Here is a 57671-nt window from a genome sequence, read left to right on the forward strand (position 1 = left end):
TATCCTAGTTTGCAAGTCGAGGTTCACCTATTCGACTATAAGGTCGATATGCTAGAAGAAGGACTAGATCTCTGGATCACGAATAATGAGCACTTACCTGAAGGATACGTGGCTCAACGTTTAGCTGATTCTCAGTTTGTCGTTGCTGCTTCTCCCGACTATTTAGTCCAACATCAAACTCCCAGTCATCCAAATGAATTGACAGAACATAATTGCTTGATCTATAGGAGTTGGGAGAGAGACTACACTCGATGGGCTTTTACTAAACAACAAGAACTCCTAAATATTAAGGTCTCAGGGAACTATTCAGTTGACTTAGCTGAGGCTGTTCGTGATGCTGCTGTGGCGGGGTGGGGGATTGCGTATCTTGCCACGTATCTCATCGGTGATGAGTTTAAAAATGGTCAACTTATCCAGCTATTTCCTGATTGGACCGCCTCGCAAAGTATGCCGTTTTACGCTGTGTACCCGAGCCGACGTTATCTGCCCAAGAAGACTGTTGCCGTGATCGAATTTATTAAGCAGCAAATTGGCAGTCCTTGCTACTGGGATAAGAAACTAGATCCTTATATTCAGAAACCTTAACTGGATATGGTTTGATAAGTTAATTTTTCTTAGGTTATAAACATAATTTCTATACAGAAAATATCGACCCAAGCAAACGTTTATATGGTTAAAAATCAATGAGATAAAGTGTTGGTGGTTATTTGTGCTAACCAAACTACATCCGGTTAACAACTGTGATTTGCATCTCATTTTTATATCACTAAACTCCGACGCCACTCTTGTTCCCTTAATGTCGGATCCAATCTATGAACTCAATTCTAGGCATTGTCGCCATCCTGTTTACGGCATGGCTGCTTTCTACAAATAGAAAGAAAATCAATTTAAAAACGGTTTCGTTGGCTTTTGCTCTGCAAATCACTTTTGCTCTGCTGGTGCTTTATGTCCCTGCGGGTAAAGAGGCACTAAATAGTGTGACAGGTGCGGTTTCAAACCTTATTAACTATGGTCAGGAAGGCATCGCTTTCTTGTTTGGTGGTTTGGCGACAGGTGGTTTTACATTTGCGATTAACGTATTGGGCATCATCATCTTCTTCTCGGCACTGATCTCAGGCTTGTATCATATTGGTCTAATGCCAAAGGTGATTAACCTAATTGGTGGTGGCTTACAAAAGTTGCTAGGTATTGGCCGTGCAGAGTCACTATCTGCAACCGCCAATATATTTGTTGGCATGATAGAAGCACCACTAGTGGTTAAGCCTTACCTTAGACAAATGACCGACTCTCAGTTTTTTGCCGTCATGTGTGGTGGTTTAGCTTCTGTTGCTGGTGGTACTTTGGTCGGCTATGCGTCGTTAGGTGTTGATCTAAACTTCCTTATTGCCGCGGCATTCATGTCTGCGCCAGCAGGTCTGTTAATGGCGAAAATGTTAGTTCCAGAAACAGAGGCCATTAGCTCAAGCACTGAACTCGATAACGCAGATATGCCGAAAGCAACCAATGTGGTAGAGGCGATGGCAGATGGTGCAATGTCTGGTTTACGTATTGCGGTAGCTGTTGGTGCAACCTTATTGGCATTTATTAGTGTGATTGCGATGCTGAACGGAATGCTAGGTTGGCTTGGTGGCCTAGTCGGTATCGAACTCAGCTTTGAGCTAATCCTTGGTTACCTTTTTGCCCCAGTTGCTTGGTTACTCGGTATTCCATGGAGTGAGGCAATTACAGCAGGCTCATTAATTGGTAATAAAATTGTGGTTAATGAGTTCGTGGCCTTTATCCAGTTAATGGATGTAAAAGCGCAGCTAAGTGAGCATTCTCAAGCGATTGTTACTTTTGCGCTTTGTGGCTTTGCGAATATCTCAACAATGGCAATGTTAATCGGTGGTTTAGGTAGTCTAGTTCCTGAAAAGCGCCCATTTATTTCAAAATATGGCTTCCGTGCTATTGCGGCAGGTGTGATGGCAAACTTAATGAGCGCTTCGATTGCGGGTGTGATTCTCAGCCTTTAGGAGTCGAGAGCGGACTTCGTCCTTCGAGATGCGAGAACGCTCGCTCTCGGGGATGATGGTAATAAAAAGGGTTGGCATTGAGTGCCAACCCTCCAATCTTTTCTCGCTTCTATTTCTTAGTATGGAACTGCTCACAAGCTAGCATGGTATTTTCAATTAGACTTGCGACGGTCATTGGCCCAACACCTCCTGGCACTGGAGTAATAAAGCTCGCGCGCTCTTTCGCCTTGTCATAGTCCACATCACCGACAAGTTTACCTGACTCAAGGCGATTAATACCGACATCAACCACAACCGCACCTTCTTTAATCCAGTTACCAGGAATAAAGTTTGGTTTACCTACTGCTACCACAACCAAATCAGCTTGGCGAATGTGCGATTCAAGGTCTTTGGTGAAACGGTGACAGGTTGTTGTTGTACAGCCCGCCAGCAGTAGCTCAAGCGTCATGGGGCGACCGACAATGTTTGATGCACCGACGACTACAGCATGCATGCCACGTAGGTTAATGTTATAACGCTCTAGTAGAGTAATAATCCCTTTTGGGGTACAAGAACGTAGCTTAGGAATTCGCTGTGCTAAACGGCCTACGTTGTAAGGGTGGAAGCCATCAACGTCTTTCTCTGGGTGAATGCGCTCCAGTACATGTGTTGTATCAATACCTGCTGGAAGCGGCAACTGAACAAGAATACCGTCAATCTCAGTATCACTGTTGAGCTTGTCAATAAGCGCGAGTAGTTCTTCTTCTGTTGTTGTCGCCGGAAGGTCAAAAGATTTAGAGACAAAGCCGACTTCTTCACATGCGCGACGCTTGCTACCGACATAAACTTGAGAAGCCGGATCTTCGCCGACAAGAACGACTGCAAGGCCAGGCGCGCGTAAACCCGCTTCTTTACGAGCTTTTACACGAGCAGCAACTTCTGAGCGAACAGTTTGGGAAATTAGAGTTCCATCAATATTTTGAGCAGTCATGACTTTCCTTTAATAAGAATGGCGAATTATTTGCAGCGCATTGTCGCAAATTATTTGACGAACATCTAGAAGCAAACGTTTGCTTTGTGGTGTTTTTAATCAAAATAGAATTCTGTGACTTTTTTTTAGTCAGTCAGATCATAATGTTATTAAAATCCCTTGTTTTAAGAATTCGAACTCGTATAATCCTTTTCCTGTAGCGCGCCCTTAGCTCAGCTGGATAGAGCACGTCCCTTCTAAGGATGTGGTCGTAGGTTCGAATCCTACAGGGCGTGCCATTTATTTAAGGAACCCGATAGCTCATAGAGTTATCGGGTTTTTGCTTTTTTAAAACAAAGTCATCTGGCTTTGCAGGCCAGTACCTTTTTGTCTTTCTTCGCTTCTGCACCGCTTCTACTGTTGTAATCAATGAACTCACTTCCTGGTTTCGGGAAAATTAAATTCCCTTTGGTGAAGTTTTAATCATTAATTATTTGATTTATAAATGCTTGTGTTTTTATGTTTAAGCTTGTGAATGCTTATTGGTGGCTGGAAAGTCTTGTATTTGATTGAAAAATAAAAAGAAATTTTATTTTTATAATGATTAATTTGTAACTATTCGCCTGCTCGTGTATCTAGGTCTTCGGCTAGTGGTGAGCATTTACATGTCGTCTTTACCTAGCACTCAGTTGAAATAAAATTGATAGATGTAGATACATGGCGGACAAACAAGACTTAAGCGATAAGCGGATACTCATTGTTGAAGAAAACAGTATGTTATCGTCTTCGATAAAGAATATGTTGAAGAAAATGGGTGGTGCAGAGGATAAGTTGCACAAGGCTCAAAACGTGATGACATTTAAGCAATTCGTCAATCAGTATCGCTTTGATCTGATTATTTGTTCTTATGCGAGTAAGAAGAGGGTTGTTGGTCCCAAGTATCATTATTTGTATCAGCAAAGTCTGGCTCATTCACATGATTGTTCATTTGTTGTGGTTGTTAATAGCAGTGACGATGAACATCTTAGAGGGGCTGAGGAGTTGGAGCCGGACAATATCCTAGGTCACCCGTTTAACTACAATCAGTTTAAACATCTTATCTTTAGCAGTTTAATTAAGCGCTCGATACTGTCAAAAGTGCACAAAAAGCTGGATATTGGTTTATTCGATGATGCGATAGAAATTTGTAATCTCCAATCCAAAAAGAAAGGGATAGAGTGGCTGGATTTTTACAAAGTCGTCGTCGAATGCTATGTAAAACAAGACAAGCACGATTCCGCGATTCAGGTTCTTAAGCAGCTCGCTCGGCGCGTGAAACATCGTTGGCCAATAGTGAAACTGATTTCTTTGCATGATGAACTTGGTCACAATGAAGAAGCACTCGAACTCGCTCATGAATATGAGCTGCTCGGCTATCCAGATGATCCCCTAGTCGCGCAACTCACAGCTCGTCATTCCCTGCTCGATTGTGACTTAGATAAAGCGGTTCGAGTAATGATTAAGCTGTCGATCCGTTACCCACATGTCGTTCATCTTACTTTAAAGTGCGTGATGCTGTGTATTGTGCAGTCTGACTATCGTAAAGCCTCAGTGTTCCTTGCTAAGATTGACTATGACTCAGTATTGGATGACGGAGAACTGATTCTGATCGAAGAGCTGCGTTTATTCCTTGAAGCTCTGATAGCACTTAAGACGCAAAATAGGATGAACCCTGCGACTTTAAAAACTTCATTGAAAGTGATTCTTGCAATTCAAGAGCATGACTTAATTGATAGCCATAAGCTGTCAAAAGGCTTGTATCAGTTGCTATTTCAAGTCAATGGCTTCAATCCTGTGTGCTCACCTAAGCGGCTTGAGGTTCTGTATGTTCAAACGAAATTAGAGCACCGCAAGTTCGTTATGCTTGCTGTCGCGCTTCATATTGGATGTCTGGATCTTGCCAAGCAATGGTTGGAAGAGTTGAGGCAGGTTAATGTGGCTAGGAAAGATATCGCAATGACGATTAGCTGTATTGTACTTGATAAAGCAGAGAGGATATTGAACCAAAAAACGCAAGCGATGAACGAAGCTAAAGAAAAGGCTTCATTGGGTCAGGTAATAGAGGAATTGGCGATAAAAGCGAAAGAAGCGCCTTACTTTATTAATCATCATTCACATTTCATTAACGCTATGCTCAAGTTCGAGGTTTCAGACAATAGTAATCTAGAGTTACTGAAAGAGCAGTTTCCGGTAAGTGTCGGAATAGTCATTGAAAACTTGATAAAACAAGATCCTCTTCACCCTAAGGTAACTCAAATCCAAAAAGCAAAGCGCATTGTTCAAAAGCGTCTTAAGAATCCTGTTCTTGCCTAGACAAATCAATTTGTTAGCAGGTTGACCAGACATTGATTGATTACTGTACTTACGCAATGCTTTTCGGTAGCATGTCGATCCTTAAATAAATCCTTATAGACTAAGCTAGAGCTTGGCACCTTACGTTCAGAGAACATGCGCAGTATCCATACCAAAATTAAACCTGAATTCGAACCGTTGCTAGCGGAACTCGCTCTTCATGCCTTGCTTCACTTGCGCACTAACCATACTGCTAGCGCTCTAGAACGACAATCTCGTTCTCAAATCAATGATATTCTTTCTGCTTGGTTAAATAAGGCAGCGAATAGCAAAAAATACAAACCCTTTAAAAAGAAAGTAAAATCCTTGGTGAGTCATGCTCGCGCTCAGCGGCTAGATATGGAGTCAATGTTAAGTAATTTGCTTGTTCCGGCCGCGGGAGATGAACTACCACATCTAGATAGTTTTTTGTTATTGGTTAACACCTTAGAGAAAGAGTTAAACACCACGGTTTTAGTCTCAAGCCCAGAAGCCGTTGATCTGCAGCATAATAGCAAAGGTTGCCTATTGTGTGTTTTGTCTAAAGATTTGAATACTCACTTTAATAATCGCAACCGTCTTGTTGAAGATATTTCGATGTTGTTTCGTGGTATTCGTGGAGAAAAACACGCTTTTCTTCGAACTATCTATTCTTCGTCCCTATTCGACCATCATGTAGAATTTGAAGATGGTGAGTTCGTTAGAATAACACTCTCTCTGCGTTAACCAACGCGACTCTCATTTTATTAGTCCCAAAGTTTATATTCCCACTATTTAAATACTTCTTAGGTTTTATTGCTAATAGGTCTTCGAATTAATATTTGTTTTAATTATGAGATGTCTCATTATTGAACAGCTGATTTCTTTGTAAGTTATTGAACTAATTTATCTAACAGAAGATATTTGCCGCTCCAATAACTAGAAGGATAATTCAGGATGGAGCTCAAACTGATTTCATTAACCTCGGTGTTAATGTCTTTAACTGCGACTTCTGCTCTTGCACAAGTTGCAGAAGGAGAGGGGTGTATTGTTAGTTTAGAAACTGGCGAAAAATATTGTTTACAAGTCGGAGAACGTTCCGGCTATTCGCTGCCCGGATTTATTTACCAGCATGAAGTAGAGGTCTATGCTGCACCTGGCACAGGGGTGATGTTAAGTGATTGGGACAACCTTTCATATAATAGACTTGCTGTATTCCAAGGCTATACGCCAAATCAAGAATTGGAGTCAGTTAAGGCGTACAATGGAAAAATGCTCGATTTCTCAACCCCGCGTTCGATGCGAGTGGTTGCTAAGCAGCCTCTCGTAAAACCAGATTTGACTTGGTCATGGCAAGACAGTGACTTTATGCCGCAATATAATCAAGTTATGTCCTCACCTGTCGTCGTTCAATTAAATGACGACAATGGAGATGGTAAAATTGATAACAAAGATATCGCAGACATTATCGTAACCACATTTTCGGGTGCCAAGTACAATGAGAATGGGGTGGTACGCGCTTTAAGTGGTAAAGATGGTTCAGAGTTGTGGGATTATCGAGATGGGCCAGTAATGGCTGATCCGCGCTATTCTGTTGCTGCCGCTGATTTAGATGGTGATGGGAAAATTGAGATCGTCTCTGGTGCGATCGGTGCGAATCACATCACTGTGATTGACCATCAAGGTTATCAAGAAAAACAGATAGAAATCATTTCGACAGGGTATCCGGCAGGTCAATTCGCCATTGCTGATATCGACAACGATGGTAGTGTTGAAATTCTTGGTGCCGAAGGCGTTTATAGTTACGAAACAGGCTTACTCAGATTTTCATATGCATGGAGTCCTTCTCCAATTCCAGTTGATACCGATGGCGATGGCGTTCAAGAAGTGTTTGCTGACACATCACTGTTTAATGCTAACGGCGCTGTAGTCTGGACTCACCCGACCCTTTACCGCGCTTGGTTTTCATCGGTGGCGAATTTAGATGATGATGCGAGCCCAGAGCTGATAGTTTCTATCCCAAGAACCTCTCAGGAGCCCGACAAGAGCTCGTTTTCTGTCTTAGAGCACGATGGTTCCGTTAAGTGGAGTGTGACCAATGTCAGCAACCCAGGTGGCGGTGTGCAAGCGGTATCGAACTTCTTAGGTAAGTCATCGACGGAGCAGCTATCTCAGTCAGATACTTATGGGTTTAAACATCGTTCCAGCGTTAAGCTTAAGGTTGAGGACAATAGTCTTCTTTATATCAATTCTGGTCTAGCAATTGACGCAATTGGTACTAATGAGCTTAACTTGGTTGGTGGTGACGGTGGGCACGTTAATTCGCCTATCGATCTCAGCCAAGTAACCCAAGTGGCGATCACCTCAGGTAAATACTTCTGGGGAGGAAAGCATCTGCTAGCACTTGAGTTTTATTATGCAGATGGTTCGTCAGTGATGTTTGGCTCTAAAAGAGCAGCATTTTGGCAAAAAACGCAGCATTTCCAACTACCTGAGAACCAAAAAATTAGTGCTGTTAATGTATGGTCAAAAGGCTGGCTAGTTGAAGCCCTTCAGTTTGAGTTATCTGAAACATCAAGCAACGAAACGTTAGGTATTGTTTATGCGGGATATAACACTGTCGATATGTATAACCGCCATGGTGAATTAGTTTGGACCGTACTTAATGATGATTTAACTAGTGGCAAAATTGGTGTGTCTGCGTTTGACTTTACAGGCAATGGAATTGACGAAGTACTTGTTCAAGACCAAACCAAGGTACGCATTCTCGATGGTCGAAGTGGATTAGCTCTTGCTGAAATTCACAATTCGACCGGGAGTTTATGGGAGTTCCCAATTGTTGCTGATCTTGCTGGAGACAAAGATGCTGAGTTGATTGTTGTCGCAAATGATTACGATGCAAGATACGCCTTAAATCATGGTGTTTATGTTTATAACTCCGGTGACGATGATAAACCTTGGCAAAACGCGACTCGTATATGGAACCAGCACGCATTTTATATCAGCAATATTAATCAAGACGGAACAGTGCCAACCAAGTATCAACCAAGTTGGTTAACGCACAACACATACCGTTCTAGTACTTATGTTGCCAGCGAAAATGAAAGCTCAGAAATCTATGGTTTCCCAGCAGGTCAGCCTGTGGAACTTGATCTGAATGATGAACTTCATGTTCGCTCAGGTTGGATGATTGATGCGTTGGGCGCTGACGGAGATGAGATGGCTGGTGGTTACGGTGGTGTACTAGGTATTCATGTTGATCTTGAACGCGTGGTATCTGTTGAGGTGACATACGGTACTTTCTATTGGGGAGGTAACCATGTGGTTGCGCTTACTTTTGTGTATCAAGATGGCACAGTGCTGTTTTATGGGTCTAAACGTTACGCTTATGCCAAGAAAGTTGGCAAATTTGACGTTCCTCAAGGTAAGAAAATCGAAGATATGAAGGCTTGGGCTGTGGGCGACTATATCGACGCAGTGCAGTTCATTGTTGACTAATACCAAACAGAATAAATGTCGGAATACCTATTTTATCCCGACGGGTATAAGCGCTAATGATGACCAATAGAAACGCCAGTCCTAGGTGACTGGCGTTTTTAGTTGGGTTGATTTACACGAGTTTGAACTTCAGCAGTTGATCGTTCACTTCGCTAACTTCTTCACGATAACTCGACACGATATCATTCATTGTATCCGCAAGTTGACCGGTATTTTGCGCGATCTCTGTTAACACGTCGATGTCTTGGTCGACAGCCTCACTCGCTTTAGATTGTTCTATGGTTGAATTGGCGATGCTGGTAATGTGCTCATTGACGGTCTCAATCAAAACTTCAAGCTGAGATACGCTGTTATTCACATCAGATACCGAGTTAAACGTTGAATCTGTCGCCTCACGACTTTTATTCATGTTGTTGACTGCGGTTTGAGTATTGGTAGAGATGTTTGAGAGTAGCTGGGATATATGTTCCGTCGCTTCTTTGCTGCGTTGCGCTAGGTCGCGTACTTCAGAAGAAACCACAGCAAATCCACGACCATGTTCACCCGCTCGTGCAGCCTCAATAGCCGCATTCAGTGCGAGCAGGTTTGTTTGCTCAGAAATGCCATTGATTGTATCGACAATTTTGCTCACGCTTTGTGCATCTTGTTCAAGTTGCAGCATACAGTCTTGAGTTTGTTCTATTTGATTAACTAGTGCTTTTACAATCACATATGAATCTTGGCTCTGTTGTTGGCAGGTGAGTACTTTGTCGGTCATTTGCTTTGTTTCTTCCAATGAGCGTTCAGAGGATGAAGCAATTTCGAGACTAGACTGCGAAAGCTGCGTCATTGCCGTTGCGATGTTGCCACACTTATCTGCTGTGGCGCGGCTACTATCTCCCAAATCATCAGCACCTTGCACCATTTGGTCGAGTCGTTGATGGCTGTGGTCATTACTTTGGGTAACGCGCACCAAGAGCTGCTTAATACTCGCAATCAGTCCGTTGACGCTGAGAGATATTTGCGACAATTCATTTTTTCCATCGGCTTGGAGAACCAAACTAAGATCGTTAGATTTCGACATACTGGCGAGATTGGAGGTCAGTTCGCCAACTCGACGTTTGAGACTAGAAAGGCTAACAACTAATCCGCCTAGTAGAAGTGCGCCCAAGCAAATACTGCCTGCCATCATTAAGCTTAGCTGCCACTGGGCAGAGTTTGCCTGTCGGGAAACCACATTGGTCATCTCTTCAACTAGGCCGTTGCGAATGGCATTAACCAATTTAATTCGCTCTGTTGCAGAGCCGAACCAAACTAACGCAGATGGGCCTTGAAGGTTGCTTAGGCTGGTCTTTTGAGCCAAATACTGATTTTCGATGTCGACCACTTGCTTCCAGGTTGGGCTGTTTTTAGCCTGGGTAAATTGTTGCAAGTAAGCTTCGGGCATGGTGAGCATTGTTGCTCGCTCACTATATTGCCCCGACTTTAGATAGTTCTCGATCGATGTGTATTGATCGATGGACGATCGCTTTCTGGCAAATGCACCATTTAAAGCCCCCCGAACTTGGCCTGCTCGCTCCTTGATGATCATTACAGAGGTTAAAGAGTTTCCTAACCTGATAATTTGTGCATTATTGACACCTGACACCAGCAGGGCGGCATTATCTATGGCCAACTGGTTTAAGTTCGAGTAGTACGCAAAAGGAGAGCGTTTAGGTGAAAGCTGATCGACCTGGTTTCTAATTTGGTTAATCTCAGCTAACTGGGCCGAGAGATCATGTTTCAGTTTATCGGTTAAATCTTGAGAGATATGTTTTGGTTGGAACTGATTAAAAGCCGCAATGTGTTGGTCGGCTTTCGCACGTTGAGCTCTGAGGTTAGCAACTTGCTCTTGGGCACCTTTACTACCAAGTACTCCTGCTGTTAAACCGCGCTCTACCGCTAAGTTGTGGGCAAGATTGTCATACAGCAAGGTAAGCTCTATGGTCTCTTTATCTTTATAGGCTTGGTCTACAATAGCGCCTTTGACCAGCGAGAGCTCAATCGCCATAAAGAGTGCGATTAAAAGCGGTACCCCGGCCAGAGCAGTAAAAATGTGGTGCAAAGAAAAGCGTTGCATAACCAAACGCATAGGTGGCCTCCTGACTCGAATTTATAATTATGATGATTCGATCATAGTTGAATTGATTGAAATGTTAAGTGACAGAGAACTTATTGTGATTAATATCCTCACTTAAATCATGGAAAATGGTATTAATCGTTTCGCTGTCATAAAAATTTAACCTAAGTATGCATTGAGAAAAGTCTTGAATTTCATCATATTGTAATGATTATGTAATAAAAGGGGAATGCCTATGCAACATCAAGAGATGATCCAACCTTCCAACTTTGGATTGATTAGCCGTACTTGCCTGTTTTCACTGATCGGAATTGTCAGTGTTTTTACACTTCTATAAAAGAGCAAGTGATTAAGAGGTAAGCCCTGAAGTGTTAGTAACTACTTACTTTGTTTTTTGCTGACAATCAGGGTACCCTCTAGACCTCACCATAGCGCTATGCTAGTTTCCTCTTAGCTCATATTGTTAATGGTTTGTGTATGCTCTCTCTTTCCTCACTGTCTCATCGTTTTGCTTCATTACCAACAACATTTTATTCAACTGTGCTCCCACAACCATTAGACGATAGTCGCTGGGGGATTTGGAATGGCGATTTGGCAAAGCAGTTTGGCTTGCCTGGTGATGCGCCGCTAGGAGAACTTAAGCAGCTCCTTTCTGGAGAGTTGGTGTTAGAAGACACACCTCCAATAGCTATGAAATACGCGGGTCATCAATTTGGTGTTTACAATCCCGATTTAGGTGACGGGCGCGGGCTATTACTAGGCGAGCTAACCAGTCATTCCAATCAAGTGTTTGACTTGCATATTAAAGGAGCAGGGCTGACACCCTATTCGCGGATGGGGGACGGTCGAGCAGTAATACGTTCAACCATTCGCGAGTATCTGTGCAGTGAAGCAATGGCTGGGCTGGGGATCCCGACGACCCGAGCGTTGGGTATGTTAGTCAGCGATACGCCTGTGTACCGCGAAAAATGCGAACAAGGTGCTTTATTGCTGAGAATGGCGCGCAGTCATATTAGATTTGGTCACTTTGAGCACTTTTTCTATACCAATCAATTATCAGAGTTACAGCTACTCGCTGATAAAGTCATTGAGTGGTATTGGCCGGATTGTTTCGATACCGACAAGCCTTACGTAACTATGTTTACAAAGGTTGTAAATGCTACCGCTGAAATGATTGCTATGTGGCAAGCCTATGGGTTTGCTCACGGCGTGATGAACACCGATAACATGTCGATAATTGGTGACACGTTTGATTATGGTCCATTCGGTTTTCTAGATGATTATGACCCAAGCTACATTTGTAACCACTCAGACTACCAAGGTCGTTATGCGTTTGACCAGCAACCACGTATTGGTTTATGGAACCTATCTGCTTTAGCGCACAGCTTGTCACCTCTCATTGAGCGTGATGAACTAGAGCAAGCCTTATCGAGTTTTGAGCCCCTAGTCGCGAACGGTTTTAGTCTAATCATGCGCAAGAAACTGGGGTTGAAAAGCAAGCAAGCCAACGACACGCAGCTTTTTGCAGCGATGTTTGAATTGCTTCACCAACATAAAATGGACTATACCCGATTCCTACGTGAGCTTTCCTGTGTCGATAAGCGGGGTGAACAGGCGGTGCTAGACCTTTTTGTTGACCGTGAAGCTGCTCGGCATTGGTTAACTCAATATTTGCACCGTTGTGAGCAAGAAGTCGATGAAACGGGTTCAAGATTGTTGGTAGAGATACGATGCGCTCAAATGCGCCAAGTCAATCCGAAATACATCTTACGCAACTATCTTGCCCAACTCGCGATTGATAAAGCTGAAGAGGGAGATTTCAGTGAAGTACATCGATTGGCCGAAATTCTGAAAAGGCCATTTGATGAACAGCCTCAAATGAATGCGTACGCTAATCTACCACCAGAATGGGGCAAAAAGATGGAAATTAGCTGCTCATCCTAGTTCAGTTAACTTTTGGTTTTGTTAATAAGATGTGATGAATGTCCGCAAGAAGTTCAAATTCTACTGATTATCCAATCATAACGAGGGATAGATGTGATTACACTCGCTCTATCTAGTTAGTGCAGTATTAGGTAGGGATATGTCAGTTAAAATTCTCGTTGTTGATGATGATCAAGAAATTTGTGAGTTGTTAGAAGAATACCTGACAAAGCAAGGTTATCAGGTCTCTGCGGTCAATGACGGCGAGCAAATGAAAACCTATTTGGAGCAGCAGAGCTACCCAGAACTGATTCTACTCGATGTGATGCTACCCGGCGATGATGGCTTTGCCTTGTGCCAACAAGTTCGTCGCCACTCATCAGTGCCAATTATTATGCTGACGGCGGTGTCTGATGATACAGATCAGATTATTGGTCTAGAGATTGGTGCAGATGATTATATCGCTAAGCCATTTAACCCTCGCCACCTGAATGCGCGTATCAAAGCGGTCTTGCGCCGCGTCAATGTGGCTGAAGAGATTCCAGCCAGCGCCAATGCTAAATCGATTGTGTTTGGTGATTGGCAGCTTGATCCGTTAGCGCACCGAATTACCCACTTAGAAAACCATCAATCTCATGATCTCTCTGGTAGTGATTTCGCCTTGTTGATGCTGTTTCTCAAGCGCCCAAATGAAGTATTGGACCGCGATACGATCTCATTTGCGACTCGTGGACGCGAAGCACTTCCTTTTGAGCGTGGGATAGATGTTCAGTTAAGTCGATTAAGACAGCGACTGGGTGATAGCGCTAAGTACCCTCACTATATCAAAACCATGCGTGGTAATGGCTATTTGTTGGCGGTGCCGGTGAGCTATGAGAGCTAGTGTTTGGAACTGGTTTCGGCAGTTCAAGCCTAATTCACTAGTCAGCCGCACATTAGGCTTAACTTTACTGGCCGTGATTCTTGCGCAAGGGGTTGCTACTAGCATTTGGTATACAGAATCGAAACATAAAGAGCTAGCGGGGATTCGTGACGCTTCAGAAAGTATGGCGAACATGTTCGCTTCTACGGTGACTTTTTTTCAATCTCTTCCCGTTCGCTACCGCCACATTGTTCTTGATCAAATCCGCAACATGGGAGGAACGCGTTTTTTTGTTTCTTTCAATAAAGAGCAACTTGTTGTTGAATCGATCGAAGATACACCGTTGAAACTGGCATCGATCGAGGCCATCGAAGGAGTTCTGCAAAACAAACTGCGTAAAGCAGAAAGCATTTCGGTCGATTTTTCCCATCCAGATAACTTACGTTTACTGAAAAACGATATTTACCTGCATGATCTACCCAAATCTTGGGCGCACCATACCCTGACGTTAAACCCTATCGACCCACCAATCTTAGTGGTGCAGATCGAGCTGGCCTCACATGAATGGGTCTACATCGCGGCTCTATTGCCTGCTCCTTACGTTACTCTAGATGACACGCTAATTGGCCGTGAGCAGATTTTGTTTCTGATTTTTTCGACTACGATTTTGCTTGTTCTGACTTATCTACTGGTGCGTCGTCAAGTTAAACCGCTCAAGCGATTAGCCAAGGCCGCCAATGAAATGAGCATGGATATTGATCAGCCGCCGCTGCAAGAAGAGGGGGCAAGTGAGCTGATAACCGCCACCCGGGCATTTAACCGTATGCAGCAACGTATCCGACGCTATGTTGCCGATCGTGAACATCTTTTCTCGGCCATTTCACATGACTTAAAAACGCCAATTACTCGCTTAAGACTGCGTGCTGAGCTTTTGGAAAGTGACACTAAGCGCGAGAAGTTTAATCGAGACCTTGATGAACTAGAGATGATGGTTAAAGGTGCGTTGCAATGTGTTCGTGATACCGATTTGCATGAAAACAACGCTTATATTGATATATGCGAAATGATACAAAGCTTAGTTGAACCTTATAATCAGTACCAAACCCAAGTCGAGTTTAAGCCTAGAGACATGGAGCCCATCGTTGCGAAGCCGCTCGCTATGAAAAGGGTACTGGGCAATTTGATTGAAAATGCGGTCAAATACGGTCAACGCGCTGAGGTGATCGTCATGCTTGATGAAGAATGGATAACGGTGGTCATTTGCGATCATGGCCCCGGTATTCCAGAAGAAAATCTCGAAGCCGTTTTTGAGCCTTATTATCGTTTGGCGAATGATGAAGATGGACATGGTTTAGGCTTAGGTATCTGCCGCAATATCCTCCATGGACATGGCGGAGATCTCATTATTGACAACTTGCCAAATAGGGGCTTGAGAGCGCAAGTCTTTATTCCACCTAGCCTTGAAGTGTAATGTAACATTGCTGTTACATTCCGTTTACGCTTTGTTTCAATCAAAAAATTCTAATTGGATAGACTCCCTTATGTACAAGCAAGAGTGCTTGAGGTCATTAAGTCGTAGACCTGAATGTCTAATCCAATACATGGAAGATAATAATGAAACTTAATAAAACCCTACTTACCCTTTCTCTACTTTCTGCTGCTAATGTTGTTAACGCTGGTGAAGTTGAAGTGCTTCACTGGTGGACTGCAGGTGGCGAAGCAAAATCTGCAGCGGTACTTAAAGATATGCTAGAGAAACAAAATCACACTTGGAAAGACTTCGCTGTTGCTGGTGGTGGTGGTGAGTCAGCCATGACAGTACTTAAAACGCGCGCGGTATCTGGTAATCCACCTTCTGCGGCGCAGATTAAAGGTCACGATATTCAAGAGTGGGGCGGGCTTGGCTTCCTAACGTCACTAGACAGCACAGGTCAGCAAGAGAAGTGGGATGAAATCCTTCCTTCCGTTGTGACTAAAGTGATGAAGTTTGACGGCGAGTACGTAGCGGTTCCGGTTAATGTTCACCGTGTAAACTGGATTTGGGCAAACCCACAAGTACTTAAGAAGTCGGGTGTCGAACTACCAACAACCCTTGATGAGTTCTTCATTGCCGCAGATAAGATTAAAGCAGCAGGTTACGTGCCTTTAGCGCACGGTGGTCAGCCATGGCAAGACGCAACGGTTTTTGAAGCAGTAGCACTAGACGTGCTAGGTAGTGAAGATTACAACAAGGCGTTTGTTGAACTGGATATGGATACACTATCTGGCGACAAAATGGTTGAAGTGTTCACTAAGTTCAAGAAAATTCGCGACTACATTGACGCCAACTCTCCGGGCCGTGACTGGAACGTAGCCACCTCAATGGTCATTAACGGTGAAGCGGCAATGCAAATCATGGGTGACTGGGCGAAAGGTGAGTTTACTGCAGCCGGTAAAGTCCCAGGTAAAGACTACATTTGTGCACCAGCACCAGGTACTAACGGCCAGTTCACTTTCAACATTGATAGCTTTGCTTTCTTTGAGCTGAGCGACAAAGCAAACCAAAAAGCGCAGCAAGATCTTGCGCGCACCATCCTAACCAAAGATTTCCAAGAAGTCTTCAACCTAAATAAGGGCTCGATCCCAGTGCGCTTAGATATGGACATGTCTAAGTTTGACCAGTGTGCATTAGACTCTATGGCGACCTTTAAAGCGAGTGCCAAGTCAGGAGATCTAGTACCAAGTATGGCGCATGGCCTATCGACAACAAGCTACGCTCAAGGCGCGATCTATGATGTTGTTACTAATTTCTTCAATGACGACAAAGCGGATCCACAACAGGCAGCACAAAAGCTAGCGAAAGCGGTTAAAGCTGCGATCTAACTACCGTAGTTAAATCACACCCCCAAAGGGCGTTCAGGCTTGTGGGGAGCCTGTTCGCCCTTTCCTCTATTCCCGATCAGGATGTTGATCGGCGTGTTATGACGTAAGGACTCGTTATGGAGCATGTTGTAAATCGGTACGAAAAGAAGTCGACAACTAAGGTCAGTTTGGCCGACCGACTTCAACATTGGCTGCCGAAAATCGTTCTTGCCCCGACCGTTCTTGTAACTGTGGTTTGTATCTACGGTTATATTTTCTGGACAGCGGCACTCTCAATGACCAACTCACGTTTTCTACCTAGTTTTAATTTCGTAGGCTTTACCCAATACGAAAAACTGATGGATAACGACCGTTGGATCACTTCTATTACCAACCTAGGTGTTTTTGGCCTGCTGTTCATGCTGGTGGCTATTGGACTCGGCGTCGGGCTAGCGATTCTTCTTGACCAAAATATCCGTCAGGAAGGTGCAATTCGTACCATCTATTTATACCCAATGGCCTTGTCGTTCATTGTCACTGGTACTGCATGGAAATGGATTCTCAACCCAGGTCTTGGCATCGAAAAACTGATGCAAGATTGGGGCTTTAGTGATTTCAAATTTGACTGGCTGGTGAACTCCGATATGGCGGTCTACACCTTAGTGATTGCGGCTGTTTGGCAATCTTCAGGTTTTGTGATGGCAATGTTCCTTGCAGGCCTACGTGGTATCGATTCTTCGATTATCAAAGCGGCGCAGATCGATGGCGCGAGCTTACCAACCATCTATTGGCGAATCATTATGCCGTGCCTGCGACCAGTCTTCTTTAGCGCAGTGATTATTACCTCCCACATTGCGATTAAGAGCTTTGACTTGGTAACCGCAATGACAGCGGGTGGGCCAGGGTACTCTTCCGATCTTCCAGCCTTGTTTATGTACGCGCACTCATTTACTCGTGGTCAAATTGGTTTAGGTGCTGCCAGTGCCATGATGATGTTAGCGGGAATACTCGCGATTCTGGTGCCATACCTGTATTCAGAACTTAGGGAGAAAAAATCATGATGCAAGGGATCAACTTCTCTCGATTATTTATCTACTCAACGCTGGCATTTTTCTGTGTGGTTTACTTGATGCCGTTGTTTGTGATGGTGATTACTTCTTTCAAGACCTTGCCAGATATTAAAGCCGGTAACTTAATGAGTTTACCGACCGAGTGGGTGTTCGATGCTTGGCTTAAAGCTTGGGACAGCGCTTGTACCGGTGTTAAGTGTGAAGGGGTGAAGGGGTATTTTTGGAACTCGTTCCAAATGGTGATACCTGCGGTGGCAATCTCTACCTTACTCGGCGCATTCAATGGTTACGTTGTGACCAAGTGGCAATTCCGTGGCTCGAACTTGTTCTTTAGCTTGCTGCTATTTGGCTGCTTCATTCCGTTCCAAGTTGTTCTTCTGCCTATGGCTACAGTACTAGGCAAGCTTGGCTTGGCGAATACTACGGCTGGACTTGTGATTGTTCACGTTATCTACGGTATGGCATTTACTACGCTCTTTTTCCGTAATTTCTACATCAGTATTCCGGATGAACTGGTTAAAGCGGCCAAGCTTGATGGCGCTGGTTTCTTTACGATCTTCTTCAAGATTCTACTACCAGTATCGACGCCGATTATAATGGTGACCGTCATTTGGCAGTTCACCGCAATCTGGAATGACTTCTTATTTGGTGTCGTCTACTCAGGTTCAGAGACTCAGCCGATTACGGTGGCACTCAATAACTTGGTCAACACCAGTACTGGAGTGAAAGAGTACAACGTTGACATGGCAGCCGCGATTATTGCAGCACTGCCGACACTCTTAGTTTACGTATTAGCAGGGAAATACTTCGTTCGCGGCCTAACGGCTGGATCGGTAAAAGGATAATTATTATGGCAACACTAGAACTTAAACAAATCCGTAAAACCTATCCAAAGGCGGAACAAGAGACGCTGAAAGGTATCGACATCAATATCGACTCTGGTGAGTTCCTGATCTTAGTTGGGCCGTCAGGTTGTGGTAAATCGACTTTGATGAATACTATTGCGGGGCTAGAGAACATCAGCTCAGGTGAGATTGTGATTGATGGCAATGACGTGTCTGAAGTTGAGCCTAAAGATCGTGATATCGCTATGGTATTCCAGTCTTACGCGCTGTATCCGAATATGACGGTGCGCGGTAATATCGAGTTTGGCCTTAAGATACGCAAAATGCCAAAGCTTGAGATTGATGCCGAGGTAGAGCGTGTTGCGACAATGCTGCAAATTGACCACCTGCTAGATAGAAAGCCTTCGCAGCTATCCGGTGGTCAGCGTCAACGTGTGGCAATGGGACGCGCACTCGCCCGCAGGCCTAAGCTCTATTTGTTTGATGAACCACTATCCAACCTTGATGCGAAGCTTCGTGTTGAGATGCGTCATCAAATCAAACGTCTGCATCAACAGCTCAACACTACTATTGTCTATGTCACGCATGATCAGATCGAAGCGATGACTCTGGCAGATCGCATCGCAGTAATGAAAGATGGTGAACTGCAGCAGTTGGGTACGCCGCAAGAAATCTACAATAAGCCAAACAACATGTTTGTCGCTGGGTTTATGGGGTCGCCGTCAATGAACTTTATCAAGACAATGGTGGACTTGGACGCAGAAGATAACCCTGTAATTAAGGTCAAAGGTAATAACGGCCAAGAGCATCATATTAATTTGCCTGCTTCAATGCGTGAGCAAGATGGAAAGGAAGTGGTGATTGGTCTGCGTCCTGAGCATATTACTGACAGTGAGAACCAAGAGTCTATTGCTACAACTCAGTTAAATTTGGTCTTGGAAGTACTTGAACCAACCGGGCCAGACACTATCGCAATGATTAAGGTTAACGAACAGGAAGTGGCGTGTCGTTTGTCGCCTGAGTTCGATGTAACGGCAGGTCAAATTGCCCCTTTGCACTTTGATTTATCCAAAGCGGTGTTTTTTGATGCAGCAACCGAGCAACGTATCGAGTTTCACTGATGGATGATTTAAGTGATGTATTTATTAGTAACAATGGGTGAATTCGACTAAGCTTAGAATCATAGCATGAGTTCAGTTTCATGCAGAGTGAGTCGAGGTGGGCAGTTATGTCTCCTTATTGCTCACCTCATCTCTAGTAACGAAAATGGCAGCTTGCATAGCTGCCATTTGTTTTTTTAGTTTTGCGGGCTTGTTAAATATGTGTAAATCTACCCGTATGGGAAATTATGATGTGTAGGTTTCCCCCCATTTATTAAGAATTTATGTGAACTTGATTAGCAAAGTAAACAGGGGTTACGTATAACACTTTGAAAATAAAAGCTTAATCATGGTTTATTTATCTTGGCTCGGTTATTGCCCTTATAAATATATCAACACCCAGTGATGGGGTTGTTCATTTAACAAGGAGAATAATAATGTTTAAGCCATTGACCCTACTATCTGCCTCCATTCTTGCTGTGACCAGTTTTAACGCTGCGGCGAACTGTGATCCGGGCGAGACAGTGATAAAATTCAGTCACGTAACGAATACAGATAAACACCCGAAAGGTATCGCGGCTTCATTACTTGAAAAACGTGTCAACGAAGAGATGAACGGAAAAGTGTGTATGCAGGTTTTCCCTAACTCGACCCTTTATGATGATAACAAGGTACTTGAAGCATTGCTCAACGGTGATGTGCAACTTGCTGCCCCTTCTCTATCAAAGTTTGAAAAGTTTACTAAAAAGTACCGTATTTTCGATTTACCCTTCCTATTTGAAGACGTAGAAGCGGTTGACCGTTTCCAGAACTCTCAGGCTGGTGAAAAACTGAAAAATGCAATGCGTCGCCGCGGTCTGCAAGGTCTAGCGTTCTGGCACAATGGTATGAAGCAGATGTCTGCTAACAAGCCTCTCATCTCCCCAGAGGATGCAAAAGGTCTTAAATTCCGTGTTCAAGCGTCAGACGTATTGGTTGCACAGTTTGAGCAACTAGAAGCCAACCCGCAGAAGATGTCATTTAAAGAAGTGTACGGTGGCCTACAGACCAAAGTTATTGATGGTCAAGAGAACACTTGGTCAAACATTTACGGTAAGAAGTTCTTCGAAGTTCAAGATGGCATCACCGAAACTAACCACGGTATTCTTGATTACCTAGTGGTGACTTCTAAAGATTTCTGGAAAGGCTTACCGGACGATCAGCGTAAACAGTTAAACAAAATCATCCAAGAAGTTACGGCGACACGTAATGCTGAATCTTCAAAAGTGAATCTAGCCAACAAAAACAACATTATCGAAGCCGGTGGTGAAGTTCGTACTCTGACTCCAGAGCAACGTCAGCAGTGGGTGACTGCGCTTCAGCCAGTTTGGAAGAAGTTTGAAAAAGACATCGGCTCTGATCTAATCGAAGCGGCTCTAGCTTCAAACAAATAATAATAAGGGCCTAACAAGCCCATAACTCAATAAATATTGGCCCTCTTGTCGGGAGGAGGGCCTTTCTTTACCTGCGATATAGTGAAGTAACTTATGGAACAGTCAATTTTTGCCAGAATTGGGAAGGTGACAGACGCAATTGAAGAGACATTGATTGCGTTCTTTTTAGGAGCAATGACCTTGCTCACGTTCGCCAACGTTGTATTTAGATATGTCTTTAACGACAACATTTTATGGGCACTGGAGCTTACCGTGTTCATGTTTGCTTGGATGGTTCTTGTCGGCGCTTCGTACGGCGTTAAAAAGCATTTTCACATCGGTGTCGATGTGGTGATTAACCTCGCTCCAGAGCAACTACGTAAAATCTATGCCTTGATTGCTGCGGCATGTTGTTTGGCTTTCTCAATTCTGCTGTTGATTGGTTCATGGAACTACTGGTATCCGTTTGCAACCGAGCGAGCTTGGTACGAAACAGACGATATTCCAATGCCTGAAATGCTGCAATTCCTTGCTGATTGGCTTAATGAAGGCGAGCGCTACGAAAAAATGCCTCGTTTTATTCCTTATATGGCGCTGCCGATTGGCATGGCGCTACTCACATTCCGTTTTGCTCAAATTACGCTGCAAATCATCTCAGGTAAGTTGGACCGCTTAATTGCAGGCCATGAAGCGGAAGAAGAGTTAGAAGCGCTAAAAGAAGAACTCAAGGATGCTGGTGAAGCGATGGAGCCGAAGAACAACAATAACCAGAACAAGGAAAGCTAAACCATGGAAATCTTATTCTTATTCGTCATGGTGATTGGTTTTATGCTTGTTGGCGTGCCAATCGCAGTTTCATTGGGTTTATCAAGTATTATTTTCCTGATGATGCATTCAGATGCGTCGTTAGCCTCTGTGGCACAAACCCTATTTAATGCCTTCGCTGGACACTACACCCTATTGGCAATCCCATTCTTCATTCTGGCATCAAGCTTTATGTCTACAGGCGGGGTAGCAAAACGTATTATTCGTTTCGCCATCGCGATGGTGGGCTGGTTCCGCGGTGGCCTAGCAATGGCTTCAGTTGTGGCGTGTATGATGTTTGCCGCACTATCTGGTTCATCACCAGCAACGGTAGTGGCGATCGGTAGTATTGTTATCGCTGGTATGATCAAAAATGGCTATTCAAAGGACTTTGCTGCTGGCGTTATTTGTAACGCGGGTACATTGGGTATTTTGATCCCACCTTCAATTGTAATGGTTGTTTACGCGGCGGCAACGGATGTGTCCGTAGGGCGTATGTTTCTTGGTGGTGTGATTCCTGGCCTTCTTGCTGGCGTTATGTTGATGATAGCCATTTACATTGCAGCGCGCGTGAAGAATCTACCCAAGCAGCCATTCGTTGGTTGGGGAGAAATGTTTGCAGCGGCAAAAGATGCCAGCTGGGGTCTATTGCTGGTGGTGATTATCCTTGGTGGTATCTATGGTGGTATCTTTACGCCAACGGAAGCGGCAGCAGTAGCAGCAGTGTACTCTTTCCTTATCGCCAACTTTATCTACAAAGATATGGGGCCGTTTTCCGATAAGAAAAACACCAAACCTGCGTTAGTGAAAATCTTCCAAGCGTTTGTCCATAAAGACACAAAGCATACCTTGTATGAAGCGGGTAAGCTGACCATTATGCTATTATTCATCATTGCTAATGCATTGATTCTCAAGCATGTACTAACGGAAGAACGCATTCCGCAAATGATTACAGAATCAATGCTGTCAGCAGGTCTTGGCCCGATTACCTTCTTGATTGTCGTTAATGTTCTACTGCTTATTGGTGGTCAGTTCATGGAGCCATCGGGCCTGTTGATTATCGTTGCACCATTAGTCTTCCCAATTGCTATCGCGCTCGGTATCGACCCAATTCACCTAGGTATCATGATGGTAGTGAACATGGAGATAGGCATGATTACTCCTCCGGTCGGGCTCAACTTGTTTGTGACCGCTGGGGTAGCCAAGATGTCGATGATGCAAGTGGTTAAAGCCGCACTGCCTTGGGTGGCGGTAATGTTCCTCTTCCTCATTATCGTGACGTACGTGCCTTGGGTTTCGACATGGCTTCCGACGACGCTGATGGGACCAGAGATAATAACCAAGTAACGTGATGAACATAAAAAGCCCCAGATAGGCAGTTATCTGGGGCTTTTGTTTTTAGGACATTTCTATTTATGGACAGTGGAGTTAACAAGACAACAACTCCATTCATCACTTCCGTTTGATGAGTCCAATATATTAAATGTGAGATGAACAAAAGGTGAACAGATTATTCACCTTTATAGTTGCTCTTATCCAAGCCATATTTTTGCATTTTGTCGTACAGGGTTTTGCGAGCAAGTTGTAAATGTACCATGGTCTTTTTAATGCTGCCCTCATTTTGGTTGAGTGCTTGTTCAATCAGGCTCTTCTCAAATTCAGCGACTTGCTGAGCTAGGCCCAACTCTCTACTGGCATTCTCTGCACTTTCAGAACCAAATTGGGACAGTCTGCCTAGAAGAACAAAACGCTCGGCCGCGTTTCTTAATTCACGAACATTACCCGGCCAATCGTGGCTCATTAACTGATGAATTTGCTGAGATTCAATCGCTGGTGCTGACTTGCCGTAGCGCGAAGCAGCAACCAGTAAGAAGTGATGAAATAGAGTAGCGATATCCTCTTTACGTTGCCGCAACGGTGGTAAATCTAGGGTGACAACATTGAGTCGGTAGTAGAGATCTTCACGAAATGTCCCTTGTTCGGCTGCTTGTTTTAAGTCGACCTTGGTTGCAGCGATCACGCGAATATCAATCGGGACAAGCTCGTTGGAGCCGACTCTCTCTATAACGCGCTCTTGCAACACGCGCAGCAATCGAATTTGCGCTTGCAGAGGCATAGACTCGATTTCGTCTAAGAACAGTGTTCCCCCTTGAGCATGCTCAAATTTACCCACGCGTTTAACATCAGCTCCTGTAAAGGCGCCTTTTTCGTGACCGTAGAGTTCGCTCTCAATTAGATTTTCAGGCACCGCACCACAGTTGATGGCGACGAAGTTGTTATCTCTACGTGGGCTTTGCTCATGAATAGAACGAGCGAAGAGTTCTTTACCTGTTCCAGTTTCTCCAAACAGGAGAATATCAGCATTGGTGTCAGAGATATGAACTATAGTATCGCGCAGAGCTTGTATTGAAGGTGTGTCACCAATAATCCTTGGCCCGAGCGCTTGGCTCGCTTTTAAGGTGCGTTTAAGTTCTTGGTTCTCTATAGTTAAGTCGCGTTTTTCGAGCGCGCGGCGGGTAGTATCAATTAAACGATCAATCGGAAAGGGCTTCTCAATAAAGTCATAAGCACCGTTTCGTAGTGCATTGACGGCCATTGAAATATCACCATGTCCGGTGATCAGAATCACTGGGATGTCAGGGTCTTGGTGTAAAATACTCGAAAGGATGTTCTCACCAGACAGTCCCGGTAAGCAGATGTCAGTAATAACAACTTTTGGTAAACCGTCTTGTTTGATGGCTAGTAGTGCTTCTTCAGCACTTCCAAAAAATCGCGCTGAGATATCTTCTAGTTCAAAACTTTGTTCTATCGCTAGGCGAATATCACTTTCGTCATCAATGAAAATTACATCGTACATCTGCATTACGTATTATTCCTTAATGGGCAAAGAGATGGTGAATCGTGCTCCACCGAGTGGTGAACGTGCAACACTCAGTTCGCCGCCCATTGCTTGGCTGATCTGTTGGGAGATAGACAGTCCGAGCCCAAGTCCGTTTTTCTTAGTGGTATAAAAAGGTTCGAACAGTGATTGCTGTTTATCACTATCAATACCTGGGCCATTGTCATCAACGAAAATGGACAGCTGTTTTTCATCTACTGAGGTAGAAATGGAGACCTGACGCTGTGCTTGGTCTTCGACAGCTTGCATTGCATTAGTCATAAGATTAATAAGAACTTGCTCGAACTGAATAGGATTCAGATCTACTTCAGGCAAAGGTTGATCGAGTTGAGTCTCAAGAGCAACTTGCTTGGATTTAAACTGTGGAGCTAGCAACTCTTTAGCGGCGATAATCAGCGGAACCACATCGAGCGAATTGACTTCATTGCTATCACTTTTTCGAGCGAATGAGCGTAATTGACTACTGATCTTGGCCATACGGTCGGTGAGTGCAGAGATACGCGATAAGTTATCGTCGACACGATCATACTTATCTCTTTCCAAAAAGCGTCGACCATTGTCAGCAAAACTACGGATTGCGGCGAGAGGATTGTTCAGCTCATGGCTAATACTGGCCGACATTTGGCCAAGTACGGCGAGCTTGGCCGCTTGAATCAGTTCATCTTGAGTCTGGCGTAAAGCGTACTCAGTTTTCGTGCGCTCATTGATCTCCGCTTGCAACTCAGACGTTCTTTCCATGACCAAAAACTCAAGCTTCTGTTTCGCTTCTGACTGCAACTGTTCGAACTGACGTTTTTTTAAGTGGCGCTGATAAGTCAACTGAAGGGAAAGGTAAGCGATTACAAACAACAGTGTCACAAGTAGGGAAAAGCTTAGTGTTGACCAAAGTAAAGTCACCTTTGGCGTCAACACTCTCAGTGTTAGATCATGTTTAGTCAACGGACGAGATGACACTAAATAAGAGTTCTCGAACCCTGAAGCGAGTGGGTTACTGAGTTGTGCTTGGGGTTTAGAAATATCACCAGACAAACCAAACGAGCGTATAGGTGAGTCTAGGTATTGGCGACTGTTGAGAATGGATTGCCGATCTGTTTCTGATAGGGTTGTCAGGCTCTTAAATAGCCAATCTTCGTTGCTCGACATAAAGATTACGTTATAGCTATCGGTCGCAACGAACGTATTAGTTCTATTTTGCCAGTTGGCTTCAATGGCAGTTAGATCCATTTTAATCACAATGACGCCAATGGTTTCAGCGGCGTACATAACAGGATAAGAGAAGTAGTAACCTCGCTGTTTAGAACTTGAACCTAGGGCAAAATACTGACTAGGTTTGCCTTGAATCGCATTGGAAAAATAGGGACGCCAAGCGTAGTTGCGACCTATAAAAGAACGCTGAAGATTCCAGTTGCTAGACGCGATGGTGTTACCGAACTCGTCTAACAAATATGCATCTGTCGACTTAATAGTTTCATTTACTTGCTCAAGGTAGCGATTGGTGAGCTCTATCTGAGCGCTGTTCTGCGGGTGTTGTAGCGCTGCGATCAGCTCTTTATCTTTGGCAATAAGTTGAGGCAGGTGAGCGTACTTATCGAGCTTGCTTGAAATAAACTCTGCAAAACGTTCAAGTTGCTCTTTGTGTATTGAAAACTGGCGACTTTCGCTTGAATTCCATATCCAGCTTGAACCGACGATTACCGTAAACAGGTAGAGTATGAGCAGATAAAACTTGCCGCGCCTGAACGTTAACATCACCATTCCTGTGAATCTTCCTTAAACATCCATAGCGTAAAGGTTTTTGTTACAAATGTGTTTACTGGGCTGATTAAACTGAGGGATAAAACCGGACTTAGATCTTGTTTTAATCTTTAAATGAAAAAAAATATTAGTTTCTCTTGAAAAAGGCATTAATGTCCCCATTTCTGGAAACAAAGACTGCTTTATTGATGTTTTTTTTAGCAGTTAAGTGAGATTTTAGGGTAAACCCGCAGTGATCTTAGGGATCGGCTCGACAGCTATCGATCCGCTCGGTAGAATGCTGCGTCTAAATTTTTATCCTGAGACTAATCGGAGATACCTTTACTCGGACTAGCTGTTAAGCAACTAGCTTCGAAAGGATATCGCTAATTAGTCCGATAATTGAATTGCTCGATTATCGATACTCGATTTATAAGAGTACTCATAGAGTACAAACAAGGATGGGTCCTTTCTTTGATGAATGGGCACATACGCTCAGTTATCTGAGTCAGTTTTGAGGTTAATGAATAATGCAAGTTACTGTTGAAACGCTAGAGGGCCTAGAGCGCCGTCTAAACATTACTGTTCCTGCTGCAAACATCGAAGATGCTGTTACTGCAGAACTACGCAACATCGCAAAAAACCGTCGTTTCGATGGTTTCCGCAAAGGCAAAGTGCCTCTAAAAATGGTTGCGAAGATGTACGGCAAAGCAGTACGTCAAGACGTAATGGGTGAAGTAATGCAACGTCACTTCATCGAAGCGATCGTTAAAGAAAAGATCAACCCAGCAGGCGCACCAACTTTCGCTCCAGTTGAGACTAAAGAAGGTGAAGACCTAGTATTCAACGCAACTTTCGAAGTATACCCAGAAGTTGAACTAAAAGGCCTAGAGAACATCACTGTTGAAAAACCAACAACTGAAGTTCAAGACGCTGACGTTGAAGAAATGATCGAGACTCTACGCAAGCAACAAGCGGGTTGGGTTGAAGTAGAAGAAGCCGCTGAAGAAGGCAAGCGCGCGACTATCGATTTCGTTGGTTCTATCGACGGTGAAGAGTTTGAAGGCGGTAAAGCTGAAAACTTCCCTCTAGAAATGGGCGCAGGTCGCATGATCCCAGGTTTTGAAGACGGTATCGCAGGCAAGACTGCTGGTATGGAGTTCGAAATCGACGTAACTTTCCCTGAAGATTACCACGCTGAGAACCTAAAAGGTAAAGCTGCGAAATTCTCTATTAAAGTAAACAAAGTTGAAGCTCGTGAGCTTCCAGAACTAAACGACGAGTTCGTTTCTAAGTTCGGTGTTGCTGAAGGTGGCGTTGACGCTCTTAAAGCTGAAGTTCGTAAGAACATGGAGCGTGAGCTTAAGCAAGCTGTTAAGAACCGCATCAAAGAGCAAGCGCTTGACGGTCTTGTTAAAGAAAACGAAATCGACGTACCTGCTGCACTTATCGATCAAGAAATCGGTACTCTACGTCAGCAAGCTGCACAGCGTTTTGGTGGCAACCCAGAAGCAGCAGAGCAGCTTCCACGTGAGCTATTCGAAGAGCAAGCTAAGCGTCGCGTAGTCGTTGGTCTTCTTCTAGGTGAAGTTATCAAGTCTGAAGAGCTAAAAGCTGACGACGAGAAAGTGAAAGCACTTATCGAAGAAATGGCGACAGCATACGAAGATCCAACAGAAGTTATCGCTTACTACGAGCAAAACGAGCAAATGATGAACAATATGCGCAACGTGGCTCTAGAAGAGCAAGCTATTGATGCAATCATCGCTAAAGCTCAGGTTTCTGATGCAGAAGTTAGCTTTAACGAGCTAATGAACCAGCAACCAGCAGCGTAATAAGCAATTAACTGCTTACAAGGTTGACTTAGCGTTAACTATTCTGCTAACAATGGTCCGTATGATATGTATCATCCGGGCCATTTATTTTAGGGACATAAGAATATGAGCTACCAAGAAAAAAATGCAATGTCGCCAATTCTAAACGCGCTAGTACCAATGGTGGTTGAGCAAACTTCCCGAGGTGAGCGTTCTTACGATATTTACTCGCGTTTGCTTAAGGAACGTATCATCTTTCTGACTGGTCAAGTAGAAGACCAAATGGCTAACTTAGTCGTGGCTCAGATGCTATTCCTAGAGTCAGAAAATCCTGATAAAGATATTTTCCTATATATCAACTCACCAGGCGGCAGCGTGACAGCAGGTATGTCTATTTACGACACCATGCAGTATATTAAGCCAAATGTAAGCACAGTTTGCATGGGTCAAGCTTGCTCAATGGGTGCATTCCTCCTTGCTGGTGGTGCTCCTGGTAAGCGTCATGTACTACCAAACTCTCGTGTGATGATTCACCAACCGCTAGGTGGTTTCCAAGGTCAAGCATCGGATATCCAAATCCACGCGCAAGAAATACTGACTATCAAACAGAAGCTAAACAAGCTGCTTGCTGAGCATACAGGTCAACCACTAGAAGTGATCGAACGCGATACTGATCGCGATAATTTTATGTCGTCAGATCAAGCGGTAGAGTATGGTTTGGTTGACTCAGTTCTGACTCATCACAAAGAGTAATACCATATCGCCAAAAGATGCAGGCGAAATTTGGTCAAAATTGATATAAACTCAAAGCAAGACAGTGAAAGCTAATAAGAGGTTAGCGAATGACAGATAAAAGCAAAGAGAGCGGTAGTAGTAAGCTTCTTTACTGCTCTTTCTGCGGCAAGAGCCAGCACGAAGTTCGCAAGTTAATCGCTGGTCCGTCAGTCTACATTTGTGACGAATGTGTCGATCTATGTAACGACATTATTCGTGAAGAAATCAAAGATGTTCTACCGAAAAAACAATCTGAAGCACTTCCAGTGCCAAGAGAGATTCGTGAACATCTAGACGACTATGTGATTGGCCAAGATTACGCTAAAAAAGTGTTAGCAGTAGCCGTTTATAACCACTATAAGCGTTTACGTAATGGGGACACCACCAGTGAAGGTGTCGAGCTTGGTAAGAGTAACATCCTACTGATTGGTCCTACTGGTAGTGGTAAAACACTACTTGCTGAGACACTCGCTCGCTTCCTTGACGTTCCATTTACCATGGCTGATGCAACCACGTTAACGGAAGCAGGTTACGTTGGTGAAGACGTTGAAAACATCATTCAAAAGCTTCTTCAGAAATGTGACTACGACGTAGCGAAAGCAGAACGTGGTATCGTATATATTGATGAAATCGACAAGATTTCTCGTAAAGCTGAAAACCCATCTATCACACGTGATGTATCGGGTGAAGGTGTTCAGCAAGCACTACTAAAACTGATCGAAGGCACAGTTGCTTCAGTACCTCCTCAAGGTGGTCGTAAGCATCCACAGCAAGAGTTCCTACAAGTAGATACATCTAAGATTCTATTTATTTGTGGTGGTGCATTTGCTGGCTTAGATAAAGTGATTGAACAACGTGTGGCGACAGGAACGGGTATCGGCTTTGGTGCAGATATTCGCTCTAAAGATGAAACACGCACTATTGGTGAATTGTTCTCTCAAGTAGAGCCAGAAGATCTAGTCAAGTACGGTCTAATTCCAGAGTTCATTGGTCGTCTACCTGTAACGACGACGCTAACAGAACTTGATGAAGACGCACTCATCCAAATCTTATGTGAGCCAAAGAACGCACTGACTAAGCAATACGCAGCGTTGTTCGAAATTGAAGATGCAGAGCTAGAGTTCCGTGAAGACGCTTTGCGTGCTATCGCTAAGAAAGCGATGGAGCGTAAAACAGGTGCTCGCGGCCTACGTTCAATCCTTGAAGGTGTTCTACTTGAAACCATGTATGAATTGCCATCAATGGAAGACGTGAGCAAAGTTGTAATTGACGAGTCGGTAATTAAGGGTGAATCTGATCCGCTGCTTATTTACAGCAACTCTGACAATCAAGCTGCAGGTGCAGAATCATAATCTGATTCACATAAATTAATGTACGTAGAAAGGGGGTAATCAATTACTCCCTTTTTTTTATTCTTTCATTGAATCCAACCAATTAGCCCCCATATACTGCTCATAGGACAAAGCGGAAGAGAGAAGAATATGAACTTGGAACGTTCCGAACGTATCGAGATCCCCGTACTACCTCTACGAGATGTAGTCGTTTACCCGCATATGGTAATTCCATTGTTTGTTGGACGCGAAAAATCGATTGCTTGTTTAGAGGCAGCAATGGATAACAACAAGCAAGTATTATTGGTAGCCCAGAAAGAAGCGGATACTGATGAGCCAAATCAAGCGGACTTATTTGAAGTTGGTACCGTAGCGACAATCTTACAACTACTTAAACTACCAGATGGTACGGTTAAGGTGTTGGTAGAAGGTCAGCAGCGCGCAAAAATCAATCACTTTATCGAAAACGAATTTTTCTTTGCTGACGCAGAATATCTGACTACTGAAGAGTTAGACGAGCGTGAGCAAGAAGTTATCGTGCGCAGTGCGATTAATCAATTTGAAGGCTTCATCAAACTCAACAAGAAAATTCCGCCAGAAGTTCTGACTTCTCTAAATGGAATTGATGAAGCAGCTCGTCTTGCCGATACCATCGCCGCGCATATGCCACTTAAATTGGCAGAAAAACAGAACGTTCTGGAGATTCTAGACGTGAGTGAGCGTTTAGAGTTCTTGATGGGGCAAATGGAATCTGAGATCGACCTGCTCCAAGTTGAGAAACGTATCCGTACTCGCGTTAAAAAGCAGATGGAAAAGTCGCAGCGTGAATACTATCTGAATGAGCAGATGAAAGCGATTCAGAAAGAGCTCGGCGAAAGTGAAGATGGCGTCGATGAATTTGAAGCGTTGAAGCAGAAGATCGTCGATTCGAAAATGCCACAAGAAGCACGCGAGAAGACGGAACAAGAGCTACAAAAGCTGAAAATGATGTCTCCTATGTCGGCAGAAGCGACCGTAGTACGTGGTTATATCGACTGGATGCTAGGCGTTCCTTGGGCAAAGCGCTCTAAGGTTAAGAAGAACCTGGCGAAAGCAGAAGAGGTTCTAAACGAGGACCACTACGGTCTTGAGCGCGTAAAAGAACGTATTCTTGAGTACTTAGCAGTTCAAAATCGTATCAATAAACTTAAAGGCCCGATTCTGTGTCTTGTCGGCCCTCCAGGTGTGGGTAAAACGTCTCTGGGTCGTTCTATTGCGGCAGCTACTGGTCGCCAATACACGCGTATGGCTCTCGGTGGTGTGCGTGACGAAGCGGAAATCCGCGGTCACCGTCGTACTTATATTGGTTCGATGCCGGGTAAGCTAATCCAGAAAATGTCGAAAGTTGGTGTGAAAAACCCACTATTCCTACTGGATGAGATCGATAAAATGTCTTCTGATATGCGTGGCGACCCGTCATCAGCACTGTTAGAAGTACTAGACCCAGAACAAAACAACGCGTTCAACGATCACTACTTAGAAGTAGACTACGATTTGTCTGATGTAATGTTTGTTGCGACGTCTAACTCGATGAATATCCCTGGCCCGTTGTTGGATCGTATGGAAGTGATCCGTCTATCTGGTTACACAGAAGACGAAAAACTTAATATCGCGAAGCGCCACTTGGTTGACAAGCAGATTAAACGCAATGGCCTAAAAGTCGGCGAAATTGTTATCGAAGACTCAGCAATCATCGGTATTATTCGCTACTACACTCGCGAGGCTGGTGTGCGTAGCCTAGAGCGTGAGATTTCGAAGATCTGTCGTAAAGCTGTGAAGAACATCTTGCTCGACAAAGATCTTAAGAGCGTGACGGTGAGCATGGATAACCTAAAAGAATACTTGGGTGTGCAGCGTTTTGACTATGGTAAGGCCGACGACAGCAACCGGATTGGTCAAGTGACAGGTTTGGCGTGGACCGAAGTGGGGGGTGACCTACTTACCATTGAAACTGAAGCCATGCCAGGTAAAGGCAAGCTAACGCAAACAGGCTCTTTGGGCGATGTCATGCAAGAGTCGATTCAGGCGGCGATGACAGTGGTACGTTCTCGTGCTGAGAAGTTGGGTATTAACTCCGATTTCTACGAAAAGCGTGATATTCACGTCCATGTTCCTGAAGGTGCTACACCTAAAGATGGCCCAAGTGCGGGTATCGCGATGTGTACTGCGCTCGTCTCTAGCTTAACAGGCAACCCTGTAAAAGCTGAAGTTGCGATGACAGGTGAAATTACTCTGCGCGGTGAAGTTCTTCCGATTGGTGGCTTGAAAGAGAAGCTGCTGGCGGCACACCGTGGCGGCATCAAAACGGTACTAATCCCGAAGGACAATGAACGTGATCTGGAAGAGATTCCTGATAATGTTATTGCAGATCTGAAGGTTATTCCGGTGCAATGGATCGACGAAGTGTTGAAAGTTGCACTAGAAAAAGAGCCGTCAGGTGTCGAGTTTGCAGCCGTAAAATAGTGATGTGTAGCAAAAATAAGTAAAAGATTACGCTGATAAGCATAAAAAGGCTTGTCAGCGTTTTTTTTGGGCGCTAACTTTAGCGACTATAGCTTCAAGCCTTGTAACATAAGGGTTTGTCGCTAATTTGAAATAAAATGGAACGTAAAGCTGCCGACAAAAATAAAATCAGGCGGCACAAAGGGGAATCACAGTGAATAAAACACAATTAGTAGAAAAAATCGCAGAAAGTGCAGACCTATCAAAAGCGTCTGCTGGTCGTGCTCTAGACGCATTCATCGATGCGGTAGGTGACACACTGCAGTCTGGTGACCAAGTTGCATTAGTTGGCTTCGGTACATTCAGCGTACGTACTCGTGCTGCGCGCACTGGTCGTAACCCTAAAACGGGTGAAGAGATCCAAATCGCAGAAGCGAAAGTTCCTGCGTTCAAAGCTGGTAAAGCTCTGAAAGACTCTTGTAACTAATCAAAAAGTCGCCAGTTAGGCCGATTTTTTCGAACCTTTTTAAATTATGCGCATCATACTGATGCGCATTTCTTTTTCTGGTATTATCGCGCTATTCAATTTTTAATTTTAATGACGTGCATCGTGCTTAGTCTTGCGTACTTAGACATGGTGCATAAGCGGAGAGTAGTTTAAGTATGATGGACCGATTACGCGAAGGCGTTAACAGCATCGCGGTTAAAATTATCCTAGGACTTATCATCCTATCTTTCGTATTTGCAGGTGTGGGTAGCTACATTGTTGGTGGCTCAAGCAACTCAGCGGCGAAAGTAGGCAATGTGGAAATTGGCCGTGGTGAGTTCGAACAAGCTTACCAAAATGAACGTAATCGTATGCAAGCACAACTTGGTGATTACTTCTCAAACCTATTAGCAGACCCAAGTTATGTAGAATCTTTCCGTAAATCTGTTCTTGACCGTATGGTGAATGACTTACTCCTAGAACAACACGCAGAGTCGCTCGGTTTACGTGTAAGTGACTCGCAAGTTCGAACACTGATTCTAGAAATGCCTCAGTTCCAAGTTGATGGTGAGTTCGACCAAGACATCTATCAAACGGCACTTCGCCGCGCGGGTTTCTCTGCGGAAAGCTTTGCTGAATACCTGCGTCGTGACTTAGTGCGTAACCAACTTTTGACTGCAATTCAAGGTAGCGACTTCTCATTACCTGGTGAAGTTGAAGCGCAAAGTAAACTGCTTACTCAAACTCGTGATATCAAAAAAGTTACGCTATCTCTGGCTGACTTTGCAGCGAAAGCTATGCTGTCTGAGGAAGAGATCAATGACTACTATAAACAAAACCCTGAGCGTTACACTCGCCCTGAACAGGTAAAAGTTGCCTATATCGAACTTTCAGCGCAGCAGCTTAAAGACGGTATCGAAATCACTGATGAGCAAGCAGAGCAATATTACCAAGAACACCTTGATAAGTACTCTTCAGAAGAGCAGCGCCGCGTAAGCCATATCCTTGTAGAAGGCGATGACGAAGCGAAAGCTCAAGCTATTCTTGATGAGTTAAATGCGGGTGCTGATTTTACAGCGTTAGCTGAAGAGAAATCTGATGACTTCGGCAGTGCTTCTGAAGGCGGTTCGCTAGGTTGGATTGAACGTGATGTGATGGATCCAACGTTCGAAGAGGCAGCGTTTGCTTTAACTAAAGTGGGTGAAACAACAGGATTGGTTAAGTCTGAGTTTGGTTACCACATTATCAAGCTTGATGAACTGAAAGACTCTGTGGCTAAGCCTTATCAAGAAGTTGCTGCGGAGATTAAGCAAGAGCTTAAAGATCAGCAAGCCATCGATCAGTACTACGAGCTTCAAAGCGAGCTAGAGAAAGTGGCGTTTGAATACCCAGATTCTCTTGATGATGCTGCTAAAGCCATTAGTGCGAAAATCCAAACTACAGACTTTATTTCAGAGCGTGATGCGCCTGAACTGCTAAAAACTCCAGCAGTACTTCAAGCAATTGTTAGCCCAGAAGTAAAAGAAGATGGTTTGAACTCTGAAGTGATTGAAGTTGCTCCTGAGCATGTTGTTGTGGTTCGTGTTGAAGATAGCCGTGACGAGATTGTTCTTCCTTTAGACGAAGTTCGCAGTGATGTGACTACAGCTTTAGCGAATGTTAAAGGTGAGCAGACGGCAATCGAACTAGCACAAAACCTAGTTGATGAGCTTAAGCAAGGTAAACAAGATCTGCTAAGTGAAAATGGTTTGGCATTCGGTGAAGTAGAAACACTTGATCGCAGCTCGCCACTTGCTGATGTTGTGTTCTCAATGACAAAACCTGCGCAAGGTGAAGTCGGCTTTGCTCAAGCTAAAGATCTTAATGGTGATATTGTCGTTGTTGAACTGACCAGAGTTGCGTCAGAATTCGACCCGCAATATAACCAGCAGATTGGTTCACAATTAACGCAAGTTAATGCTCAACAAGATCTATCAGGTTTAATCAATATCTTACGTAAGACGATAGATATCGAATACTATGTTGTGACCCAATAATCACAGCGTGTGTAATTGATACATAACTTAAAACGGACTGCTTTTGCAGTCCGTTTTATTTTGCGGGGTTGGTCATGGGGTTGGATTATGGGGGCGGTATGCTGAGCGAGTACATTAACAAACAAGGAAGCCAGTATGCTAAAAAAGGCCATTCTAATTGCGGCTCTGACATTTACCGCTCCATTGTCTCTTGCAGATGAAGCCAAACCCAATCCGAAATATGACGGGATTGAAATAACGGTCAATATTAATACTGCAAGTGCGCAGGAGTTAGCCGATTTATTGAACGGTATAGGTTTAAAGAAAGCGCAAGCAATCGTTGAGTATCGTGAACTACACGGTAAGTTTGTCAGTGCCGAGGCGCTGACTGAAGTTAAAGGGATTGGTTCTGCGTTAGTCACGAAAAACCAATCTCGAATACAATTGTAATTTGCTAACCTTCTAAGGGCGCGTTGGCGCTCTTTTTCTTAATTCCCCCAATCGAACCTAGAACCGATAGCGGTTTCCCTCTATAATTTGTCGCCGAATTAGGGTCAAAGCGTAGCGCGTTGATCCACAACCAACATGGAGTAAAACATGTCGTCTCATACACCGGTTGTGACCGTTGATGGACCAAGTGGTGCGGGTAAAGGCACTCTTTGTATGCTTTTGGCAAACAAACTAGGTTTCCACTTATTAGATTCAGGTGCTATTTACCGCGTACTTGCGCTTGCGGCTATCCACCATGGTGTGGACATAGAGTCTGAAGATGCGCTTGTCCCACTAGCGACTCACCTAGATGTTCAGTTTATAGCTGAAGGTGATTTAGTGAAAGTCATTCTTGAAGGCGAAGATGTCTCAGGAGAGCTACGCAAAGAAGAAACCGGTATGGCTGCGTCAAAAGTGGCTGCTCTACCACGAGTACGTGAGGCTCTATTGCGTCGTCAGCGTGCCTTTGCTGAAGGCGAAGGTCTAGTTGCCGATGGCCGTGATATGGGCACGGTTGTTTTTCCTCAGGCTGAGGTGAAAATTTTCCTTGATGCTAGCGCTGAAGAGCGCGCGACTCGCCGCCTTAAACAGTTGCAAGGCAAGGGTTTAGATGTTAAATTTGACGACCTTTTGCGCGAGATCCAAGAGCGTGACGACCGAGATCGTAACCGCCCAGTGGCACCATTACGCCCTGCAGAGGATGCGCTTTTGCTAGATTCTACTACGATGAGTATCGACGAAGTGGTAGAAAAAGCACTACAATATATCGAATCGAAGCTAGTCGCTTAGGCGGCTAGGTAAGAGCGTTGGTCGCAAGGATGATGACTGGCGAATTTAATAACCCCACGCGGTAGGATACCCGTGGACGTTTAATTTATTGAAGATTAAATAAATGACTGAATCTTTTGCTCAACTCTTTGAAGAGTTTCTAAACGAGACTGAATTCCAACAAGGCACTATCGTTAAAGGTACTGTAGTAGCTATCGAGAACGGTTTTGTTCTTGTTGACGCTGGTCTAAAGTCTGAGTCTGCAATCCCTGCTGAACAGTTCAAGAACGCTGCTGGCGAACTTGAAGTTGAAGTTGGTTCTGAAGTAGACGTAGCTCTAGACGCTGTAGAAGACGGTTTCGGTGAGACTCAACTTTCTCGTGAGAAAGCGAAGCGTCACGAAGCTTGGATCGTACTTGAGAAGGCTTACGAAGAAGCTGAAACTGTTGTTGGTATCATCAACGGTAAAGTTAAAGGCGGTTTCACTGTTGAACTAAACGGTATCCGTGCTTTCCTTCCTGGTTCACTAGTAGACGTACGTCCTATCCGTGACACTGCTCACCTAGAAAACAAAGAGCTAGAGTTCAAAGTTATCAAACTTGACCAGAAGCGTAACAACGTAGTTGTTTCTCGTCGTGCAGTAATCGAGTCTGAGAACAGCGTTGAGCGTGATGAGCTTCTAGAAACTCTACAAGAAGGCGCAGAAGTTAAAGGTATCGTTAAGAACCTTACTGACTACGGTGCATTCGTAGACCTAGGTGGCGTTGACGGCCTACTACACATCACTGACATGGCTTGGAAGCGCGTTAAGCACCCTTCTGAGATCGTGAACGTTGGTGACGAGATCCAAGTTAAAGTTCTTAAGTTCGATCGTGAGCGTACTCGCGTATCACTAGGTCTTAAGCAGCTAGGCGAAGATCCATGGGTAGCAATCGCTAAGCGTTACCCAGAAGGTCACAAACTATCTGGTCGCGTTACTAACCTAACTGACTACGGCTGTTTCGTTGAAATCGAAGAAGGCGTTGAAGGTCTAGTACACGTTTCTGAAATGGATTGGACTAACAAGAACATTCACCCATCTAAAGTTGTTAATGTTGGCGACGAAGTTGAGGTTATGGTTCTTGAAATCGACGAAGAGCGTCGTCGTATCTCTCTAGGCCTAAAACAGTGTAAAGCTAACCCATGGCAATCTTTCGCTGAAGCGCAAGCTAAAGGCGACAAAGTTACTGGTAAGATCAAGTCTATCACTGACTTCGGTATCTTCATCGGTCTAGATGGCGGCATCGACGGTCTAGTTCACCTATCTGACATTTCTTGGAATGTTGCTGGTGAAGAAGCGGTACGTGAGTACAAGAAAGGCGACGAAATCTCTGCAGTAGTACTAGCAGTAGACGCTGAGCGTGAGCGTATCTCTCTAGGCGTTAAGCAAATGGAAAACGACCCATTCAATGCTTACGTTGCAGAGAAGAAGAAAGGCACTCTAGTTAACGGTACTGTTGTTGCTGTTGACGCTAAAGGTGCAACTATCGAGCTTGAAGAAGGCGTAGAAGGTTACATCCGCGCTTCTGAAGTTTCTCGTGACCGCGTAGAAGACGCTTCTCTAATCCTAAGCGCTGGTGACAGTGTTGAAGCTAAGTTCACAGGTGTAGACCGTAAGAACCGCGTAATCAACCTATCTATCAAAGCTAAAGACGAAGCTGAAGAGCAAGAAGCAATGGCTTCACTGAACAAAGCAGACGATGCTTCATTCGGTAACGCTATGGCTGACGCTTTCAAAGCAGCTAAAAGCGAATAATTAAATCGCTTTTAAGAATAAAGGAGCCGAAAGGCTCCTTTTTTATGCTAGAAAGTTGACTAGTAGTAATACCAATCTCTTCAAAGCGTTCTAAAAAAAGCAATTTTTCACTACACATATTGCTCAATTATTGTCTAAAATTGAAAGCAAGTGTTTGTTGGAACTGGTATTACTTACTATAATAAGTGATAAATTACTCTACGAGGACAACTATGACTAAGTCTGAATTGATTGAAAGACTGTGCGCTGAACAAACGCACCTTTCAGCGAAAGAGATAGAAGATGCTGTAAAAGATATTTTGGAGCATATGGCATCGACACTAGAAAATGGTGACAGAATCGAGATTCGTGGCTTCGGTAGCTTCTCTTTACACTTCCGCGAACCTCGTGTTGGCCGTAATCCAAAAACAGGCGATAAAGTGGAGCTTGAAGGGAAATTTGTCCCTCACTTCAAACCTGGTAAAGAGCTGCGCGAGCGCGTTAATCTCGGCTAGTTCATTGTAAAAGACTGATAAAAAAGCGGCATACAGAGCGTATGCCGCTTTTTTATCATTGGAATTACAGAGATAACCATGGTTTGTTTGTAGCTTTTACTGCATAATCGTATCGGCAGAACTTATCTTAGGTGATGGACTATGAAAATTATAAAAATCGTTCTCGTGCTGGCCCTATTTTTAATTGCATTGGCATTAGGCTCTCAGAATCAGGCAATCGTCAACTTCAACTACCTTATTGCGCAAGGTGATTTCCATCTATCGACGCTGCTAGGTGGTGTATTTGTAGTTGGGTTCGCACTGGCGTGGCTGATTTTTGGCAGTTTGCACCTGAAGTCTAAATTGCAGGTTCGTAAATTAAAGAAGCAGCTAAACAAGCTTTCTCCTCCAGTGAGTGAAGCTAATCAAGGTAAAGCTTAAATCGGTATCTAGGTAGGCTGTTACTCGATGTTAGAAATTCTCTTCTTGTTATTGCCAATTGCCGCCGCTTATGGCTGGTATATGGGTAATCGTAGTGCCCAGCAAGACAAGCAGAAACAATCAAATCAGATTTCACGTCAATATGTGACGGGTTTGAACCTTCTCTTGTCAGATCAATCTGACAAAGCGGTTGATCATTTTATCGAACTTCTTCAAGTCGATAATGAAACGATCGATACGCACCTCGCGCTCGGCAATCTATTCCGCTCTAGAGGCGAAGTCGATCGTGCAATTCGTATTCACCAAAACTTAATCTCTCGTTCTGGTCTGACTATCGATCAGAAAAATATCGCTTTGCAGCAACTTGCGAAAGATTATATGGCATCTGGATTTTTAGACCGTGCTGAAAAAATCTTTGAACAGTTGGTTGAAGAGCCGGATCATCGTGAGGGTGCACTGCAACAGCTTGTCTCAATTTATCAGCAGACTAGAGAATGGAACAAAGCGATTCACTACGCTTCTCTGCTGGTCAAGATGGGTCGCAAGAGGATGTGTACTAGCATAGGTCACTTTTGGTGTGAGCTTGCGATGCAGGAAAAAGCTGATGGACACCATGCCGAAGCAATGCACAATTTTAAACGTGCGCTGTCAGAAGACCCTAAATGTGTTCGCGCTAGCATTGCGCTAGGCAAGCTGTATCTTGACGAAGAAGATTACAAGAGCACCATCAAGTATATGGAGATGGTGTTAGAGCAAGATAGCGATTTCGTCAGTGAGGTATTACCCACTTTGGCCGAGTGTTATCACCATCTTGGGCAAGAAGATGAGCTGCTAAACTTTTTACGCCAGTGTATCGTCAATAAGGCGGGAGTATCTGCAGAATTGATGCTGGCACAACTTGTTGCGCAGCATGATGGTGCCGGAGCCGCTCAAGAGTTATTAACTCGTCAACTGGTTAAGAACCCGACCATGAAAGGTTTCTACCGCTTGATGGACTATCATTTAGCTGAGGCTGAAGAAGGTAGAGCTAAGGCTAGCCTTGGTACATTACAAAAGCTGGTTGGGGAGCAACTCAAAGTTAAGCCTCATTATCGCTGCCGTAAGTGTGGCTTCTCGACTCATTCGATGTATTGGCATTGTCCTTCCTGTAAAGGATGGGGGACGATTAAGCCAATCCGAGGATTGGACGGTGAATAATTTTTCGCATGGGGCAATCCCATCACAAAATAGCAGCGGTGATCCCGCTGCTTTTTTTCGATTTGTTTAAAGTAAGTTAGGAGATGAAATGATCGACCAAAAAGTAATAGTTGCACTTGATTATGATAACCAAGCCGATGCACTCGCTTTTGTTGATAGAATTGACCCAAGCTCATGCCGCTTAAAAGTTGGCAAAGAGATGTTTACACTATTTGGTCCTGATTTCGTCAAGCAACTGCACAAGCGTGGTTTTTCAGTCTTTCTTGATCTTAAGTTCCACGATATTCCAAATACCTGTTCAAAGGCGGTGCGCGCAGCAGCAGAACTAGGCGTATGGATGGTTAACGTTCATGCAAGTGGTGGTGAACGAATGATGACAGCATCACGCGAAATTCTAGAGCCTTATGGTAAAGATCGTCCACTACTGATTGGTGTGACTGTGCTAACCAGTATGGAGCAGAGCGACTTGGCGGGTATTGGCCTTAACATTCAGCCACAAGAGCAAGTCATTCGTCTGGCTAATCTAACCAAAAACTCAGGTTTAGATGGTGTGGTTTGCTCGGCGCAGGAAGCGTCAATGTTAAAAGCTGAGCTAGGTAGCGAGTTCAAATTAGTAACACCAGGTATTCGCCCTGCGGGTGCTGCTGTTGGTGACCAAAAACGTATTATGACACCTGTCGATGCAGTCCAAGCAGGTTCAGATTACTTAGTGATTGGTCGTCCGATTACTCAAGCGGAAGACCCTGCCGTAGTATTAGCAGAAATCAACGCCACACTAGTGTAACCTTTCCCAGTTGAAGCAAAGGCCGGTTTGATACTGGCCTTTGTCGTTTCTATGCTACGAGGTAAGTCGTTTATGCTGGAATTCCGCTATGAAACTTAAAATCGCTATCTAGTGACGAAATCAACTCTGCTTCTAGTTTTCCAAAGTAGTCAATGCGTTCACTGATATTTTCACCTGCAATCTCTTCAGCGAGAGTAAGGTAGTCTTGATAGTGACGTGCTTCTGAGCGTAATAAAGAAATATAGAATTTAGCGATATCTTCATCCATATGTGGTGCAAGCTTAGCAAAGCGTTCACAAGAGCGAGCTTCTATGTATGCACCAATTATCAGCTTGTCGATGAGCGTCTGTGGCTCATGGGTTGCCATGTTACTGAGCAGCCCTTTGGCGTAACGGCTCGCTTGCACCGGCTCGTAGGTGATATCACGATTGTTCATGATTTCGAGTACTTGATAAAAGTGGTGTAGCTCTTCTTTAATCAATAAAACCATTTTGTCGATAAGATCTTGGCTATATAGCGAATCAGATTTTGCCATAATCGCTTTAGAGATATTACTTTTGCCCTTTAACGTATCTAAATTTCCAGTTTTTCGGTAGGCAAAGTCTTCATAGGGTTTAAACCAATCGAGCAGGTTATGCGCGCTTTGTTTGTCTACCGCGTATTTGCGGATCAGATACATTGCAGACTGGCCTGCCTTTAGCTCACATAGTAGATGGTCTATAAGGACTACTTTTAGGTTCTCAGGCTTGCGCGCTTCTTCTACCCATTGTTCTGGTGTTGAGCAGTGTAAAAAACCGTTAATAGGCGCCAACAAGCTCTGGTATTGTTCTAGTTCTATCATTTATATTTTAACAGTTATTAAAAAGAAAAGGCCGCGTTCGCGACCTTTTTGAATACGTTCAGTGGGATTATATTACCACTTTTTCTTTTCACCAAAGAGTGCATCCATATCGTCTTTGCGTTGATCTTCTTCGATTTGATGAAGCTCTTCCGCATTTTTGCTTTGACGTTTGTTTTCTAACTCATCGTACATCGTCTGCAGTTTTTCGCGAGCTTGGGTCGAGTAACTGTCGTTCTTCGTACTTAGCGCATCGAGACCTTTCTTCAATAGTTGAATAGCGGTACCTGGCTGACCACGAACAATCGCATCGTTTGAACGCTTGATTACGTTCTCTATGTTGATGCGAACTTGGATTGTCTCTAAACGAGCATTTTCTGCCACGTAAGCTTGGGTTTCAAAACGTCCTTTATTATGTTCGCTACGAACGGTGTCGCGAAGTCGTTTCACAAGCTTAAGCATGACAATGGCTTGCTTATCACTGGTTGGAACTTTAAAGCTCGCGCTTTCGCCACCTTTAAAGTTATCTTCGAGCTGTTTGATTTGCTGTTTTACATGTTCGACTCGCTGTTCCAACTGCTTATTCTTTGGGTCGAGTTCGTACATACTTTGCAACGCGTCGAGAATACGGGTATTCAGACACATCAATAGCTCTTTACTATAAGGCATATGATGAGCATGTCCGATAAGCTCTTCGGTCGCATCTATGATCTGTAAATAGCGTGAACTTTCCTGTTTTCTTGCCGTTTCTGCTTTAACTTTATACTGCAGCATAATGTTATAGCCGAGAACCAAGACGAGTAAGATGGCAACTAAAGCTATGATTAAACCAATATTCATAAATTCCGTATCTTATGTTTTTTAATGGCTAGCAGATAAGCATACACGATTCCGCTAAGCTACTGCACCTGTTTTGTATTATCGCCTAATTGATAAAGTTTATTAATGAAAACTCTGATTGCAAAGCTTAATCTGAGTAATTGGTTGCAAAATGGGCAATTAAGCGCAAAAACAACCGGCTTTTCTTTACCTTAATAGCGCTGGGACTATCAATTTAAAGCTATTGGCGTTATAACTAAATATTATAAACCATATTTGCTCATCATGGGGCGTCGATAAGGGATTGCGAGGTCAAGAATGAAATTACAACAATTGAAGTATATTGTTGAGGTTGTTAACCATAACCTAAATGTATCTGCAACCGCAGAGAGCCTATACACCTCGCAACCAGGTATTAGTAAGCAAGTTCGCTTATTAGAAGACGAACTCGGTATTCAAATATTTGAGCGTAGTGGCAAGCACTTAACTCAAGTGACAGGAGCGGGTGAAGATATTATCCGCATTTCTCAGGAAATTTTAGCCCGCGTAGAAAGTATCAAAGCTGTTGCGGGTGAACATACTCATCCTGAGATGGGTACCTTAAACATTTCAACGACTCATACCCAGGCTCGTTATGCGCTGCCTGACGTGATCAAAGGCTTTACTGCGCGCTACCCGAAGGTGTCGCTGCACATGCACCAAGGTACACCTTCACAAATGTCCGAAGCAATAGCCAAGGGTACGGCCAACTTTGCCATTGCCACTGAAGCGTTGCATTTATACCAAGATGCGATCATGCTGCCTTGTTATCACTGGAATCGTTCGATCGTTGTACCTAAGTCGCACCCATTGGCTCAGAAAGAGAAAGTGACGATTCAAGATCTGGCTAGCTATCCTCTGGTGACCTATGTGTTTGGATTTACTGGGCGCTCAGAGTTAGACACGGCATTTAACAAATATGGCTTAACACCAAGAGTCGTCTTTACTGCAACCGACGCTGACGTGATTAAAACGTATGTGCGCATGGGAATAGGTGTTGGTGTGATTGCGAGTATGGCGATTGACCAAGAGCAAGACACTGACTTAGTTGCGATTGATGCAAGCCACATCTTTGGTGCAAGTACCACAAGTATTGGATTTAGGCGTGGTACCTTTTTACGCTCTTACATGTTTGATTTTATGGAAAGATTTGCGCCACATTTGACACGACCTGTCGTCGAGCAAGCTTTGTCATTGAAATCAAATGCTGAGATCGACGAAATGTTTAAAGATATCGATTTACCGGTACGCTAGCATCTCAGTAGGCTTCCCTCTAAAATACTCGTTTAGGGGGAAGTCATGTTAAACCAATTTCAATCACTCAATCGATTCTTGAGTGAATATCAAGCCTACTGGCGCTTTGAGCCATTTTTCTTATCTGATCAGCATGCGCTGCCTTGGCTCAATCAAAACCCAGCCTTATGTCGTTGGTTGGAGAGTCTTTCCCCAGAGCAAATTGCATCCTACAAACAGAACAACACTTTGCTGCTTAGCGACATGTCCCATTATGTACCGTGCATCAAGCAGGTTGAAGCGTGGACGACATTACCAAAGTTGGATATTAAAGGTCTCAAGCTAGCACGAGGTGTTGAAAGTGGCGTTCCCGGGCGTAAGCTAGAACAAATCCTCTCTGTGGGAGAAGCCGCTATCATCAATCACCACGGAAGTGAATGGCTTGAATGGTGTTCAGGTAAAGGGTTTCTAGGTAGGATTCTTGCGAGCCAGACTCAGCAAAAAGTCACCAGCTTTGAGTATCAGCACGCGCTTTGTCAGTCTGGTCAACAAGAAGCTGACAAACAAGGTTTATCGATGCATTTTGTCCAAGGGGATGCACTCAGTGAGCAGGCGGAAGATGCATTAAACAGAAAGCAGCATGCCGTAGCGCTGCATGCTTGTGGCGATCTGCATGTTTCTCTGCTCCATCATGCCACGAGTAAACAACTTCCTGCTATTACGCTATCACCATGTTGTTATCATTTGATCAGTAACGAAAGCTATCAGGCTCTGTCCAAACAGGGGAAAGCTTCCACACTCGCACTAACTCGCCAAGAGCTTAGAATCCCTCTACAAGAAACGGTTACTGGTGGAGAAAGGGTCAAACGTCATCGTATGGAAGAAATGACTTATCGACTTGGATTCGACTTACTTGTGCGTGAGGTCACTCAAATTGACACGTATCAGCCTGTCCCGAGTATTAAAAAATCTCAGTTGGCGGAAGGGTTTGAAGCTTTTTGCCAATGGGCTTGTGAAAAGAAGGCAATCAGCCAACCTAAGTTAGACTATGCTCGCTACGAGAAATTAGGTCAAATTCGGTACTGGCAGATGGAGCGTATCAGTTTGGTGCAACAACCGTTTCGCCGTGTGTTAGAGCTCTGGCTCGTGCTTGATAAAGCTCTATACCTTCAAGAACAAGGCTATATGGTCACGTTATCAGAGTTTTGTTCTCGAGAGGCGACCCCGCGCAACTTGTTGATTCACGCCGTGAAACAGTAAACAACAACGCGGCTCTCCTTTTGTTGCTTTAATGTTAAAAGTTGCTTTTCTTTTATACAGCATGTTGGTAATAATATTGATGTGCACATAATTTGTGCAGTAACAAAAATACAAAATCTACCCTCACACAACATGATTGCTTATACCAAGTTCAATGAAAAAGCTCACATGCTATGAGCGCTAAGAAAACAACTTCTAGGCAACTGCGTATAAAGCATAGAAGTGGCTAGGTGTTTGAGCTGACAAGGAAGTTGGTATTACATCAAGGAGTTAAGATGAAAGCAGCAAAAGTCATTGCGACCGCCGTTCTCGCAGGTATCACATTACTCTCATCCACTAGCGTTATGGCGAAGACCGCTAAGGTAGCGGTATCGCAAATCGTTGAGCATCCAGCGTTAGATGCAACACGCCAAGGCTTAATTGATGGTTTGAAAGCCAAAGGTTATGAGCAAGGTAAGAACCTAGAGTTTGACTATAAAACGGCGCAAGGTAATCCGGCGATAGCAGTACAGATTGCGCGCCAATTTGTTGGTGAGAAACCAGATGTATTAGTTGGTATTGCAACACCAACTGCGCAGGCTCTTGTTTCTGCAACACGCTCAATTCCTGTTGTATTTACCGCCGTGACCGACCCTGTGGGCGCGAAGTTAGTTAAACAACTAGAGCAACCGGGCAAAAACGTAACAGGCCTTTCTGACTTATCTCCAGTCAGCCAGCATGTTGAATTGATCAAAGAGATTTTACCAAGCACTAAATCAATCGGGGTAGTCTTTAATCCAGGAGAAGCCAACGCGGTGACTCTAGTTGAGCTACTTAAACAGAGTGCAGCAGAGCAAGGTATTCAAGTAATTGAAGCGACGGCTCTGAAAAGTGCTGATGTCCAATCTGCCACTCAAGCAATTGCCGCGAAGTCAGACGTCATCTACGCCCCAACGGACAACACAGTTGCCAGTGCCATAGAAGGTATGATTGTAGCGGCAAATCAAGCTAAGACACCAGTGCTTGGCGGCGCTACTTCTTATGTTGAGAAAGGGGCTATTGCGAGCCTTGGCTTTGACTACTATCAAGTTGGGGTTCAAACTGCAGATTATGTTGCTGCTATCCTAGAAGGTTCTAATCCTGGTTCATTAGATGTAAAAGTGGCTAAGGGTTCTGACCTTGTCGTTAACAAAACCGCTGCTACTAAGTTAGGTGTCGCTATTCCTCAATCAGTTCTAGATCGTGCCACAAGCGTAAAATAAACCATAGCCTCAAGTACGCATTTACATCGCATGCTTGAGGCGTTTTGATCTTTAGCAGAAAAGGGAGTTGGTATGTCTGCTTTTGCATTTTTTGGCGCTTTGGAAATTGGCTTATTGTATGGTCTTGTTGCTTTAGGCGTCTATCTCACGTTCCGTGTTCTTGATTTTCCTGATTTGAGTGTTGATGGCAGCTTCCCTATGGGAGCGGCTGTGGCGGCAACCGCGATTGTGGCTGGTATTAATCCTTGGATTGCAACATTTATGGCGATTCTAGCTGGGGCGGCCACAGGTTGGGTGACGGCATTTCTTGCCGTGCGTTGTGGTATTCTTCACTTGCTCGCTTCCATTCTCACCATGATTGCTGCCTTCTCTATCAACATAAGAATAATGGGGAGACCCAACGTCGCGTTGTTAGGAGAACAGACCATCCTAACGCCTTTTGAAACCATCGGTGACCCTATGCTGATTCGCCCTTTGATCGTAGGTATATTGGTGTTGATTTCAGGGTGGCTAGTGGTAAGGCTTCTTAACAGTGATTTTGGGTTAGGGCTTCGTGCTACGGGTGTGAATGCGCGTATGGTATCGGCTCAAGGTGCCAGCACAGCATTCTACACTTACTTTGGTTTGGCGCTCTCTAACGGGTTCGTTGGCTTTGCCGGTGCTTTGTTCGCTCAAACCAATAGTTTTGCCGATGTGACGTCTGGCGTTGGTACTATAGTGGTTGGCTTAGCTGCGGTAATCTTAGGCCAAACCTTAATCCCGGGGCGGAAGATCTGGGTCGCGGTTGTCGCCGTGATTGTCGGTTCAGTATTGTACCGTTTAGCGGTCGCCTTTGCCCTAAGTAGTGGCATGTTTGGCCTCCAGGCCTCTGATCTAAATTTGGTCACTGCCGTATTAGTCGCGATTGCTCTTATCGCACCGAAAATCAAAGGTAATCTCAAGTCAAAAAAGCATAGTCTTCCTGCCAGTAATCAAGAGAAATTAAAGCAGGAAAAAGAGTCAGGAGAGGTAGCATGATTCGTTTGGAAGATATTCAAGTGACTTTTAACCCCGGCACTATTCTAGAAAACAAAGCGCTGCGAGGAGTAACTTTAGAAGTCCCGCAACATGAGTTTTTGACGGTGATAGGCTCCAATGGAGCAGGAAAATCAACCCTGCTGGGGGCGGTGACGGGAGAAACTCCGATGGTTGGCGGTAGCGTAATCATTGACGATCTCGATGTGACTAAACGCAGTGTTGACCAACGAGCACAGCAATGTGCGCGTGTATTCCAAGATCCCTTAGCTGGAACGTGTGGTGATTTGACGATCGAAGAGAACATGGCGCTAGCCTATATGCGTGGCAAAAAACGTGGCTGGGGTTTGTCTCTAACGGCAAAACGTCGCAAGTTGTTCCAAGATCGAATCAGCATTTTAGGCTTAGGGCTAGAAGATCGACTGGGAGACAGCATTGGGCTGCTTTCTGGAGGGCAACGTCAAGCCGTGAGTTTAGTTATGGCGACATTGTCAGATAGCAAGCTACTTTTGCTTGATGAGCATACTGCCGCGCTAGACCCTCGCATGGCGGCATTTATTATCGACTTAACCAAGAAAATCGTTGCGGAGTTCAACTTGACCGTAATGATGGTTACTCACTCAATGAAAGATGCGTTGGCATGCGGAGATCGCACCGTTATGCTCCATCAAGGTGAGATTGTGCTTGATGTCTCAGGTGAACAACGTGCCAATATGCAGGTGCCTGATTTACTAGAAATGTTTACAAAAGTTCGGGGAGAAGAGCTAGCAGATGACAGCTTGCTACTAAATTAGTATTTACTGACAGTTGTCAATCAACTTATGATGCCGACTGGTGACACTAATTACCTCATAAGCCTATCGACTGTATACCAGTGCTGATAGGCTTTTAAATTTACATTTTAGAGTGAGAAGTGGGATGCAGGTAAACAGGCATTTCAGTTTAAAGTTTGTCTTCTTGATGCCTTTGGCCATAGCTATTATTGTTTTGGCACTAACGGTAAAGAACTATTACGATTCAGTAAACAGGGATATTGATGATGAGTATGAGCGAATTCATGCGGCGCTATCAAGATCGGCTAAAGTTATCTCGGCACTGGATTACAGTTTCTCTAACTCCTCTTATATTTTGCTGGTTGAACACAATCGCCAGGTGAAAGGTGAGCTATGCCAAATGTGGCCTATTGATGCAGCCTTATTGTCTGATGGACGCGACCAAGAAATCCCAGCAGTAGACATCAATTATATGCTGGTTGGAGATGCATCTCTCTGTGATCCGCACAGCGATAACTACCAAAGAGTATCAGACCAGGTGTCATTGGCACCTATACTCTCTTTTCTTCATGATATCGACACCTATCTATTGGGCATTCATTACATCGATAAAGAGGGCTACATCATGTCCTCTCCTGACACCTACGCCAAAAGCATTACCCTTGAGCTGTTGAACACGCTTAAAGTTCGTCCATTTTGGCACCAGACTGCTCACAACAGAGATTTAGTGACTTTAACGGGCCCAGCACCAATTGCTACCACGAGCGATTTAGTGATGAGCTTGAGCATGCCTGTGTTCAATAACGGTGTTCATCAAGGGATGCTGTCTGTTGATATTGCTTATGATGAGTTACTTGATAGCCAAGGAACACTGGCGGGAAATCTGAGCATTATTGATAGTGCGAGAATTTCGCCACCTCAGAATGCATTCAGGTTAGAAACGATTGATATTGATGGTGTCGTAGGTGAGCACTCACTGTACTACTTACTTGATTTGCCGAAAGAGATTGGTAATTTTTTTTCGTTTGAGCGTTATAGCTTAATCGTCACTCTATTTATCTACGTTTTCTCGGTCATCGTTCTATTTTTCATTAATACACGAATTGAGCACGGTTACTTTAAAGAGCTTGCCGCTAAAGACCCAATGACGGGTTTACTTAACCGCCGTGGCTTAGAAGACTTTCTGCAAGGTAGAACCAATGCCTCGTGTGCGGTTTTGTCCGTTCTCGATATTGATGACTTTAAGGCCATCAATGATACCTATGGGCACGATGTTGGGGATCGTGTGATTACCTATATGGCTAAGACTATCTCACTCAGTATTCGTGATAGTGATGCCGCTGCGCGCATTGGCGGAGAAGAGTTCGTAATCTATCTGTCAGGTAACAACATAGAGGCGTTAAAAAACAGTATCAATCGAGTTCACCAGGCGATTTGTTCTCAGTCTCATCAGGCTGTTGAAGGCGGATTTACTGTGTCAGGAGGCGTTGAGGTTATTCAAGGAAACACGCCATGCAGCTTTGATAAGCTATTCAAAGCTGCGGACGAAAAGTTGTATCAGGCGAAAACGAGCGGAAAGAACAAGTTGGTGTTTTAAGCGGCTAGTTTGTCGCGATAGCGAGTGATATGTTCAACAATTGGTGCAGCCGTTGTGAAAGTACGAATCTCTCTAAACAAGGCATCAGCTTGTGGGTATTGGTGGCGTAGGTACGAGAACCATTGTTTAACGCGGTTTGGGTAGTACAGCCCTTTGTCACCTTTCATCTCATATTGTGAGTAAATCAACAGCAGTTCTACAACTTCGGACCAAGGCATCACGGTGTGATTGTGCTTCACTACCTTACCTAGATTCGGCACGTTAAATGCGCCGCGACATACCATGAGTGAATCAACCCCCGCTGTTTCAATACAAGCTTGGCCGTCTTGGTAATTCCAAATCTCACCATTTGCGATCAATGGAATCGAAAAGCGTTCACGAATTTGGTTAATGTATTCCCATTTTATTTCACTCGCCTTATAACCCCCGGTTTTGGTCCGAGCATGCACTGTTAGCTCATTTGCACCGGCGGATTGGATTGCATCAACAATCTCAAAACAATCTTCAGGGTTATCCCAGCCAAGGCGAATTTTTGCTGTCACTGGAGTGTGTGACGGGACAGCCTCACGGCAAGCTTTTACGACGTTGTGAATCAGCTCTGGGTGCTGTAATAGGGCCGCGCCCCCCTTGCTTTTATTGACTAGTTTAGCAGGGCAGCCGAAGTTTAGGTCGATGCCTTTCGCCCCTAGATCCGCAGCTTTAATCGCATTTTCTGCCATCCAGTTTGGATCTTGACCTAATAGCTGAATATGCACGGGCACACCAGACTTAGTTTGAGAGCCTTGCTCTAGTTCTGGACACAAGCGATGAAAAACATGGTCTGGGAGGAGTTGATCTACTACACGAACAAACTCAGTGACACATAAGTCATAGTCATTGATGTCGGTTAAAATCTCGCGCATCAAATGGTCTAACACACCCTCCATAGGGCCCAGCACTAATCGCATAAAGCTGCTCTCACAAAATCAGTCTCTAAAATTAAGAGGCGTGATTTTAGAGTGAAGGTCGACAAAAGTCATCTTTAATCGGCCTGCTGGAATTATCGAGGTAGTGTATTATTTCGAATAACTTCGTATGAGCCATCCTGCGGAAAATAATTTAGTGTCCAAATCTTGGTATCGTAATCACTGATATTGGATACGTAGTAGTAATAACAAGACGCAGAATCACCTGAACCTCGGTACCAACTGACGATATCAGCATCGGTTGGCAAAATTGGGTCTGTATGTACCTCAACCGTCAGATCGGTATTGAGGAGGTTTTTCCACAGCTCTGGGCAATTTGGGATTGAAGCGGTAGAAGCAACAGTTCTAGGAAAACCTCCGGAAGAAGGTATGACCACGCCATTTGCGTAACCTTTTACTGCGGCGGAAGGTTCTCCTTCGACGAGCCAAATTGAATGGTAAAGTTGCGTTGCACTAGTAAAGGCAGCAAATGCCGCTTTTGCTCGATTAGTATGTGCATCTTCTTGATAGTTAAGAAAGCGTGGCGCAGCAGTGACAGCAAGCACCCCCAAAATAACAATTACTACAATCAACTCAATAAGCGTGAAACCACGGAAATTAGTTTTTCTCATTTTGACTACAACAACCTGTCTGCGAAATGTAACTAAACATTACTACGAGCGCATAATGCACCTAATGAGCAATTTATCCAAGTGAAATAAGTGTAGCAAGAAAAAGGGCTAGTTATTAAGTGCGATAGCTAGCCGTGACGGGAATGTTGTCGAATTACCACAAGGAGAGGTTATCAAATCAGGGAGTAAAGTAACGAAGTGACCCAAAGCCTTGCTTAAGGGTATAATGCGCCCAAACTATTGTGAAAACTAGATTAAGAAAATGAAGTATCAATTACTGAAACTTGCAGGCCCAGTTACTGACGAGTCCCCTTTGTTCATTGAAGGTTTAACCCTTGCAGCTAATATGGCGACTAAACCTTTAGCACCGGAATCATGGCTACCTTCTGTATTCGCAGATCATGCGGTGCAAATAAAAGCGGATATTGAAATCCATATCAACCAGCAGTATAACTACCTGAAGCGCAACGAATATTCTTTATTGGCGCTGTTAGATGACACCAACCGACGCGAGCAGTTTGCTGATTTTGCAGAAGGTTTTATGACGCTTTGGCCAACGGTCGAAGAGCAATGGGCACAGCTAAACCTTGGTGATGGTACGCTACGTATGTTGCAAGCATTGCTTACAACACTCATGTTAGCTATTGATGAGGAACAAACTCACCAGCAAATGAAAGCGTCGGGAATTGATACTCCGCCAACGTTTGAAGAAATGTCGCCTCAGATTGACTTCATGATCTCTGAAGTGGCGCAAGCGGCCGACGAAGCAATGATCGGCGCTAAATCTCAAAACGTAAATCCCTACAAAAATATTGGTCGAAACGACGCGTGCCCTTGTGGAAGTGGTAAAAAATTCAAGCAGTGCTGCGGCTCTTAACTTGTTGAGTGAGCTAAATCGAACAAAGTTTGCCTTTTTCGGTCAAACTCATTAATCGATCGCGATATAACAGACGCATAAGTGACGAATTAGGAAGAGAACTGATGAAAAAATTTGCCGTATTATTACTGATGAGCTTTTCAGTATTGGCAGCGCCAAAAGACGAGCTTAGCCTCCGCTTACAGAAAAATGAAGGCTTTAGCGCTGATTTTTCTCAGCAGCTAATTAGCCCAGAAGGCGACGTCGTAATGGAAGGGGAGGGCAATGTAGAAATTGCTCGCCCAAGTTTATTTCGTTGGACAACAACAACGCCTGATGAAAACGTGCTGGTGTCTGATGGCAAATCTTTGTGGTATTACAGCCCATTTATCGAGCAAGTGAGTATTTACTGGCAAGAACAAGCAACCGAGCAAACACCTTTTGTTCTGCTGACTCGTAATCGTGCCAGCGACTGGGATAACTACAACGTTGAACAGAACGGCGATATATTCACGCTAACGCCAAGCGCAGTGGACTCTAATCAAGGTCAATTCAAGTTGAAGATTGATGCCAAGGGCGCGGTACAAGGTTTTAGTGTTGTAGAGCAAGATGGTCAGCAAAGTAACTTTGTGTTTAACAATATTGATCTTAGCAAGCCTAAGGCTGAGCGATTTACTTTTGTGGTGCCAAAAGGCGTTGAGGTTGATGACCAAAGGAATTAAGTGTGAGTAACTACTCATTGGATTTTTCTGGGGATGAAGATTTCCGTCCCCTTGCCGCACGAATGCGCCCGGAAACGTTAGAACAGTATATTGGTCAGCAACATATTCTCAGCCAAGGTAAGCCACTTAGGCGAGCGTTAGAGGCAGGGCATATTCACTCAATGATACTTTGGGGGCCTCCTGGTACGGGGAAAACTACACTTGCGGAAGTTGCGGCCAATTATGCCAATGCAGAAGTTGAGCGGGTCTCCGCAGTGACATCTGGCGTTAAAGAGATTCGGGCGGCAATAGAAAAAGCTCGCGAAAATAAATTGGGTGGCCGTCGGACGATCCTGTTTGTCGATGAAGTCCATCGTTTCAACAAGTCGCAGCAAGATGCCTTTCTTCCCCATATTGAAGATGGCACTGTTACCTTTATAGGTGCGACGACTGAGAACCCCTCATTTGAGTTAAATAATGCACTCTTGTCGCGCGCTAGGGTATATAAGCTCACGTCCTTAACCAAAGAAGAAATTCACTTAGCTTTGCAGCAAGCAATATCGGACTCGGAGCGTGGTTTAGGCAAGATATCGGCGAAGTTTGCCGATAACGTTCTCGAAAGACTGGCAGAACTGGTTAATGGTGATGCCCGTATGTCTCTCAATTATCTTGAGCTGCTTTACGATATGGCGCAAGAAGATGATCAAGGCGAAAAAGAGGTTACGTTACAGCTACTGGCTGAGGTTGCTGGGGAAAAAGTCTCTCGCTTTGATAACAAAGGCGACATTTGGTATGACTTAATTTCGGCGGTTCATAAGTCGATTCGTGGCTCAAATCCTGACGCCGCGCTTTACTGGTCTGCACGAATGATCGCAGCGGGTTGTGATCCACTTTATATTGCACGCCGATTATTGGCGATTGCTTCAGAAGATATTGGCAATGCTGATCCAAGAGCTATGCAGGTTGCTTTGTCGGCCTGGGATTGCTTTACTCGTGTTGGCCCTGCGGAAGGTGAGCGGGCGATTGCTCAAGCTATTGTGTATCTAGCATGTGCACCAAAGAGCAATGCGGTTTATACGGCTTGGAAGCAGGCGCTGAGAGACGCGCATAATGAACCTGAGTATGAAGTGCCTCCTCACTTACGTAATGCGCCAACCCATTTGATGAAAGACTTAGGCTATGGCGCGGAGTATCGTTATGCTCATGATGAGCCTGGAGCCTATGCTGCGGGTGAGCGCTATTTACCACCCGAAATGGCACAAACACGTTACTATTACCCAACAAACCGCGGCTTGGAAACCAAAATTGGCGAAAAGTTAGATTACTTGGCTAGTTTAGACGCAAAAAGCCCACAAAAGCGCTATGAATAAGCGCGCATTTTAGATACATTTATCCAATTATCCCTTCATACTTGAAGCCGCAGCTTTGTTAACTGCACCAATTCACCGGAACGTCGGCCGCCCTAATCACATAGAGCACCTATGCTCATAAGGCTGAATTGGTTTGTTGCCGCGCTGCAACTCCAACTATTTTGGGAAATATTTTTTGGCGCTTGAGCAAGATGTTTGAGTGCGATTTCACTACTAAAAAAGCATAGGATTAACAATGCTGGATTCTAAATTACTTCGTACAGAGCTGGATGAAACAGCTGCAAAACTAGCGCGTCGAGGCTTTAAGCTAGACGTAGAGACAATCCGTACACTTGAAGAGCAACGTAAGTCGATTCAAGTAGAAGTTGAAAATTTACAATCCACGCGTAACTCCATCTCCAAGCAAATCGGCCAAAAAATGGCGGCTGGAGACAAAGAGGGTGCAGAAGAAATCAAGAAGCAAATCGGTACTCTAGGTAGCGATCTTGATGCGAAAAAAGCCGAACTTGATGAAGTAATGGCTAAACTTGAAGAAGTTACTCTATCTGTACCTAACCTACCTGCTGATGACGTACCAGAAGGTAAAGACGAAGATGACAACGTTGAAATCTCGCGTTGGGGTGAGCCAAAAGCTTATGACTTTGAGCTGAAAGATCACGTTGATCTTGGTGAGCTTGGCGGTGGTCTAGACTTCGCTAGCGCAACCAAAATCACTGGTGCTCGCTTTATTGTGATGAAAGGTCATTTTGCGCGTCTACACCGTGCAATCGCTCAGTTTATGCTAGATCTACACACAGATGAGCATGGCTACACAGAAATGTACGTACCTTACCTAGTGAACTCTGACAGCCTATTTGGTACTGGTCAGCTACCTAAATTTGGTAAAGACCTTTTCCACACTGAACCTCTAGAAGAGAAAGTAAACGATGAAGAGCCACGTAAGCTGTCTCTAATCCCTACAGCTGAAGTGCCAGTGACTAATATGGTTCGTGATACTATCTCTGATGAAGCAGATCTACCGCTTAAGATGACGGCCCATACGCCATGTTTCCGTTCCGAAGCTGGTTCTTACGGCCGCGATACTCGCGGTCTGATTCGTATGCACCAGTTTGATAAAGTTGAGCTAGTACAAATCACTAAGCCAGAAGATTCGATGGATGCACTTGAAGAGCTAACTGGTCATGCAGAGAAAGTCCTTCAGCTCCTAGAGCTTCCGTACCGCAAAGTGGTGCTATGTACGGGTGATATGGGCTTCGGTGCGCGTAAGACTTACGATCTAGAAGTTTGGGTTCCTGCTCAAGAGACTTACCGTGAGATCTCTTCATGTTCAAACATGTGGGATTTCCAAGCTCGTCGTATGCAGGCGCGTTTCCGTCGTAAAGGCGAGAAGAAACCTGAGTTAGTGCATACGCTAAACGGCTCAGGTCTAGCGGTTGGTCGTACAATGGTTGCAATTCTAGAGAACAACCAAGAAGCAGATGGTCGTATCGCTATCCCAGTTGTACTGCAGAAGTACATGGGCGGCGCAACGCACATTGGCTAATAGCAAAATTGGATTTTAAAAGGCGGCTCATGGAGTCGCCTTTTTTATTTCTGTTGTTTCTAATTGATTGATTTAATTTGCTTATTCTTTTTCTGTCAACATAGCTTTACTTTGTATTCAATATGAAATAGGTTGCTTATTATGGGTTGGCGATTATGTTTTTATGGAACCTTAATCACAAAGGGATACACAATGAAAAATATAATACGCAACGTCATATTGGCTTCATCATGTCTGCTGACACCGACAATCTACGCTCAAGGAGAGTTACCCATTATAGCGAAGGAGATTCAGCACTCGCTAACTTCAACTCAGCTTGAATCGACAACCATGAGTATTGAGCACAGTGGGGCGCAGTTTATCAAGCTCCACTTCAAAATGCTTAATCTTCCAAAGGGAACGGCATTAAGAATCAGTTCGAGTGATGGTACAGAAGTCGTTGAATATACTAAGAACCAAAGCAATTGGTTCGCACAGTCAATCTTTGGTGAGAAGACGAGTATCGAGCTTGTCCCAAATCAGCAAGGTGTTATAGGGAAGTTTGAAATTGATTATTACATGGCAGGTGATGAGAGTGTTACTTCTGCATCGGAAGAAGGCGTTTCGACACTTTCTACCTGTGGAGTCAATGAGCGCAAGGACGTTGCTTGCTGGCAAGACTCGCACCCAGATAAGGTGGCTTGGTCGAACCCGGTTGCAAGGCTGCTGATTAATGGGCGCAGTTTGTGTACTGCCTGGCGTGTTGGGCCAGACAATAAGCTCTTCACCAATAACCACTGTGTAAGTTCAGCTTCCGAGTTGAAAAATACCGAAGTGTGGTTCAACTATCAAAGAAGTACGTGTGACGGTTCACTATCAAGCACTGTAAAGGTCATGGGTAATGAACTATTTAGTACCGATTACCAACTTGATTACACGCTGTTTTCTGTCGATGACTTTGCCAAAATTGAGTCATTCGGCTATTTAGGTCTTGATGCTAGCGAACCTGTCTATGGCAATGGTATCTACATTCCTCAACACGGTGCGGGCAATCCGAAAGAGCTGGCGATTGAAAGCGATCAAAATGGGTCAGGTTTATGCCAGATAGATGTCGCTTCAACCAACGGTCGAGGAACTCACACAGACACAGGATACTTGTGTGACACCATTGGTGGCTCTTCGGGTTCTCCGGTTCTCAATACTTCCAACAATAAAGCGATAGCCTTACATCATTTTGGTGGCTGCGAAAATCAGGGCGTAAAAATCAGCAAAATTTGGCCGCAGGTAGCGACATTCTTTAATAATACTTTGCCTGACGGTTCGGTTGTTCAAACCCCACCTAGTATTCAGGAGTTGATTCCTGGAAAAGCGATTACAGATATTACCCTTAACAAGGGCGAGCAAATGATGTTGGTAGTCAAGGCCGCGAATCGAACTTCACCGCTGACTATTGCGATTGATTCAGGGACAGGAGATGCGGATCTTTATGTGCGTTCAGGGGCTGAACCGACGACCAGCGCTTACGATTGCAGACCATACCGATCTGGTAATGACGAGTCATGCTCTGCCTCGATAAGAAGTGAAGAC

At 44.3% G+C, this 57671-nt stretch carries 47 protein-coding genes and 1 tRNA gene (2 of these 48 running past the window's edge); 40 read left to right on the forward strand and 8 right to left on the reverse strand.

The window, feature by feature from the left end; translation table 11 throughout:
• Window positions 1-585, forward strand: partial view of a LysR family transcriptional regulator gene (locus tag ZX61_RS05050; RefSeq protein WP_049843619.1) — the 3' portion only. Its footprint begins 357 nt before the window's first position; the window shows 585 of its 942 coding nt (coding positions 358-942); its start codon lies beyond the left edge, outside the window; the stop codon is at window positions 583-585.
• Window positions 586-812: 227 nt separating this feature from the next.
• Complete coding sequence (locus tag ZX61_RS05055) at window positions 813-2012, forward strand: NupC/NupG family nucleoside CNT transporter (protein ID WP_049843620.1); 1200 nt, start codon at window positions 813-815, stop codon at window positions 2010-2012.
• 109 nt (window positions 2013-2121) lie between these two features.
• Here ZX61_RS05055 and folD read toward each other — a convergent pair whose 3' ends face one another.
• The gene (folD, locus tag ZX61_RS05060) at window positions 2122-2982 is read right to left on the reverse strand and encodes a bifunctional methylenetetrahydrofolate dehydrogenase/methenyltetrahydrofolate cyclohydrolase FolD (protein WP_049843621.1); all 861 of its coding nucleotides are present in this window, start codon (window positions 2980-2982) and stop codon (window positions 2122-2124) included.
• 201 nt (window positions 2983-3183) lie between these two features.
• Here folD and ZX61_RS05065 point away from each other — a divergent pair.
• The 4 genes from ZX61_RS05065 to ZX61_RS05080 all read left to right on the forward strand — a co-directional run bounded on the left by ZX61_RS05065 (window position 3184) and on the right by ZX61_RS05080 (window position 8808).
• Window positions 3184-3260, forward strand: a tRNA-Arg gene (locus tag ZX61_RS05065).
• Window positions 3261-3678: 418 nt separating this feature from the next.
• Window positions 3679-5313, forward strand: a complete 1635-nt coding sequence (locus ZX61_RS05070) for a hypothetical protein (protein WP_049843622.1) — start codon at window positions 3679-3681, stop codon at window positions 5311-5313.
• Between the two features lie 135 nt (window positions 5314-5448).
• Complete coding sequence (locus ZX61_RS05075) at window positions 5449-6057, forward strand: DUF2913 family protein (RefSeq protein WP_049843623.1); 609 nt, start codon at window positions 5449-5451, stop codon at window positions 6055-6057.
• A 210-nt stretch (window positions 6058-6267) separates the two neighbouring features.
• Entirely contained in the window at window positions 6268-8808 is a 2541-nt protein-coding gene (locus ZX61_RS05080) for a beta-prism lectin domain-containing protein (RefSeq protein WP_049843624.1), read from the forward strand.
• A 112-nt stretch (window positions 8809-8920) separates the two neighbouring features.
• On the opposite strand, the gene ZX61_RS05085 is transcribed toward ZX61_RS05080, so the two are convergent.
• Window positions 8921-10918 (reverse strand): methyl-accepting chemotaxis protein, encoded by a 1998-nt coding sequence (locus ZX61_RS05085; protein ID WP_049843625.1) that lies wholly within the window; start codon window positions 10916-10918, stop codon window positions 8921-8923.
• Between the two features lie 465 nt (window positions 10919-11383).
• On the opposite strand from ZX61_RS05085, the gene ZX61_RS05090 reads away from it, so the two are divergent.
• From ZX61_RS05090 to ZX61_RS05135, 10 genes are all read left to right on the forward strand, one after another.
• Window positions 11384-12850 carry a protein adenylyltransferase SelO gene (locus tag ZX61_RS05090; RefSeq protein ID WP_049843626.1) on the forward strand — a complete coding sequence of 489 codons (1467 nt, stop codon included), beginning with the start codon at window positions 11384-11386 and terminating at the stop codon, window positions 12848-12850.
• Window positions 12851-12989: 139 nt separating this feature from the next.
• Complete coding sequence (locus tag ZX61_RS05095; protein WP_049843627.1) at window positions 12990-13712, forward strand: response regulator; 723 nt, start codon at window positions 12990-12992, stop codon at window positions 13710-13712.
• Window positions 13702-15162 carry an ATP-binding protein gene (locus tag ZX61_RS05100; protein WP_049843628.1) on the forward strand — a complete coding sequence of 487 codons (1461 nt, stop codon included), beginning with the start codon at window positions 13702-13704 and terminating at the stop codon, window positions 15160-15162. Before ZX61_RS05095 ends, ZX61_RS05100 begins: the two co-directional genes overlap by 11 nt.
• A gap of 143 nt (window positions 15163-15305) precedes the next feature.
• Complete coding sequence (locus ZX61_RS05105; RefSeq protein WP_049843629.1) at window positions 15306-16553, forward strand: ABC transporter substrate-binding protein; 1248 nt, start codon at window positions 15306-15308, stop codon at window positions 16551-16553.
• 116 nt (window positions 16554-16669) lie between these two features.
• Complete coding sequence (locus tag ZX61_RS05110; protein WP_049843630.1) at window positions 16670-17593, forward strand: carbohydrate ABC transporter permease; 924 nt, start codon at window positions 16670-16672, stop codon at window positions 17591-17593.
• Window positions 17590-18447 (forward strand): carbohydrate ABC transporter permease, encoded by an 858-nt coding sequence (locus tag ZX61_RS05115; protein ID WP_049843631.1) that lies wholly within the window; start codon window positions 17590-17592, stop codon window positions 18445-18447. Before ZX61_RS05110 ends, ZX61_RS05115 begins: the two co-directional genes overlap by 4 nt.
• Before the next feature lie 5 nt (window positions 18448-18452).
• Window positions 18453-19568 carry an ABC transporter ATP-binding protein gene (locus tag ZX61_RS05120; protein ID WP_049843632.1) on the forward strand — a complete coding sequence of 372 codons (1116 nt, stop codon included), beginning with the start codon at window positions 18453-18455 and terminating at the stop codon, window positions 19566-19568.
• A gap of 416 nt (window positions 19569-19984) precedes the next feature.
• Window positions 19985-20980: a TRAP transporter substrate-binding protein gene (locus tag ZX61_RS05125; RefSeq protein WP_049843633.1), complete on the forward strand. Its 996-nt coding sequence runs from the start codon at window positions 19985-19987 to the stop codon at window positions 20978-20980.
• Window positions 20981-21073: 93 nt separating this feature from the next.
• Window positions 21074-21745, forward strand: coding sequence for a TRAP transporter small permease (locus ZX61_RS05130; RefSeq protein WP_004748534.1), 672 nt, complete (start codon window positions 21074-21076; stop codon window positions 21743-21745).
• A gap of 3 nt (window positions 21746-21748) precedes the next feature.
• Window positions 21749-23110: a TRAP transporter large permease gene (locus ZX61_RS05135; RefSeq protein WP_049843634.1), complete on the forward strand. Its 1362-nt coding sequence runs from the start codon at window positions 21749-21751 to the stop codon at window positions 23108-23110.
• 163 nt (window positions 23111-23273) lie between these two features.
• Here ZX61_RS05135 and ZX61_RS05140 read toward each other — a convergent pair whose 3' ends face one another.
• Window positions 23274-24620, reverse strand: a complete 1347-nt coding sequence (locus tag ZX61_RS05140) for a sigma-54-dependent transcriptional regulator (RefSeq protein WP_049843791.1) — start codon at window positions 24618-24620, stop codon at window positions 23274-23276.
• Between the two features lie 12 nt (window positions 24621-24632).
• Window positions 24633-26411 (reverse strand): sensor histidine kinase, encoded by a 1779-nt coding sequence (locus ZX61_RS05145; RefSeq protein ID WP_049843792.1) that lies wholly within the window; start codon window positions 26409-26411, stop codon window positions 24633-24635.
• Window positions 26412-26926: 515 nt separating this feature from the next.
• Here ZX61_RS05145 and tig point away from each other — a divergent pair.
• The 13 genes from tig (at window position 26927) to pyrF (ending at window position 41245) form a co-directional block, all read left to right on the forward strand.
• Window positions 26927-28231, forward strand: coding sequence for a trigger factor (gene tig / locus ZX61_RS05150; protein WP_049843635.1), 1305 nt, complete (start codon window positions 26927-26929; stop codon window positions 28229-28231).
• 105 nt (window positions 28232-28336) lie between these two features.
• Complete coding sequence (gene clpP, locus ZX61_RS05155; protein ID WP_049843636.1) at window positions 28337-28963, forward strand: ATP-dependent Clp endopeptidase proteolytic subunit ClpP; 627 nt, start codon at window positions 28337-28339, stop codon at window positions 28961-28963.
• Window positions 28964-29052: 89 nt separating this feature from the next.
• On the forward strand, window positions 29053-30336 hold the full coding sequence (clpX, locus tag ZX61_RS05160) for an ATP-dependent protease ATP-binding subunit ClpX (protein WP_049843637.1): 1284 nt from the start codon (window positions 29053-29055) through the stop codon (window positions 30334-30336).
• A 129-nt stretch (window positions 30337-30465) separates the two neighbouring features.
• Complete coding sequence (lon, locus tag ZX61_RS05165; RefSeq protein WP_049843638.1) at window positions 30466-32817, forward strand: endopeptidase La; 2352 nt, start codon at window positions 30466-30468, stop codon at window positions 32815-32817.
• Window positions 32818-33010: 193 nt separating this feature from the next.
• Window positions 33011-33283, forward strand: a complete 273-nt coding sequence (locus tag ZX61_RS05170; RefSeq protein ID WP_049843639.1) for an HU family DNA-binding protein — start codon at window positions 33011-33013, stop codon at window positions 33281-33283.
• A 176-nt stretch (window positions 33284-33459) separates the two neighbouring features.
• Window positions 33460-35319 (forward strand): peptidylprolyl isomerase, encoded by a 1860-nt coding sequence (ppiD, locus tag ZX61_RS05175; protein WP_049843640.1) that lies wholly within the window; start codon window positions 33460-33462, stop codon window positions 35317-35319.
• Window positions 35320-35454: 135 nt separating this feature from the next.
• Window positions 35455-35748, forward strand: a complete 294-nt coding sequence (locus tag ZX61_RS05180) for a ComEA family DNA-binding protein (protein WP_049843641.1) — start codon at window positions 35455-35457, stop codon at window positions 35746-35748.
• A 147-nt stretch (window positions 35749-35895) separates the two neighbouring features.
• Entirely contained in the window at window positions 35896-36576 is a 681-nt protein-coding gene (gene cmk / locus ZX61_RS05185) for a (d)CMP kinase (protein ID WP_049843642.1), read from the forward strand.
• A 103-nt stretch (window positions 36577-36679) separates the two neighbouring features.
• The gene (rpsA, locus tag ZX61_RS05190; protein WP_049843643.1) at window positions 36680-38350 is read left to right on the forward strand and encodes a 30S ribosomal protein S1; all 1671 of its coding nucleotides are present in this window, start codon (window positions 36680-36682) and stop codon (window positions 38348-38350) included.
• Between the two features lie 212 nt (window positions 38351-38562).
• Window positions 38563-38844, forward strand: a complete 282-nt coding sequence (gene ihfB / locus ZX61_RS05195) for an integration host factor subunit beta (RefSeq protein ID WP_049843644.1) — start codon at window positions 38563-38565, stop codon at window positions 38842-38844.
• Window positions 38845-38985: 141 nt separating this feature from the next.
• Window positions 38986-39264: a LapA family protein gene (locus ZX61_RS05200; RefSeq protein WP_049843645.1), complete on the forward strand. Its 279-nt coding sequence runs from the start codon at window positions 38986-38988 to the stop codon at window positions 39262-39264.
• 27 nt (window positions 39265-39291) lie between these two features.
• A complete protein-coding gene (lapB, locus tag ZX61_RS05205; protein ID WP_049843646.1) occupies window positions 39292-40461 on the forward strand; it encodes a lipopolysaccharide assembly protein LapB in 1170 nt (389 codons plus the stop codon).
• An 88-nt stretch (window positions 40462-40549) separates the two neighbouring features.
• Window positions 40550-41245 (forward strand): orotidine-5'-phosphate decarboxylase, encoded by a 696-nt coding sequence (gene pyrF, locus ZX61_RS05210; protein ID WP_049843647.1) that lies wholly within the window; start codon window positions 40550-40552, stop codon window positions 41243-41245.
• A 70-nt stretch (window positions 41246-41315) separates the two neighbouring features.
• Here the strand turns inward: pyrF and miaE are convergent, their stop codons facing one another.
• Both miaE and ZX61_RS05220 read right to left on the reverse strand, forming a co-directional pair.
• Window positions 41316-42086, reverse strand: a complete 771-nt coding sequence (gene miaE, locus ZX61_RS05215; RefSeq protein ID WP_049843648.1) for a tRNA isopentenyl-2-thiomethyl-A-37 hydroxylase MiaE — start codon at window positions 42084-42086, stop codon at window positions 41316-41318.
• A gap of 72 nt (window positions 42087-42158) precedes the next feature.
• On the reverse strand, window positions 42159-42923 hold the full coding sequence (locus ZX61_RS05220; protein ID WP_049843649.1) for a hypothetical protein: 765 nt from the start codon (window positions 42921-42923) through the stop codon (window positions 42159-42161).
• Between the two features lie 297 nt (window positions 42924-43220).
• On the opposite strand from ZX61_RS05220, the gene cysB reads away from it, so the two are divergent.
• From cysB to ZX61_RS05250, 6 genes are all read left to right on the forward strand, one after another.
• On the forward strand, window positions 43221-44195 hold the full coding sequence (gene cysB / locus ZX61_RS05225; RefSeq protein WP_049843650.1) for an HTH-type transcriptional regulator CysB: 975 nt from the start codon (window positions 43221-43223) through the stop codon (window positions 44193-44195).
• A 45-nt stretch (window positions 44196-44240) separates the two neighbouring features.
• Window positions 44241-45434, forward strand: a complete 1194-nt coding sequence (locus ZX61_RS05230) for a methyltransferase (protein WP_049843651.1) — start codon at window positions 44241-44243, stop codon at window positions 45432-45434.
• A 275-nt stretch (window positions 45435-45709) separates the two neighbouring features.
• Complete coding sequence (locus ZX61_RS05235; RefSeq protein ID WP_049843652.1) at window positions 45710-46675, forward strand: ABC transporter substrate-binding protein; 966 nt, start codon at window positions 45710-45712, stop codon at window positions 46673-46675.
• A gap of 72 nt (window positions 46676-46747) precedes the next feature.
• Window positions 46748-47692: an ABC transporter permease gene (locus ZX61_RS05240; RefSeq protein WP_049843653.1), complete on the forward strand. Its 945-nt coding sequence runs from the start codon at window positions 46748-46750 to the stop codon at window positions 47690-47692.
• Window positions 47689-48483, forward strand: a complete 795-nt coding sequence (locus ZX61_RS05245) for an ABC transporter ATP-binding protein (protein ID WP_049843654.1) — start codon at window positions 47689-47691, stop codon at window positions 48481-48483. Before ZX61_RS05240 ends, ZX61_RS05245 begins: the two co-directional genes overlap by 4 nt.
• Window positions 48484-48607: 124 nt before the next feature.
• Window positions 48608-50059: a sensor domain-containing diguanylate cyclase gene (locus ZX61_RS05250; protein ID WP_049843655.1), complete on the forward strand. Its 1452-nt coding sequence runs from the start codon at window positions 48608-48610 to the stop codon at window positions 50057-50059.
• Here the strand turns inward: ZX61_RS05250 and dusC are convergent.
• Window positions 50056-51006, reverse strand: a complete 951-nt coding sequence (gene dusC, locus ZX61_RS05255) for a tRNA dihydrouridine(16) synthase DusC (protein ID WP_049843656.1) — start codon at window positions 51004-51006, stop codon at window positions 50056-50058. The genes ZX61_RS05250 and dusC overlap by 4 nt on opposite strands.
• A 92-nt stretch (window positions 51007-51098) precedes the next feature.
• The gene (locus ZX61_RS24690; RefSeq protein ID WP_049843657.1) at window positions 51099-51635 is read right to left on the reverse strand and encodes a type II secretion system protein; all 537 of its coding nucleotides are present in this window, start codon (window positions 51633-51635) and stop codon (window positions 51099-51101) included.
• Window positions 51636-51897: 262 nt separating this feature from the next.
• Here ZX61_RS24690 and ZX61_RS05265 point away from each other — a divergent pair, with 262 nt between their 5' ends.
• From ZX61_RS05265 to ZX61_RS05285, 5 genes are all read left to right on the forward strand, one after another.
• The gene (locus tag ZX61_RS05265) at window positions 51898-52512 is read left to right on the forward strand and encodes an SEC-C metal-binding domain-containing protein (protein ID WP_049843658.1); all 615 of its coding nucleotides are present in this window, start codon (window positions 51898-51900) and stop codon (window positions 52510-52512) included.
• Window positions 52513-52616: 104 nt separating this feature from the next.
• On the forward strand, window positions 52617-53213 hold the full coding sequence (gene lolA / locus ZX61_RS05270) for an outer membrane lipoprotein chaperone LolA (protein WP_049843659.1): 597 nt from the start codon (window positions 52617-52619) through the stop codon (window positions 53211-53213).
• A gap of 2 nt (window positions 53214-53215) precedes the next feature.
• On the forward strand, window positions 53216-54562 hold the full coding sequence (locus ZX61_RS05275) for a replication-associated recombination protein A (protein ID WP_049843660.1): 1347 nt from the start codon (window positions 53216-53218) through the stop codon (window positions 54560-54562).
• A 235-nt stretch (window positions 54563-54797) separates the two neighbouring features.
• Window positions 54798-56105: a serine--tRNA ligase gene (gene serS / locus ZX61_RS05280; protein ID WP_049843661.1), complete on the forward strand. Its 1308-nt coding sequence runs from the start codon at window positions 54798-54800 to the stop codon at window positions 56103-56105.
• A gap of 192 nt (window positions 56106-56297) precedes the next feature.
• Window positions 56298-57671, forward strand: partial view of a serine protease gene (locus tag ZX61_RS05285; RefSeq protein ID WP_049843662.1) — the 5' portion only. The gene runs 66 nt beyond the window's last position; the window shows 1374 of its 1440 coding nt (coding positions 1-1374); it begins with the start codon at window positions 56298-56300; the stop codon falls past the right edge of the window.

The organism is Vibrio sp. VPAP30 (genome assembly GCF_001188205.1).
Taxonomy (GTDB): domain Bacteria; phylum Pseudomonadota; class Gammaproteobacteria; order Enterobacterales; family Vibrionaceae; genus Vibrio; species Vibrio bivalvicida.

Excerpts from the sequence above, each read along its gene's own strand:
- ZX61_RS05055 (WP_049843620.1), top strand. The coding sequence starts at position 813 with ATGAACTCAATTCTAGGCATTGTCGCCATCCTGTTTACGGCATGGCTG.
- folD (WP_049843621.1), bottom strand. The coding sequence starts at position 2,982 with ATGACTGCTCAAAATATTGATGGAACTCTAATTTCCCAAACTGTTCGC.
- ZX61_RS05070 (WP_049843622.1), top strand. The coding sequence starts at position 3,679 with ATGGCGGACAAACAAGACTTAAGCGATAAGCGGATACTCATTGTTGAA.
- ZX61_RS05075 (WP_049843623.1), top strand. The coding sequence starts at position 5,449 with ATGCGCAGTATCCATACCAAAATTAAACCTGAATTCGAACCGTTGCTA.
- ZX61_RS05080 (WP_049843624.1), top strand. The coding sequence starts at position 6,268 with ATGGAGCTCAAACTGATTTCATTAACCTCGGTGTTAATGTCTTTAACT.
- ZX61_RS05085 (WP_049843625.1), bottom strand. The coding sequence starts at position 10,918 with ATGCGTTTGGTTATGCAACGCTTTTCTTTGCACCACATTTTTACTGCT.
- ZX61_RS05090 (WP_049843626.1), top strand. The coding sequence starts at position 11,384 with ATGCTCTCTCTTTCCTCACTGTCTCATCGTTTTGCTTCATTACCAACA.
- ZX61_RS05095 (WP_049843627.1), top strand. The coding sequence starts at position 12,990 with ATGTCAGTTAAAATTCTCGTTGTTGATGATGATCAAGAAATTTGTGAG.
- ZX61_RS05100 (WP_049843628.1), top strand. The coding sequence starts at position 13,702 with ATGAGAGCTAGTGTTTGGAACTGGTTTCGGCAGTTCAAGCCTAATTCA.
- ZX61_RS05105 (WP_049843629.1), top strand. The coding sequence starts at position 15,306 with ATGAAACTTAATAAAACCCTACTTACCCTTTCTCTACTTTCTGCTGCT.
- ZX61_RS05110 (WP_049843630.1), top strand. The coding sequence starts at position 16,670 with ATGGAGCATGTTGTAAATCGGTACGAAAAGAAGTCGACAACTAAGGTC.
- ZX61_RS05115 (WP_049843631.1), top strand. The coding sequence starts at position 17,590 with ATGATGCAAGGGATCAACTTCTCTCGATTATTTATCTACTCAACGCTG.
- ZX61_RS05120 (WP_049843632.1), top strand. The coding sequence starts at position 18,453 with ATGGCAACACTAGAACTTAAACAAATCCGTAAAACCTATCCAAAGGCG.
- ZX61_RS05125 (WP_049843633.1), top strand. The coding sequence starts at position 19,985 with ATGTTTAAGCCATTGACCCTACTATCTGCCTCCATTCTTGCTGTGACC.
- ZX61_RS05130 (WP_004748534.1), top strand. The coding sequence starts at position 21,074 with ATGGAACAGTCAATTTTTGCCAGAATTGGGAAGGTGACAGACGCAATT.
- ZX61_RS05135 (WP_049843634.1), top strand. The coding sequence starts at position 21,749 with ATGGAAATCTTATTCTTATTCGTCATGGTGATTGGTTTTATGCTTGTT.
- ZX61_RS05140 (WP_049843791.1), bottom strand. The coding sequence starts at position 24,620 with ATGTACGATGTAATTTTCATTGATGACGAAAGTGATATTCGCCTAGCG.
- ZX61_RS05145 (WP_049843792.1), bottom strand. The coding sequence starts at position 26,411 with ATGTTAACGTTCAGGCGCGGCAAGTTTTATCTGCTCATACTCTACCTG.
- tig (WP_049843635.1), top strand. The coding sequence starts at position 26,927 with ATGCAAGTTACTGTTGAAACGCTAGAGGGCCTAGAGCGCCGTCTAAAC.
- clpP (WP_049843636.1), top strand. The coding sequence starts at position 28,337 with ATGAGCTACCAAGAAAAAAATGCAATGTCGCCAATTCTAAACGCGCTA.
- clpX (WP_049843637.1), top strand. The coding sequence starts at position 29,053 with ATGACAGATAAAAGCAAAGAGAGCGGTAGTAGTAAGCTTCTTTACTGC.
- lon (WP_049843638.1), top strand. The coding sequence starts at position 30,466 with ATGAACTTGGAACGTTCCGAACGTATCGAGATCCCCGTACTACCTCTA.
- ppiD (WP_049843640.1), top strand. The coding sequence starts at position 33,460 with ATGATGGACCGATTACGCGAAGGCGTTAACAGCATCGCGGTTAAAATT.
- ZX61_RS05180 (WP_049843641.1), top strand. The coding sequence starts at position 35,455 with ATGCTAAAAAAGGCCATTCTAATTGCGGCTCTGACATTTACCGCTCCA.
- cmk (WP_049843642.1), top strand. The coding sequence starts at position 35,896 with ATGTCGTCTCATACACCGGTTGTGACCGTTGATGGACCAAGTGGTGCG.
- rpsA (WP_049843643.1), top strand. The coding sequence starts at position 36,680 with ATGACTGAATCTTTTGCTCAACTCTTTGAAGAGTTTCTAAACGAGACT.
- ihfB (WP_049843644.1), top strand. The coding sequence starts at position 38,563 with ATGACTAAGTCTGAATTGATTGAAAGACTGTGCGCTGAACAAACGCAC.
- ZX61_RS05200 (WP_049843645.1), top strand. The coding sequence starts at position 38,986 with ATGAAAATTATAAAAATCGTTCTCGTGCTGGCCCTATTTTTAATTGCA.
- lapB (WP_049843646.1), top strand. The coding sequence starts at position 39,292 with ATGTTAGAAATTCTCTTCTTGTTATTGCCAATTGCCGCCGCTTATGGC.
- pyrF (WP_049843647.1), top strand. The coding sequence starts at position 40,550 with ATGATCGACCAAAAAGTAATAGTTGCACTTGATTATGATAACCAAGCC.
- miaE (WP_049843648.1), bottom strand. The coding sequence starts at position 42,086 with ATGATAGAACTAGAACAATACCAGAGCTTGTTGGCGCCTATTAACGGT.
- ZX61_RS05220 (WP_049843649.1), bottom strand. The coding sequence starts at position 42,923 with ATGAATATTGGTTTAATCATAGCTTTAGTTGCCATCTTACTCGTCTTG.
- cysB (WP_049843650.1), top strand. The coding sequence starts at position 43,221 with ATGAAATTACAACAATTGAAGTATATTGTTGAGGTTGTTAACCATAAC.
- ZX61_RS05230 (WP_049843651.1), top strand. The coding sequence starts at position 44,241 with ATGTTAAACCAATTTCAATCACTCAATCGATTCTTGAGTGAATATCAA.
- ZX61_RS05235 (WP_049843652.1), top strand. The coding sequence starts at position 45,710 with ATGAAAGCAGCAAAAGTCATTGCGACCGCCGTTCTCGCAGGTATCACA.
- ZX61_RS05240 (WP_049843653.1), top strand. The coding sequence starts at position 46,748 with ATGTCTGCTTTTGCATTTTTTGGCGCTTTGGAAATTGGCTTATTGTAT.
- ZX61_RS05245 (WP_049843654.1), top strand. The coding sequence starts at position 47,689 with ATGATTCGTTTGGAAGATATTCAAGTGACTTTTAACCCCGGCACTATT.
- ZX61_RS05250 (WP_049843655.1), top strand. The coding sequence starts at position 48,608 with ATGCAGGTAAACAGGCATTTCAGTTTAAAGTTTGTCTTCTTGATGCCT.
- dusC (WP_049843656.1), bottom strand. The coding sequence starts at position 51,006 with ATGCGATTAGTGCTGGGCCCTATGGAGGGTGTGTTAGACCATTTGATG.
- ZX61_RS24690 (WP_049843657.1), bottom strand. The coding sequence starts at position 51,635 with ATGAGAAAAACTAATTTCCGTGGTTTCACGCTTATTGAGTTGATTGTA.
- ZX61_RS05265 (WP_049843658.1), top strand. The coding sequence starts at position 51,898 with ATGAAGTATCAATTACTGAAACTTGCAGGCCCAGTTACTGACGAGTCC.
- lolA (WP_049843659.1), top strand. The coding sequence starts at position 52,617 with ATGAAAAAATTTGCCGTATTATTACTGATGAGCTTTTCAGTATTGGCA.
- serS (WP_049843661.1), top strand. The coding sequence starts at position 54,798 with ATGCTGGATTCTAAATTACTTCGTACAGAGCTGGATGAAACAGCTGCA.